Origin of the sequence: Labrys methylaminiphilus subsp. lupini, assembly GCF_051161885.1 — a bacterium.
Taxonomy (GTDB): domain Bacteria; phylum Pseudomonadota; class Alphaproteobacteria; order Rhizobiales; family Labraceae; genus Labrys.
On record NZ_JBMDIH010000002.1, the window covers coordinates 640776 to 696110 of the forward strand.

Below are 55335 nucleotides of genomic sequence, written 5' to 3' on the forward strand. Positions count from 1 at the left end.
TCTTCCTGGCCTCCAGCCTCGCCTCCTTCGTCACCTCCTCGGTCTGGGGCGTCGATGGCGGCAGCATCCGCAGCCTGATCTGACGCCGGCGGCGGCCGGCGCGGCGCGCGCGCGGCGACGATGGGACCTCGCGCCGAGGCGGCGCGGGGCGAGACCGCAGTCGTCCCGGGAAGAGGTCGCCGATGCGCGCGGTCGGTTGCAGCAGGGACGGCTCGATGGATGTACCCGATAGGAATCTTGCGGCACCAAGAGCTTCCGCCGCGCGATGGCAATGCAGGCGGGCGATGTCATGCCGATAGGACCGCAAGATTCCGGGGAGTTGTGCCGGAAAAAGTTTATTTTTGGCTTACTTATGTATATTTATTGTTGGGAACCACCTGAACGGATGCATGCATGACTTCCTTTGCCGACGCGAAATCCCGAACCTTGGCAGGCGACATCTATGAGCGCATTCGCGCCGATGTGTTGGCCTGTCGTATTCCGCCGGGCTCCAAGCTCAAGATCGGGGATTTTTGCAAGCGGTTCGATGTCAGCCTGGGAGCCGTGCGCGAGGCGCTGTCGCGCCTCAGCGCCGACGGCCTGGTGATCGCCGAGGCGCAGAAGGGTTTTCGGGTGGCGCCCATCTCGCGCGAGGACCTGATCGACCTCACGCGCACGCGCATACAGATCGAGAGCCTGTGCCTGACCGACTCGATCCGCAAGGGCGATCTCGACTGGGAGACCGGTGTGGTGGCGAGCTTCCATCGCCTGTCGCGGCTCGACGTGCGCGATCCCGGCGATCCCGGCCGCATCAATGATGATTGGGTGATCGCACACTCCGCCTTTCACGCCGCGCTGGTGGCGGCCTGCAAGAGCCCGACGCTGCTCAGGATCCGCAAGGCCCTCTACGAGCAGACCGAGCGCTATCGGGCACTGTCGGTGCCGGCCGAGCCCGTCAGCCGCGACATCAATCTCGAGCACAGGGAATTGATGGAAGCCACGCTTGCCCGTGACGTCGGGCGCGCCTGCGAGCTGATCGATATGCACCTGTCCCGTACCACCGAGATCCTGCTCGCTGCTCCCTTCCTTCAGGAGAAGGCCGGCGAACGCGCGGCCGGCTGATCGGCTTGAGTATTAAATAGATTATAAAAAAAGAAATCTATTTTTATTGACAGGATCGGTTCCGCTTCCTAGTCTCCTGCCATCCAACAAGAGGATGCCGGGAGGGAATCATGGATCGTTCGTCGACAATCATGTGGGTAGGCACGGTACGGGCCTTGCCGCTGGCCGAGCAGCTCAAGGCGGCGCGCCTTGCCGGCTGCGACGCCATCTCGATCACGCCCTACAATTACACGAAGTGGCTGCTGGAAGGCCTCTCCACCAAGGATATGCTGGTGCTCGCCGACGACAATGGCGTGAAGCTGACCCAGCTCGACCCCTATGCGCGCTGGGCAACCCACTGGTTCCCGGACAATCTCGATCCGGCGCAGTTTCCGATCCCGTTCTTCGGCTATGAAGGAGAGGATTTCTTCCGCATCGCCGAGGCGCTGCAGGTCGATTCCATGAGCGCCATCATCACCTGCCCGCAAAGCCAGGTCTCGATCGACCAGCTCATCGAGGGCTTTGCCCAGACCTGCGACCGCGCTGCGACCATGGGCATGCGCTGCGACCTCGAATTCATCCCGTTCTGGGGCATGCCCGATCTCGAAACGGCCTGGAAGATCGTGAAGACGGCCGACAAGGCCAATAGCGGCATCGTCTTCGACTTCTGGCACTATCTGCGCGGCAAGCCTGATCCGGCCCTGCTCGATACCATCCCCGGCGAAAAGATCTCGACGGTGCAGATCGCCGATGCGGATGCCGCGCTCAAGCCGGGCCGCTCGATGCTGGACGATTGCGTCTTCCATCGCGTCGCGCCGGGTGACGGTGGTTTTCCGGTGGTCGAGCTGCTGCAGCAATTGCACCGGATCGGCGGCCTGAACCGTTTCGGGCCGGAAATCTTCTCGGCAGCGTTCGATAAATTGTCGGCCGAGGAGATCGGACAGCGCTGCCAGTCCTCCTTTGCCCGCGCCTTCGATCTTGCCGGCATTCCCCATCGTTTCGACGCGGCCAAGGCGGCAGCCTGAGCCCACTCCGGCGCGCCCGTGCCGCCGGCACGGGCGCTTCCCACCCAAGGAGATTGCAGATGTCCCAGCAGGGCGTCGACCTCGTTTTCTGGCCGGCCTCGGCGCGCGTGCATGGTTTTCGCGGCCATGTCGAGGCGGCCAGGGCGGGTGGCTTCACCAGCCTCGCCATCGCGCCCGAGACCTATCTCGAAGCGCTGGAATCCGGCCTCAAGCCGCAGGACATGAAGGCGATGGCCGCCGACGCGGGGGCGCCGCTGCGTTATCTCGATTCCCTCACCGATTGGGCGCCGATCCGCGTGCCCGCCGAATGCAGTCCCGAGTTGCGGGCGCGTTTCGACGTCAGCACAGATCACAGCCTGCGCATCTGCGAAAAGCTCGGCCTGACCTCGATCCTCGCCGTGGCCGGCTATGACAGGGGCACGGTCGAGCAAAGCCGGCTGGTGGATGGCTTCGGCCGCCTGTGCGAACGGGTGGCCTGGCACGGCTATTGGGTCGATCTCGAATTCATGCCGTTCTGGGGCCTGCCCAATCTGGCCGATGCTTGGGCGATCGTCGGTGCAGTCACCCCCGCCAATGCCGGCATCCTGGTCGATATCTGGCATTTCTCGAAGGGCCATGCCGATCTCGATTTGCTGCGATCATTGCCGGGCCAGTATTTCGCCGGCGTCCAGGTGGATGACGGGCGACGGCGCCAGATCGGCCATTCCACCTTCGACGACACCGTCAATCACCGCAACTTCCCGGGGGAAGGCGAGTTCGAGGTGGTGGAAATCCTGCGCATCATCGCGGCCAAGGGCCAATTGCGCCATGTCGGCCCTGAAGTGTTTTCGCAGGAGGTCGATGCCCTGTCGGCCCGGGAGGCAGGGCGGCGTTCGGGCGATACGACCCGCGCCGTCCTGGACGCGGCCGGCATTTCCTATCGCCACCCGGAGGTGGCGGCGGCAAACTAGAGCGGTCAACTCCAGTCGCCGACGATTATTGCGCTCTTTCTGGAATCGCCGGCTTCCAGCCGGCTCTTGGAGCTACGCCGCCCATTGGCAAGGAATAGCCGGCTGGAAGCCGGCTATTCCGGGAAGGGATGACATCGGTGCATTCAGCGCCGATGCGCCTGCGCTGATCTTCAGCTCTTTGGCAGCACGGTGGGCTGATAGGCCAGGAGCTGCCAGCGCCCGTCCCGCAGGGCCCACACGGCCAGGCTGCTATTGTCGAGATGGCGATCCTGGCCTCCGACACGGACATGACCAGCCATGCGTCCGGCCACGATCGCCGTGGCGCCGGCAATGACGATCGTCTCTTCTGGCCGCCGGATTTCGATATAGTCGAAGAAGCCGCTCGCCAGTTTTTCCAGATAGCTGTGCTTGGTGTCGCGCGCGCCGTTCGAATGGGCATAGAGCATCTCATCCGCCAGCAGCGCCTCCAGGGCCGGCACATCGGCCTCCAGCATCGCCCGGTAGCGTTCCTCTTCCAGCTCGTGGATTTGCGCCTCGATCGTCACTCCATATCCCCATTTTTCATCGTAAAATTGATTATGCTTTACAATATATATTTTCTCTGAGAATGTCTAGCCAAGGTTCCCGAGGCAAGACCCCAGCCGTGGCGATCGCCGTCGGCAGCAGGGGCGCGGAACCGCTTCAGCAATGGGAGAACGACAAGGTGAGACTGTCACTGCAATTTCCAGCTTTGCTGGCTTCGGCCGTCCTGGTCGCCGGTGCCCTGCCCGGCCAGCCGGTCCAGGCGCAGGAAAAACCGACCAAGATCTACCTGGCGGTGGGTACCACCAGCGCCGAATATTGGCAGGAAGTGATCTGGGGCGCCGAGCAGGTCGCCAACTCCGTCGGCGCCAAGCTCGAAGTCTATGAAAGCGGTTTTGATGGGCAGAAGCACCTGCAGCAGCTCGGCGCCATCCTCGCCGCGGGCTGCGAGGGCTGCGCCTTCACCTGGTTTCCCGATTCGACCGCCTACACCAAGGCCTTCGTCGACCGCGCCGAGCAGGCCGGGGCCTTGATGACCACGCTGTGGAACCGGCCGGAAGACATCCATCCCTGGGATACCGCCCCGGAAGCCTGGGTGGCCAACATTTCCTTCGACGGTGTCGATTCCGGCTATCAGAACGGCCGGGCCTTGTGCGAGGCCCTCGGCAAGGAAGGCGGCGGCATCGTCGTGCTCAAGGGCACGCCCGACAATCCGCCGGCCAAGCAGCGCGAGATCGGCCTGCACAAGGCCGCGGCGGAATGCCCGGCTATGAAGATCCTCGACACCCAGATCGGCGACTGGGACCAGACCAAGGCGCAGACCATCACCCGCACCTGGCTGGCGCGCTACGGAGATCAGCTCAAGGGTGTGTTTTCGGAGAATGACGCCATGGCGCTGGGCGTCGTCGCCGCCTTGCGGGAGAAGGGCCTCGCCGGCAAGATCCCTGTCACCGGTTCGGACGGCTCGAGCGACGCGCTGCGGCTGATCCAGGCCGGCGAGATGCTGTCGAGCATGCGGGTCAATTCGCGCATGCACGGCGCCGTTGCCGCGGCGCTCGCCTATGCCGCCGCGGTCGGCGATGTGAAGCTCGGCGAGCTCTCCCAGGATCGTCGGGATTTCTATCTCGAACAGACCCTGGCGACCAAGGCCAATGTCGAGGCCATCCTCGGCAGCAAGCCCAATCCCGCCGATTATGGCTATCAGGTGCTAAAGGCCAATTTCTGGGCCCGGTCACGGGGCCAGATTCCGGTCGGCGTCAACTGACGGACGGGTCTCATGCCAAACCTGCCTATCTCCTCCCCCGTCGCCGATGCGTTCGGCGGCCAGGCTCCCTCCCTGCGCCGGCAGCGTTCGACGGGTAGAACCGCCGCGCGGCACTTCAAGCTGAAGACCTTCGGCCCGCTGGCGGTGCTGGTCCTGCTCGTGGCCGTCTTTTCGATCGCGGCGCCGAATTTCTTCACCCTCGCCAATCTGCAGGCGATTCTCGAGGCGGCGACGGTGCCGGCGATCGTGGCGGTCGGCATGACCTTTGTGCTGCTGCAGGGCGCCATCGACCTGTCGACGGAAGGCATCGCCTCGCTTGCCAGCATCGTGCTTTCGGTGCTGGTGGCCAATTCCATCACCGGACAGGATCTGGGCTGGGCAGCACCTGTCCTCGCCCTCGGCGCCGGCGCTGCGTTCGGGCTGTTCAACGGTGCCGTTTCGACCTTCCTGCGCATGCCCTCGCTGATCGTCACGCTGGCCTCGTGGCTGATCGCGCTAGGGTTCGCCGCGCTGCTCTTTCCCGGGCGGCAGCCACAGATCCTCGATCCGCGGCTGATCGGACTGGCGCTCGACAAGCATCTGGGACTCAGCGCGCTGGTCTATCTGGCGGCTCTGGTCACCCTGGCCGGCTTTGCCGTCGAGCGCCTGACCAGGCTCGGCCGCATGGGCTACGCGATCGGCGCCGATGAGGCACTGCTGCGGCAGGCCGGCATCCGCGTGGATGTCTACAAGATCGCCGCCTTCGTGATCTCGGGCAGCCTGAGCGCCGTTGCCGGCATCTTCGTCGCCGCGCAGATCGGCGTCGGCAATCCGAGCGCGGGTGAGGGGCTGCTGTTCCCCGGCATCGCTGCCTGCGTGATCGGCGGCACGCTGCTGTCGGGCGGACGGGGCGGCGTCTTTCATTCCGTGATGGGTGTGCTGATCCTGGTGACCCTGCGCAATGGTCTGGTTCAAACCGGCACCAATCCTCTCCTGCAGAAGGCGATCGAGGGCGTGGTGATCATCATCGCGGTGACCGGTTCGACCTGGCACCTGCGCCGCAAGACGAGGGTGGTGAAATGACGGCGATCATGAGTCTTCGCGGCATGACCAAGCGTTTCCCGGGCGTGGTCGCGCTCGACAATGTCGACGCGGACCTGCGCGAGCACGAGGTGCTCGGGCTGATCGGGCAGAACGGCTCGGGCAAATCCTCGCTGATGAAGATCATCGGCGGGCTTTACCGCCCGGACGCCGGCGAAATGACCCTGCGGTCCCGGCCGGTGCGCTTTTCCTCGCCGCTCGAAGCCGCCCGAGCCGGTATCGGGCTGGTGCATCAGGAACAATCCCTGATCGGCAATCTCAGCGTGGCCGAGAACATCTTCCTCGGCAAGCCGACAGATTTCTGCCGTGGCGGCTTCTATCGCTGGTCGCGCATGAACGAGGCGGCCCGCCGCCAGCTCGACAAGGTGGAGCTCGACGTGCCGCCCGACATGCCGGTGGACGAACTCACCTTCGCCGAGCGGCAGATGGTGGAACTCGCCAAGGTCCTGGCGCTGGAGGAACTGGTGGACGGCCATCTCGTCGTTTTGTTCGACGAGCCGACCTCGGTGCTGACGCCAGGCGAGATCGAGGCTCTGTTCCGCCAGGTTCGCCGCATCCGCTCGCGCGCCAGCGTGGTGTTCATCTCGCATCGCATGGACGAGGTGCTCTCCATCTCCGATCGCGTCTATGTCATGAGCGATGGCCGCAATGTCGCCGAACGGGCCGGCGGCAACACGGATCCGGACGAGCTCTACGAATTGATGGTGGGGCGCCAGCGCGCCGGCTCGATCGCGCCTCGCCAAACCGCGCCGGCGGTGGGGCAAGCCCGGCGTCTCGATATCAGCGGCCTGTCGGTGCCGGGGCAGATCGAGGGCATCGATCTCGCCGTCGCGCCCGGGGAGATCATGGGCCTGATCGGCGTGCAGGGCTCGGGCGCCGAGAGCATCTGCCGTGCCTTGTTTGGCCTGCAACAGAAAATTACCGGCACCATCGCCTTCGAGGACCGTCTGGTGAGCATCGACAGCCCCGGTGACGCGGTGAGGCTCGGCATCGGCTATGTGCCGGCCGAGCGCAAGACCGAGGGCATGCTGCGCGGCATGAGCATCCTCGAAAACATGACCGTCACCTTCGGCACGGATTACGGCCCCGGCCTCGGTTTGCTCTCGGGCCGGCGCGAACGCGCAAAAGCGCAGGAATGGGCCGGGCGGCTGAAGATCAAGGCAGCATCCCTCGACCAGCGCATCGAGCTCCTCTCCGGTGGCAACCAGCAAAAGGCCGTGCTGAGCAAATGGCTGCTCGGGCGCTCCTTGAAACTGCTGGTTCTGGACCATCCCACCCGTGGGCTGGATCCGGGCGCGCGAGCCGATCTGTTCAACGCCATCTGCGCGCTTGCGGAAGAGGGCCTGTCGATCCTGTTCGTCGGCGACACGCTCGACGAGATGCTGCTGCTCTCCGACACTATCGTGGTGATGAAGGATGGCCGGATCAGCCAGCGCTTCGGCGGCGTGCAGCAGCAGCGCCCGGCCGAAGAGAGCATCGTGAAGGCGATGGTGTGAGGGAGGAAGACATGGCCATCAACGATCAATCGAGCCCGGCTCCATCGCCACTTCTCGCCGCCATGCCGCTGCTGCGAAGGCTCGGCCCCTGCCTTGCCCTTGCAGTGATGTTTTTTGTCGTCGTGTCGATCTCGCCCGGCCTGTTGCGCTGGCGGGCCCTAAATGCGCTGGCCTTCGACGCGGCACCCCTGCTGATCCTGGTGATCGGAGCGACCCTGCCGATCCTGCTCGGCACCATCGACCTGTCATCGGCGGCCATGGCAACGCTGGCCGCCGTGGTGGCGGCGATGCTGGCGCCGACGCTCGGCTCGGGCTGCGTTCCCGTGGTGCTGGCGGGTGCTGCCGTGATCGGCGCCGTGCAGGGGTTTCTGATCGGCTGGCTCCAGATCCCGTCCTTCGTGATGACGCTCGGTTCGCTTGGCCTGTTTTCCGGGCTGGCGCTTTATCTGAGCGGCGCGACCACCATCGGCATCGGGCCCGGCCTGGCGGCATTCGATTGGCTGGCGGGGCGCACGGGCGGCGTGCCCAACGCCTTCCTGACCGTGGTCGGCGTCTGGCTGATACTGACGCTGGTACTGCGCAGGACACGCGGCGGCCGGGACGTCTATGCCTTCGGCGCCAACCAGCTCGCCGCCTATATGTCCGGCGTACACTGCGGCCGCACGCGGGCCTTTGCTTTCGCCGTCTCCAGCCTGTGCGCGGCGCTGGGCGGGCTGATGCTGCTGTCGCAGACGCTCTACAGCGCCCCCACCATCGCCAGCAATCTCCTGCTGCCCTCGCTCGTCGGCGTGGTGGTGGGCGGCACGGCGATATCGGGGGGCATCGGCGGGTTGACGGGCAGCCTGGTCGGCGGGCTGACTGCGGTTCTGATCCGCGTCGGCGCCACCATTGCCGGCCTTCCCAGTGCCATGCAGGACGTCGCCTTCGGCGTGATCATCCTGATCGCGGTGGCGGTGACCACCGATCGCGGCAAGATCGGTATTGTCAAATAATCATTGTCGAAGGGGATGAGACCTCGCGCTCACAGAGCGCAGCAATGCTGGAGGATCGAGCCGACCTGCCGCTAAGACGGACTTCGGTGAAGATCGGCTTGACGAAGGACGGGCAGCTGAAGCGAGCAGGACTCATCGAGAAGCCGTTCGTTGCGTTGCTCAGCGAGCACCTGGCAGGGCGAAGACCGCCGGTCCCGCATCCAAACATGGCATCTTGAAAACGATGATGTACAGCTGAAAGCCCTCTGTGGCGGGATGATCGAGTGCAGCAAGAACATGTTAGCGCATTCCGTTCTTGTCAATGTAGAGAATAGTATAATGCTCATCAAAATATAAAATGGAATGTAAGGCGATTTTGGTGTCGTTGTTTACTGGATTTTTACGATTCGATGATAGTTATATCTAGGCTTATGATTCAAAACAGCCGCTTGTGGCGGATATCGATATCGGATTGTGAGCCCCCGCAACCAAATCAAATGTCAAAAACCCTGATCGATGTAATTACTCGATAGGGGTTTTGTTTTTGGTCGTTAATGCCATAGCATTGAGCCTGACGCTGAGGTTCCCGATACCTTTATACGATATCAGTGTATCTTATATATACAGGTTCAATTCGAATGCGGCGCTTCTCCGCCATTTCTCTCGAAAGCCATGATGTCGTGTTTGAATTGCTCTGTTGGGAAAAATGGAGCTCTGCACAACTCAGCTTTGTGACCGGGACGTCTGTCAAGCAATCTCGATCAATCCGGAATGAACATCGCAATGGCTGCCATGCCCATAATGGCTGTCGCCACCCACCCAAGGATGACGATGGATCTGGGTGCGGTGAATGCTCCCATCGTCGATTTTCTCGATGCCAGCAAGAGGACCACGACCATCAGGGGCACGGCCACGATGCCGTTGATGACGGCACTCCAGAAAAGGGCCTTCATAGGACTGATCGGCGAGTATTGGATGATCATTCCGGCGAGAACGCTGACGGCGATCACACTATAAAAGCCGCGGGCGTTCGTCACCTTGAGTTCGAGCCCTTCCTTCCAACCAATGGCCTCGGCGAGTGCATAGGCGCCGGAGCCCGCCAGGACGGGGACACCAATCAGCCCCACTCCCAGGATACCAAGTGCAAATAAGAGGAAGGCGAAATCGCCGGCGAGTGGCCTCAGGGCGCCCGCCGCTTGTGCAGCAGTGCTGATGTCGGTAACGCCGGCTGCATTGAGCGTCACAGCCGTCGCCAGGATAATGAAATAGGCGGTGATATTGGAATAGAACATGCCACTCCAGGTGTCCCAGCGAATTCGGCGCAGTTCCCTTGCGGCCTCGGGCTGGTCGTTGAGGAGAGGGGCGGCTCCGCGCCCGCGCTGCATGTCCTCGACCTCTTCGGAGGCCTGCCAGAAGAAAAGGTACGGGCTGATCGTGGTGCCGAACACCCCGGTCACGACCGCGGCCGCATCGGCGTTGAGCGTGAATTTTGGCCAGATTGTTCGCAATCCAACCTCTCGCCAGGGAACATGCACCGTGAACAGAACGGCGGCATAGGCGAGAAGAGACAGGGTCAACCATTTGAGAAAAACGACATAGCGATGATATGGAATGAAAACCTGCAGAATCAGGGTTCCGAGTACGAAAGTCACCGTCATCAGATGGCGGTTGAAGCCGATGACAAGCTCGGCAACTTCACCCATGGCCGCGACGTCGGCTGCAATATTCAGAATGTTGGCGAGCAGAAGGAGCAGCACCACGCCCCGGAGCACAAAGGGCGGGAAAGCCAGCTTGATGTTAGCGGCCAGCCCCTTTCCGGTTACGCGGCCGATCCGGGCGCATATGGACTGGATCGCGGCCATCAACGGGAAAGTGAGAGGCATCGTCCAGAGCATGTTCAAGCCGAACTGGGCGCCAGCCTGGGAATAGGTCGCGATTCCGCTGGGATCGTCGTCGGCGACACCGGTGATAAGGCCAGGCCCCACCCGAGCAAGCGGATGTTCCTTCAGCCGCGCCCACAGGGTGCGAAGAGCTTTCGCATGGGGTGTCCCACCAACATCTTCGGACGGTGACATGGCTGCTTCCTCTCCAGATAGCGCGAAGTCGGAACCGAACGTCCGGATAAGAACGAATTGGAGCCGCCGGGTGACTTCAGATGGACCCGACACCGGCAGGCAGATGAAAAGGTCCCAGTTGTTCGCAATCGTGCGAAGGGTGTTGTCAGACCTGCTCGCCAGAAGGATGAGCATTCTTCTTGTGCTTGGATCCGGCGTGCCTGGGTTCTATCCCCAAATCGATCAGGCGCCGCTCCACCGCCAAGGAACAGATTGCCCTAAGGCTAGCCGGATCGGTCAGTTCAGGATCGCGTAAGGATTGGAGTGCTGCGCGAATGACACGTTTGTTGTCCGATCTTGGGACTTTGTTGGCGACATAGGCGTAGAGTGGCGCGCTATGCAAGCCCTTTGCGGCTCCCGTGATCAAGGCTTCGTAGATTCTCTTCTTCGTTTCGCCCATGAGTTTACCCTCCGCAGTTGGTAGCCACGCCGGTCGAGCAATGTCGATCGTCCAGTGGAAAAATGAGGAGGATCAAATATCGGCGCCCGGAACATGTATCGCATTGATCCGCATCAACATCAGATGATGGCAGGTCAGGCTGTGCCGGATACTCGTTGGGAGCCTGTCCTCATTGTCTCACTCTCTTATGCCGCCTGGCGCTTTATCTTTGATCATCGTCAAAGCCGGGAGCCGCGCATGGACTACTTTGAGCGCATGCTGATTGGGGGAGCAACGCTCAATGACCTACGCTGCAGTCATGGTTTACGTCGATACGGGTGGCTACAATGCGGTTCGCGTTGGTCTTGCGTGTGATATCGCGGAACTTTTCAACGCTCGATTGATCGGGGTGTCGGTGAGCGCTCCGCAGGTGCAAGTGACGCTTCCAACGAAAGAGTCGGTTTGCCTGGATCCCATCAATATCCATTTGGAGCGAGCCGAGGCCGACCTACACTGTGCCAAGCAGTTGTTTTATTGTGGTGCGCAAACTCGCGAATGCCATCTCGAGTGGCGCGGCTCAATCGACAACCCGAACGATTTCGTGGCCAGCGAAGCGAGGGCTGCCGATATCATTCTCGTCGGCCGGATGGGGAACGACGTTTCTTCCTATAACGCTATCGATCCTGCCAACCTGATCTTTCGCGCAGGTCGTCCGGTGTTGGTGGTACCGACATCGGTCAAAATCAGTCCTCTGGGCTCGCGTGCCGTGATTGCCTGGAAGGATTGTCGTGGGGCTCGGCGCGCTGTACTCGACGCACTGCCCTTGCTGCGCAAATCGAGCAAGGTCAGCGTCATCGACATTGCCGGGGACGAACAACAGCAGACCGCCCGACAACAAATAAACGACGTGGTGAGTTTTTTGGCCCATCACGGCGTCAAATCAGAATCTGTCCTCTTGGGGGATGATGGGCGCTCGGTGCCACGGCAAATCAACGATTTTGCCAAGGCGAACCGGGCCGGCCTCATCGTCATGGGAGCTCGGGTCCACGCCCGCCTGCATGATTGGACGATTGGCGGAGAGACACATGACATGCTTAAGAAGTGCTCCACCTGCCTGTTGCTGAGCAACTGAGGTTTTCTTCCGGAAAACTTAGCGGACAGCGATCGAGCGAGTCTCGATCGCTGTTTTCCGCCAGTTGATGTGACGGCTCCTTGCTGAGCGTAAATGGGATCAGGTCGGCTTGGTCCCGTCCGAAGTTTCGGATGAAGTCAGTACAATTCCGGTCATTGGTTCGATCCAGAGGAGATTGTCGCGCACCGATTGCACGCCGGGCGTATTTTCGGCGATGATCCGAACGGCATTGCGCTGGTTTTCATCCGTGATCGCACCGCTCAGCTCCACGACCCCGTTATGGACCTCCATCCTGATGGAACCAGCCGGTGCCCATGGCTGCGCCTCCAGTTCGGCCTGAATAGCCGCAAGGATGGCCTTGTCGCCGACCGGTTGTTCTTCATAGGGCTGGCGCAGGAACTCGGCCAATACGCGCACAAGATCGGCGCGGGACAACAAGCCGATGACCCGGCCATCCTCGACGACCGGCAGGCGCTTGATGCCGTGCTGCTCCATGAGGAGCACGGCTTCCTCGATGCGTTCATTCTGATCGACGACAACGACGTCGCGAGTCATGATGTCATCGACCCGGCGCCCATGGGTTTGTGCGTAAGCCTGTGCCAGATGCCCGGCCTTGAACAAGGCGCTGAACCAGCTCGCCCGGGGCTTTTCCGTGCCCAGTTCGGGCCGGCGGAGCAGATCCCCTTCGCTAAGAATGCCGGCTAGCCGGCCGTCTTCGGCGATGACAGGCAGGCCGCTTATATGTGCCCGAACCATGGCATCGATCGCCTGCGACAGGGTGGCTTGGGGCGTCACGCTGACAACGTTTCGTGTCATTACATCCGCGACCCGCATGATGGCCTCCTTCTTGATCGGCGGCCAGCCGGGACACCGGGTGTGACCGCATGGTGATTAATATTATCGGTGAAAGACACAGCCGCATTGATCTCACGCAAGCACTGGCCACCGGGATGGATCAGGCAAATGTCAATTTGTGCCATGCGGCCAGACCCAGTTCTTGATCTCGGGCATGTCGTCGCCATGGCGGCGTACATAGTCCTCGTGCTCGATCAGCTTGTTGCGCAGGGCCTGCTTTATGTGAGCGGCGCCCGGTAGAAGGCCGGGAATACGATCGATCGCCGCGATGGCGAGATGGAAGCGGTCAAGCCTGTTCAATACCGTCATGTCGAAGGGCGTGGTGGTCGTCCCCTCTTCCTGAAAGCCATGAACATGGAAGTTGTGGTGATTGGTTCGCCGATAGGTCAGGCGGTGGATGAGATAGGGATAGCCGTGATAGGCGAAGATCACCGGTTTGTCGGTGGTGAAAAGGCCGTCGAAATCGCGAGCGTCGAGCCCGTGCGGATGCTGGCCGGGATCCTGCAAGGCCATGAGATCGACGACATTGACGACACGGATCTTCAGCGAAGGGCAATGCTGACGCAGGAGATCGACTGCGGCGAGTGTTTCCAGCGTCGGCACATCGCCGGCGCACGCCATCACGACGTCAGGTTCGTCACCCTGATCATTGCAGGCGAAATCCCACATGCCGATGCCGGCGCGGCAATGGCGAATGGCCGTTTCCATGTCGAGCCATTGAGGACTTGGCTGTTTGCCCGCGACGATGACGTTGATGCGGTCATAGGTGCGCAGGCAATGGTCCGCGACATAGAGGAGCGTGTTGGCATCGGGTGGCAAATAGACCCTGACGATGTCGGCCTTCTTGTTGGCGACCAAGTCGATGAAGCCAGGATCCTGATGGCTGAAGCCATTGTGATCTTGCCGCCAGACATGGGAGCTGAGCAGATAATTGAACGAGGCGATCGGTTGGCGCCAGGCGAGCTCGCGCGACACCTTCAACCATTTGGCATGCTGGTTGAACATGGAATTGACGATGTGGATGAAGGCCTCGTAGCAATTGAACAGCCCGTGGCGGCCTGTCAGCAGATAGCCTTCCAGCCATCCCTGGCACAGATGCTCGCTGAGCACCTCCATCACCCGTCCATCGGGGGACAGATGGACGTCTTCGGGAATGCGGGCTTCCATCCAGATGCGGTCGGTCACGTCGAAGACGGCATCCAGGCGGTTGGAGGCAGTCTCGTCAGGCCCCATGATGCGAAAGTTACGCGCCGCTGCGTTCAGCCGCATGATCTCGCGCAGATAATGCCCGAGAATTCGTGTTGCTTCGGCATTCACCTTGCCGGGTGCCTTCACCTCCACGGCGAAGTCGCATGCATCGGCGCATTGGAGGTGGCTTCTCGCGCTGCCATTGGTATGAGGGCTGGCCCCCATGCGCCGTGCCCCTGCAGGAGCAAGGGCACGCAGCTCCGGCATGAGGCGGCCCTGTGCATCGAAGAGCTGGTCGGGGTGGTAGCTCTTCATCCAGGACTCGAGTAGAGCGAGATGACCGGGCTTTTCTGCAAGAGAGCTGAGCGGCACCTGGTGCGAGCGCCAGAAGCCTTCGGTCTTCAGGCCATCGACTTCCTTGGGGCCGGTCCAGCCCTTGGGACTGCGCAGCACGATCATCGGCCAGCGCGGGAGCCCGCCGCTGCCATTGGTCCGCGCCGCTTGCTGGATCGTGCGAATGCCAACGAGGGCCAGATCGAGGGTGTTAGCCATCGCCTGGTGCATTAAGGCGGGCTCGGAGCCTTCGACGAAGAAAACCTCATGGCCGAGGCCCTCGAAAAGCTTGCGGATTTCATCATCGCCGAGACGCCCTAGAATGGTAGGGCCGGCGATCTTGTAGCCATTGAGATGGAGGATCGGCAGTACCGCACCGTCATGAGCGGGATTGATGAATTTGTTGGAGTGCCAGGAGGCAGCGAGGGGGCCGGTTTCGGCTTCACCATCCCCCACCACGCAGGCGACGATCAGATCGGGATTGTCGAACGCCGCGCCATAGGCGTGGACGAGCGCATAACCCAACTCCCCGCCTTCGTGGATCGAGCCGGGGGTATCAGGCGAGGCGTGACTGGGGATGCCGCCCGGAAAGGAGAATTGGCGGAACAGACGCCGTAGCCCGTTCTCGTCCTCGGTGATCTCCGGATAGATTTCGCTGTAGGTGCCTTCAAGATAGGTGTTGGCCACCATGGCAGGCCCACCATGGCCCGGGCCGCATATGAAGATGACATCGAGATCGTCGCGTTTGATGACGCGATTGAGATGCGCATAGAGGAAGTTCAGCCCCGGCGTGGTACCCCAATGGCCGAGCAGACGTGGCTTGACATGATCGAGCGTAAGGGCGTCGCGCAGGAGCGGATTGTCCAACAAGTAGATCTGTCCGACCGAGAGGTAGTTGGCGGCACGCCAATAGCGGTCGATGAGTGCAAGTTCCTCCCGCGTGAGAGCTGTGGCTGTGGTCATGACAAGGCCTTTGGGTTCCGGAAAAGCAAAACGGGAGCGTCGTCGGGCAGGCTTCCAATTAAACGGACATGCCGCTGAGAAGTTGCCGATTGCGCAAAACGATCTGGCGAGCGCTCGACAGACCAAGCACTCCCTTGGCGTGGAGCAAGGAGATCACGCGTGAAACGGTTTCGAGCGTCAGACCGAGATAGTCGCCGATGTCGCGCCGGCACATCGGGAGCTCGAGCATGCCGGCCACCGCAAGTCGGCGATCCATTTCGAGCAGAAAGGTGACGACGCGCTCGAGTGCTGTCTTGCGTCCCAGCAGGATCATGTGGTCTTCGGCATGCCTGAGATCGCGCGAGGTCAAAGTGCGCAAAGCGTTGGCGACACCGATATCGCTGAGCGCAGCCGCTTCCAAGCTTCTGCGGCGGACAAGACGCACCGTGGTGTCGACGACGGCGTCGGCGGTCATGCGATGGGTCGAGTCCAATTCCAAACCGAAAATATCGCCGGGCAAATGGAAGGCGCCTATCTGTCTGCGGCCATCGTCCAGGAGTTTGCAGGTGCGAACGGCGCCACTGACGACTTCGTAGACATAGTTCGCTGGTTCGTCGTCACCATAGATCTCCTCTCCCTTGTCATAGGTGTGAATGGTTCCAAGCAATGCCGGATGGAGATTGAAAAGGGAGGAGCCGAAATGAGCGCTACCAACCGTTCGCGATGAAGACAGAGACGGTAGATCGGCATTCGAAGGGGCGAGCAATTCGTTGCGCGAGAACATCGTGGCCATCTCCTGGATGCGGTGGATGACCAAGTCGTAGGCTCGAATGAAGCGTTCGAAAATTTCGGTCGAATCCCTAGGGAGAACCCCCTAAGGACTTTTGCGGATATCGCTGCGGAAGCTTGTGTCGGCAATGGCGGCTCGGACATTCACGACCAGGCTTTCCGCAATATGCGGCTTGATGACGACACGCTGGATGCCGATACGGCGGGCCTTGTGCTCGATCGTCTCGTCGGGATAGCCGGTGATCAGGATGACGGGGCCGCGCTGTCCGCGTTCGCGTAGATGGAGTGCGAGCTGGAGGCCGTCCATCTCGGCCATCTTGTAATCGATAACGAAGCAATCGGGTGAACATGAGGTCAATTGCGAAAGGCAATCGGCGCCACTCATATATGTCCTCACCTTGAAACCCTCCGCTTCCAGCAGAAAGCGGAGCGACCCAAGGACATCGCGATCATCGTCGATAACAGCAATGACGGAGAGGGGGGGCGAAGTTGACATCGTTGTTTCCGGCACCGGATTGACTGAAGCGGGTCGGCGCAATCAGTGAGCATATCCCGTGTTCCCCGGCGCGAATTGATACAGCTCAAGGTGCCAGGCCCGGCACGACTTGATCGGTGTCAAGGCATGCCGCGCCCTTCAATGGGAGTTTCGTCCTGTCTCTGGGGTGGTGGTCGCCCGAGATGACGATGAAAGACGGAGAGAGCAATGTCGAACGATAGCAAGCTGCAGCAAGCCGTTCTCGACGAACTGGCCTGGGAGCCGAGCGTGGCGGCCGGTCATGTTGGTGCGACGGCCGAGGATGGTGTCGTGACGCTTACGGGCCATGTCGCGAGTTTTGCCGAGAAAGGCAGCGCGGAAATGGCGGCTCGTCGGGTCAAAGGGGTCAAGGCCGTGATCGAGCACATCGAGATCAAGCTTCCTGGCGATGTTCGCATCAGTGACGATAAGATCGCAGCCTCGGCGGCCTTTCGCCTGAATGAAGACGTCTATGTTCCTTCCGCCAGCGTTCAGGCCGTGGTCGAGGATGGCTGGATTACTCTCAACGGTGAAGTGAAATGGAACTATCAGAAAGAAGCGGCGGAACAATGCGTTTGGCGACTGCCTGGCGTGCTGGGCGTTACCAATTTTATTACCATCAAGCCGCAGGTAAACGTGTCCAATATCAGTGACGACATTACTCATGCCTTGGACAGGTCATGGTTCTTCGATCCTCAAACCATCCAGGTGAGCGCCGAAGGTGGGCAGGTCAAATTGACGGGCACGGTCAAGTCGCAGCATGAGCGGCAGATCGCGGCGGCAACCGCCTGGCGGGCGCCTGGCGTGACAGACGTCTCCAACGATCTGGTCGTGGCGTGATCGATCGCAAGACGCGATCGTGCTATGCCGGCAACGCCGCCAAAAGGCGTCAATCGTTCAGGGCACCGCTCCGGATCGCCAGCTTGACCAGCTCGGAGATGCTGCCGGCCTGCATCTTCGTCATGACATTGGCACGATAGACTTCGACGGTGCGCGGGCTGATGTCGTAGTCCTTGGCGATCATCTTGTTCGACAGGCCGGCAACCAAGCCGTTCATGACCTGGCGTTCGCGCGGGCTGAGGGAGGCGAGACGAGCGGCCAGTTCGCGCGTGTCGGTGGCGACTTTCGTCGCCCTGGTGCTTTGTTCGAATGCTGTATGCAGGACATTGACAAGGCGTTCGTCCTCGAACGGCTTTTCCAGGAAGTCCATTGCGCCCAGCTTCATGGCTTCCACGGCAAGGGGCACATCGCCATGGCCGGTCATGACGACGACCGGCAAATGAACGGCCGCGGAGTTCAAACGCCTGAGCAATTCGATGCCATCGATCTCGGGCATGCGAATGTCCGTGATCACGCAGCCGAAACCGAGCTGGGGCAAGGCGCCGAGAAAACGCCCGGCGGTTTCAAAAACGGTAACGGAAAAGCCGGAGGCCGACAGGAGGAAGGCGAGCGAGTCCCGCACGGCCGCGTCGTCGTCGATGATAAAGACCCTGGCATTATTCGGCATCAGAAGAAGTCTCGGGCAAATTCTTGAAGTCGGCGGAGATACCGGATGGCAACGAAAAATGGAATGTGGCGCCGCCCGCTTCGTTCGTCTCGGCCCAAAGCTGTCCGCCATGGGCTTCGATGATCGTGCGACTGATGGAAAGGCCGACGCCCATGCCAGTCTGCTTGGTGGTGAAAAAGGGCTGAAACAGGCTCGATCTGATGTCGCCGGCGATACCGTGGCCGGTGTCCTCGACGCGGATGAGTACCATGTCGTCGCTGAGCGGGGTATTGGAAACCGTCAGCTCTTGCCGCACGGATCCTTGCATTGCCTCAAGCGCATTGCGGAAAAGGTTGACCAGAACCTGTTGGATTTGAACGCGGTCGGCCAGAACGAGGTCGCAGGAGGGATCGAGATCGAAACGCAGAAAGACCCCTTGTTCGCGAGCGCCGACGAGGCCGAGCGCGCCCGCCTCCTCGACGAGTTTGGCGACGCTTTCGATCCTCTTTTCAGTTTCGCTTCGGGTAACGAAACTGCGCAAACGCCGAATGATCTGTCCCGCGCGCAGGGCTTGCTCTGCCGCCTGATCAAGGGCGATTTCGACCTTGTCGAGCTCAGTGAGGCCTGAGGCGCTCAACAAGCGTCGCGAACCCTTCAGATAATTGCTGATTGCGGTCAAGGGCTGATTGAGTTCGTGGGCAAGGGCGGATGCCATTTCGCCCATGGCGCTTAGCCGGGACATATGGACAAGTTCTGACTGTAATTCGGAAAGACGGGCTTGCGTCTGTTGATGTTCTGTCAGGTCCCGCACGAAGCCGGTGAAGTAGCGACGCCCCCCCGATTGCATCTCGCCCACCGACAGATGCATCGGAAAGGTCGTGCCGTCCTCGCGCTTGCCGGTGACGATGCGTCCGATGCCGATGATGTGGCGATACCCTGTGGTTTGATAGCGATGAAGGTAGCCATCATGGCGCGTACGGTCCGGTTCCGGCATCAAGCTATTGACGTTCCGACCGATGGCAATGGATCTGGAATAGCCAAAAAGCCTCTCGGCTGCCCGGCTGAAATACTGCATGGTCCCGGCCTCGTCGATGACGATCATGGCGTCAGGAACGGTTTCCAGGATGGAGCGAAGGTGCTCTTCGCGCGTGCGCAGGGCTTCCTCGAGGCGCTTTTCCTCGTCGATATCGATCACGATGCCGCCCAGATGCAGGAGCCTGCCGTCGTCATCCTTCAGGACGCCTCCCCGCAGACGCAGCCAATGACTTGTTTTGCCAGGCGCCGTTATGCGGCAGGCGATGTCAAAGGCGGCACCCGACCCGATCGAGGCGTCCAAGGCCGTTGTAGTCGCTTCGCGGTCCGTGGGGTCCAGCAGTGAGAGGAACGTGTGAAAATCGAAGGGCTGATCGATGCCATGGCCGAAGAGGACACGCGTCGTGGCCGACACGGTCAATGTCTGAGAGGCGATATCAAAGGTCCAGGTGCCGATACCCGTGCATTCGAGGCCGGTTCGGAGCACCCGGTCCTGAATAGACGTATGCTGCTGTGGCATGACCACGCCCGGCCTCCTCAAAGGACATTCCCTATAGAGGAAAGCGGACGTGATCTATCAAGAAGAATCGTTCAAAACAGGGCGGTACGCCTCCCTGTTTCAGGCGACGTGCAGATTGTCTTCGACACTGCATACACTGGCGGCGGACCAGGCAGCTCGCTCGGCCACCTGCCGCTCGTGCCAGGCCTTGATCTTGCCGTCGAGTATGACCTTGTCGCCGACCACATTCACCTTGATCCCGTCGGCCTCGAACTCGGCATCCCGTTTCAGTGCGGCCAGGATCTTGGCCTTGACGTCCGGGACCTACACGCGGGCCTTGACCTCAATGCCGTTGGTGACGCCGATGACACCGGTGAGTTTGCGAACGGCCCGGTAGGCGGCCTCGCGCTGAAACTGCCAGTCGACGGTACCTGCGAGGGTGACCCAGCCTTTTTCGACCTTCACCTTGACGACGCCTTCGGGGGCCATGGCGTCCCACGAGATGACCGAAATGGCTCGCGACGCGATCTGGTCGTCGGCCGTCTACTTGTTGTCGGGGTAGCGGACCTCGATTTCCTCGGCAATCGCACGAACGCCTTTGATGCGACGCACCAGCATTTCGGCAGCGATCTCTTCGGCGTAACTGCCGACATGACCACTCAGCGTGACGATGCCGTTTTCGACCGCGACACCGATACGAGCGGCGTCAATGCTTGGATCGAAGTCGAGGGCGTCGATGATCGATTGACGCATGACCTTGTCATTCATATTCGGCCTCCATTGATCCTGGCCACATTGCCAGCCACCTCAGTCCATCACACTCCAGGGGTGGAGAAGTTGGTTTCGATCAAGATGACTGATCTGAGGCGCAAATTCTTAGGTGGCTGTACGTTGTATTTGTATTGTAAAATTATATTCTGAATTTAATTTCGTATTTATTCTTTATATAGAAATGAAAATAAATAATAATTCGGATTTATTGAATATAGATCGGTTATCAGATTGGACGTGGTGTTGTCTCGTGTCTCTTCCGCATCGGCACTTGGCCCTCACTCTTGCTGCCAGAAAGCCTGGGCATCGTCAGGATGGTAGAACGGCCATTCGTGCCTTTGTGCTGCGTGTTCACGCGCCAAATTCAACAATGTTGCGTTGGATCAATACCTGCGCGGCCCAATCCCCTCCAATGGTGCCAGGTGCCTGCCCGGCAAAGCCGATGAGGATGAACCATGGTTGCTTCCACAACGTTGAAAATGCCTCTTCCTGGCCCCTCCCATGTCGTTGCCAACCAGGAGGATGTGATCGAGTTTCTGCTTTCGCCGGCCAGCCATGGCAGGATCGAACGCGTGCAGCGCATCGATACCCATGGTGCGGTCGTCTTCCTGGCTGGAGATCGCGTCTACAAGCTTAAGCGGGCCGTGCGCTTTCCGTTCATGGACTTGTCGACGGTGGAGTATCGGAAGCGCGCATGTGAGCAGGAAGTCGAGATCAATCGCGCCTATGCGCCACAAATCTACCTCGACGCCATACCTGTCACGCGGTCCCATGACGGTCTGCAATTGCGGGGGGATGGGGAGGTCGTCGACTGGGTCGTGGAGATGAAGCGTTTCGACGAGACGAAGACGCTCGATCGGCTCGCCGATCGCAACGCTATCAGCGAGAGCCTTCTGGTCGATATCGTTGCGGCAATCCTGGTATCGCATGAGAAAGCACCGATCCGGGATGGGCTGCAGGCTACTTTGAGCCTGGAGCGATATATCGGGCAAAACGAGGAGGCGTTTGACGAAAACCCAGCCTTGTTTCCGGTCCAGGAGGTCGAAGCCTTATCCGAGGCGGCCCGCCGTGCGTATCGCGATTGTTTCGATCTCTTGATCGAGCGTGGCGAGGCTGGTTTCGTCAGGCGCTGTCACGGGGATCTGCATTTGCGCAACATTGCCGTGATCGACGAGCAGCCCACCTTGTTCGATGCCATCGAATTCGACGAGGCGATCGCAACCTGCGACGTATTGTACGATCTGGCTTTTCTGTTGATGGACCTTTGGGACCGCGGCCTGTGTCATCATGCCAATGTGGTGCTCAATCGATACTTGTGGGGTGCAGCCGAGGGCCATCTGGTCGGCCTCGCCGCATTACCCCTTTTCCTTTCCATCAGGGCGGCCTTGCGAGCCAAGATCGCGGCGGCGACTGCCCTGGTCCAGGCGCCCGAAGAGGCTGAATCCAGTCGGGCGGAGGCTCGGCGGTATTTCGAACTTGCTCATCGTTTCCTGGTGAAGCTGCCGCCGCGGCTGGCTGCCGTCGGCGGGCTTTCCGGGACGGGCAAGACCACCTTGGCCATGGCGCTGGCACCAGCCCTGGGTAGAGCACCCGGTGCCATCGTCCTGCGCAGCGATATCGAGCGCAAGCGCATCGCCGGCATCGCCGAAACGCAATCGCTGCCGTCCTCCGGTTATGGGCCGTCTGCGGCTGGCACAGTCTATGACTCGCTTAGCCGCAAGGCCGATCTTGTCTTGGCCGCGGGGTACAGCGTCATTTTGGACGCCGTCTATGCCCGTGCGCCACAGCGGCATGTCGCGGAGGGAATTGCGCTGCGTGCCGGCGTCAGCTTCACTGGCTTTTGGCTCGAAGCCCCGCTGCCAGTCATGGAGCATCGCGTGTCTGCCCGCAGGAACGATGCCTCCGATGCCGACGTCCAGGTCGTACGAAAGCAGGCCGGCTATGATCTCGGGCGCGTTTCATGGCATCGTCTCAACGCAGCCTTATCGCGCAAGGACATCGAAGATGAAGCCCTTTCATGTCTGGCGCTCAGATGCGCGGACGGTAAGCCGTCTTACCACGATCGATGAGCGTGGCGCCTCGCACGGCGTGGCGGAATTGGCATGAACCAGACCGAGATTCTTGCCCGCCTTGCGGTCGCGCTCGGCATCGGCCTGCTCGTCGGCCTGGAAAGGGGCTGGCGGACACGCGAGGAGGAAGACCACCAGAGAGCCGCCGGGCTTCGCACATTTGCGCTTACAGGGCTTACCGGGGGTGTCGCCGGCGCCCTGTCTCTTCCCGCCGGGCCGCTGATTCTCGGCTTTGTATTCTTAGGATTTGCCGGGGCATTCACGACATTCCATTGGCTTGAGGCAAAGGCAGAAGGCAATTTCTCGGCCACCTCACTGGTGGCGGGCCTGCTCACCTTCATCCTCGGTACCTATGCGATCGTGGGTGAGGTGCAGATCGCTGCCGCCGCCGGCGTGGCGACGACCATTCTGCTGGCCTTGCGGGAGCAACTGCATGGGTGGGTGCGGGGGCTGTCCTGGCCGGAGATCCAGGCCGTACTCGTGCTTCTTGCCATGTCCTGCGTGCTGCTCCCCATCCTTCCCGATCGCCCTGTGGACCCATGGCAGGCACTCAATCCATGGCAGCTTTGGCTATTTGTGATCCTCATCGCGGGGATTTCTTTCGGCGGATATGTCGCCATCCGCCTGTTTGGCGACAGGCTCGGCGTCATATTGGCATCCCTTGCAGGGGGCCTGTCATCCTCCACGGCGACCACGGTGGCGCTCGCCCGCATGGCTGGAACCCACCCGCAATCCTCGCCGATTCTGGTTGCGGGTATGCTGTCGGCCGGCGCCATCATGGCGTTTCGTGTCGGTTTTGTCGCTTCCCTGCTCAATCCCGCCCTGCTCACAAGCCTTGCCCCTCCCGTTCTGGCTGCCGCGGCGGTCCAGGCGATCGGTGCCTGTGCCTTGGCGATCAGGAGGGTTGACCATGAGGCGCCGAAACTCGAGCTTTCCAATCCGCTCGAGATTGGCTCGGCGCTCAAGCTGGCGGCCTTCATGGCTGTCGTCCTGGTGGCCGGTAAGCTGTTGCAGCAGGCCTATGGCGGGGCGGGGTTGATGGTGCTCGCCGCTATATCTGGGATAGCGGATGTCGATGCGATCACTATTTCGATTGCTCGGATGAGCCCTGCGGACATGGCACCCAACTCTGCGGCCCTGACCATCGGCTTGGCTGTTGGCGTGAACGGGGCGGCGAAGGTGGCCCTGGCTGCCTATGCCGGTGGGTGGCGCTGCGCTCTACCTTTTGGATTGATCAGTCTTCTTGCTATGGCGGCGGGCGGAGCCGCAATTTACCTGATGGGCATGCGATAGTGCTGCGTCCCTCCGGCCTGCTTTCCCGAAAGTGGTGCAATCCGGATCCGCCCGCTAATGGCTCAGCAGGCAGCATTTGGATGAATAATGCAGGAGATCGCGGGTGACGCCACCAAACATCCATTCCCTGGCCCGTGCGTGGCCGTAGCCTCCGGAAACGATCAAGTCGGCATGCTGCTGCTCGGCATGGACCAGAAGGGTCTCGCAAACCGTGCCGTCGATCGTTTCAAGGACCTCGGCATGGGTTTCGACGTCGTGCAGCCGGAGAAACTCCGCAACGGCATCGACACGCCTCGCGGCGTTGTCCCTGCCGCCTTCTTCGACGATCTCGACGATGCTGACGCGCGAGGCTTCCTTCAGAAACGGAAGTGCGTCAATCACGGCCCTGCGGGCTTCGCGGGTGTTACTCCAGGCCACGAGGACGTGGTCCGCTGCCAATTGTGACAGGCTGGGTGGCACGATCAGAACCGGCCTGCCGCAACGCAGCACAACTTCTGCCGGATCCAGCGCCAAGTGCGGCTGGTTGACAGGGCTGCGGCCACGCTGTCCAACGATGAGGAGATCGGCCCTGGCGCTTTCATGGTACAGCGCATCAGCCGGAAATTGCATGCTGGTTTTCCATTCCAGGTCACCACGATTGGAGACCGCCGCACTGCGGAACCGAGGCTCCAGGTCCTCGTCGCCATACCAGGGCAGGACCGGGCGGCTATGGGCTGCATCGTGGCCGAGAAAAACCGGCTTCACACGCTCCCTTGCCGCGGTATCGATCGCGGGCACACAGCCGATACCGATGAGCTTGGCGTTGAAGCGTGAGGCCACCAATCCCGCGAGCTTGATCCTTTCGTCGCTTTCCTTGTTGTCCTGCACATGGACCAGCATGCTGGTATAGGTCATGTTTTCGCTCCGCCTGCGGGATGAAAAAATCATCGTCTCTGAAGGAGTAGCGGATCCCGGGAAGACGTCCTTGATCTTGCGCAAGGGAATTGTGACCGATGGCGAAGATGAGTGCAGGGATCTTGCTTTATCGGCTGAAGAACCTCGACGTCGAGGTTCTCCTCGTTCACCCCGGAGGGCCATTCTGGGCGAAACGAGACGAGCAGGCCTGGTCGATCCCAAAGGGAGAGTACGGTGCTGACGAGGATGCTCATGGCGCCGCCTTGCGCGAGTTTGAGGAAGAACTCGGGACGCCGTGTCCCGATACCGGGACGATTGATCTGGGTGAAATCCTTCAACCTGGCGGCAAACAGGTATCTGCCTGGGCGGTGGCAGGCGATTTTGACCCCGGCCAACTGCGCAGCAATATGTTCGAGATGGAGTGGCCGCCTCGTAGCCGGCGCATCGTGCAGTTTCCCGAGGTGGATAAGGCACAATGGTTCGTGATGGCGCAAGCCCATCGCAAGATACTGCCTGCTCAGCGCTCCTTCCTCGAGCGACTGGCTGAGCATCTTGAGCCTGACCTCCGTTTTACGCCGGCGTGATCTTGCCTTCAGGTCGATATCTCAGACGATGGATCGTCGGCTCGCCTCATGCCGCAGACAAGTCGGCCACGGGCGCGTTAGCGGATCGCAATGCCGGTCCCAAAGCCCGCAAGGCGTTGAGCACGACGGCAAGGTCGATCGCCTCCTGGAGCAATGCTCCAGCCACAGGGTCCAGATAACCCAAGGCGGCGCTCAGCATGCCGACCAGCGAGAGGCCCATGCCGATGAGTACGCTCTGCAGGGCAATCCGACGGGTTCGGCGGGCGATGGCAACAGCTTCTGCGACACGTTCGAGCTTATCGACCAGCACCACGACGTCGGCCGCTTGGGAAGCGGCCACTGCACCTCGTGCCCCGAGCGCGGCGCCAACGTCAGCGAATGCGAGGGCGGGTGCGTCATTGATGCCATCTCCGATCATCATGGTGGGCGCAAGGCACTTTTCCGCTTTCACGGCGGCCACCTTGTCTTCGGGCGTTGCATCCGCAATGACATCGTCCAGGCCAAGCGATCGCGCTATGGGCCGAGCAATGTCGATGCGGTCACCGGTCAGCAGGACGATGCGCTCGATCCCATTGGTACGGAATGCACCGAGGGTTGAATGCGCATCCGGGCGTAGCTCGTCTTTGAACAGAACACGGCCGACATAACGTCCATCCGAGGAGATGTAGAGGGCAGCGTGGCCTAATGGTATCGAGGAGGCCTTTTCCGCGCCAGCGCCAGACAAGACGAAGTCCTGACGCCCGATCCTGACGCGCGCCCCCTCGACAAGTCCTTCCACGCCGTCTCCCGCGCTTTCATGGGCCTCACCCGGCGGAATGAGGTTGATATTGCGCCGGCGCGCTTCCTCGACCAGGGCCTGCGACATGACGTGATGGGACGCCTGACCGACCGAACCGGCAAGGCGCAGGAGTTGCTCGGCGCTCACAGATGGCTCGGGCTCGATCACGGCGATCGACGGATAGCCGCGAGTCAACGTCCCCGTCTTGTCGAGCAACACCGTGCGGATCCTGGCCAACGCCTCGAGCGTACCGGCAGTCTTGACCATCACACCGCGCCCGGCGCAGCGCGACATGCCAGCGACGAGGGCGACAGGTACGGCGAGGATGAGGGGACAGGGGGTGGCAACCACAAGGACCGCGAGCGCGCGATGCGGGGAGGCCCAGATCCACCAGGCCATCCCGGCCATCCCCAGGGTCAGTATCAGGAAGCCGATGGCGTAGCGATCGGCCATGCGCGCCATTGGGGCCTTGGATTGACGAGCGCCTTCCACCAGGCGAAGGATCGCGGCGTATGTGCTTTCTCGTGCCGGCCTGGAAACCCGCATATCGAAGGCGGACCCTGCGTTTACCACGCCGCTCGCAAGTGCATCGCCTGCAGGTCTTCGCACAGGCATGGGTTCCCCGGTCAGGGCCGATTCGTCCAAGGTTGCATCTGGCCCGATCAGTAGGCCATCGGCGGGCAGGACATCGCCGGGGCGCACCAAGATGCGATCACCAGGCGATAATGACTCGATCGGCACCGTCAGGAGCTTGCCACTTTGATAGCGTTGAGCGCTACGAGCGACGCGACTGAGCAGGGCCGTCATCGCGGAACTGGCTCGGCCCTGCGCGAATTGCTCCAAGGCCTGGCCTCCGGCAAACATCAGGGCGATGACGACGCCGGCGAGGGCTTCATCGCCCGCGATGGCTCCCGCCATTGCCAAAGCCGCAATGATGTCCAGGCCGATCTTGCCCTGCGCCAGTCCGCGCAAGATCGTGACTATGAGGACGACGAGGACCGGCGCCGTACCCCCAAGCCATAGAAGCCGAGCAATCTGCGATTGCCCCAGTGCGATAGCGAGCAATCCTGCCAACAGCGCAATAGCGGGAATCGTGGCGAGCGCTGCCGAAGCCATCCGAGACGGACCGGGCGATGTTGGTTGGTGAGACACATTCTTCGCAATCGCTTCGTGTCGGTCTTTTACGGAGAGTTCGCGAGCCATGAGATCGCCTTCAGATGAACAAGGATCGAGGTTCGGTACGGCACCATCAATTTGGCCCAAGGCAGACGCTCATATGTTCCCGACCGCGCCGTGGTGCGCGGAGGTTTCGGTTTTCGACAGCCTCGATCAATGGGCCATCAGGAGCGGAACATCGGTCTTCTCGATGAGCTCAACCGTCGTACCGCCCATGATCCATTCCCTCACGCGCGAATGCCCGTAGGCGCCTGCAACGATCAGATCTGCGGAGATGCGATGCGCCTCCTGCAGGAGCGTGGTCGTTACGTCCTGGGCGAGAGGAAGGGCTTCAACGACCGTTTCCACGCCGTGCCGAGCCAGGTAGGTCGCAATATCCGCCAGATCCGCGTCCTCGTTGAGGTTCTCTGCTTGCTCGTCCTCCTTGACCGTCACAACCTTGGCAAGGGTCGCCAGCTGGAGGAGCGGCAGCGCCTCCGCCACGGCTCTCCCGGCCTCCTTGGTGTCGGTCCAGCCAATGAGCACGGTCTGGATCGGCTGCCTGGGCTGTTGTTCAGGAGGCACCAGATAGACGCTCCGGCCGCTTTCGAACAGCGTGGCCTCGATCAGCCGTCTCCAATCGGCTCCCGCTTCATCTTTGCGAGGGCAACTGCCGATGAACAGATCGGAGGTTCTGACCTGTGTTGCCACAAGGGAGGATAACCACCCCGCGGCATCCTCGATGCGTCGAATTTCGTTGGTGATGGACAGGCGTTGGAAACGCAGTTGCAATCGTTCGATCGCAGCAGTGGCACGTTGCTGGATTTGATCCACCATATCCATGCTGGCCGCGGTGCCCATGTCACCGGTGTAAATCGAAATATCGGGGAGGAGGCAGGTAAAAAGGCCGGTGAGATGGCTTCCAAAACTGGCCGCCAGCATCTCGCCGTGGGAAATCCGAGCCTCGTCTTGGGGACTGCCATCGAGGTGAACGGTGATGTTCTTGTAACTGTCCGGGTGAACCGAAGCCGTAACATCCAGTGGCTGGGTCGAGGAAATGTCGGCTTTCATCGAGCCCTCCTGATTGCGGGAGACCACGCCCTCGGCGTGTCTTGATCGGAATGCTGGCAGCCTTGCTTTTTCGGGCTTCCATGGCGTTGATCTGGCTCAAGGGAAGCATGCGGCGGGCAAATATCGCGCTCTCGGCATCGGCCTATCGGCAGCCGTCACCTGGGAACCTGCCAGGCTTGCGCTGGATCAAAGCCGAGTTCGTGTTCCAGGCCTAGAAAGGCAAGTGCATCACTGTCGAGGCAGGGGAATCGTTTATGCCGTCGCCGAGATAGCCGACGATAGCGCGCGAATTTTGCAACGCCTTGATGATGCGGGATTTTTGATCAGGTGTTAGCCTCGCAAATGCATCGACAGAGCGGACCTGTACAGCGAGAGCCTGATCGTCAAGTTTGGCGATATCGGTCCCCGACAGGACTGCCTCTCCCTTGAGGCCGACCAGAGCGGCCAATCTGCGCATGACGAGGGGATCGTCTCCCGACAGTATCTTCAGTTGCACGCCGATCTTCGCCAGATGGGCGATGGCAGGGCCGGCTGTCGGCTTGGGAGAATCTGCGAAAGCACAAAATCCTTCCAGGGTCAGGCCCTTTTCGTCCTCCTCTGTGACCTCCTGCCTTGGTACGGACCATGGGCGCGTCGCCACGGCGATGCTGCGCAAGCCCTCTTGGGCCATACTGTGCAGGATCTCCAGTGCTCTCCTCCGCTCTTCAGGCGGCAGGGGTATGATCTGGAGCCCCGTCGTTCTTATGCGAGCACAAATCCAGGACAGCCTCGGTCACCACCTAGATCCGCCGCGACCGCCGCCAGAGTGGCTGGCCGCCCCGTCTGCAGGCCGTGGACGTCGATACTGCTGGCGAGGGTGATCTGGGCCGAGGTGAGGGTGCCGGTCTTGTCGGTGCACAGCACGGTCATGGCACCGAGATCATGAATGGTCGCGTCCAGAACGCGGCATCGTCTGTGGCGTCAACGCGCGTCGGCTCGGGTGATGCCGTCGATGCCATGGTGCCGCTCCATCAGGGATAGGTGCGCCCATCGGCGAGTGCGGTTGCGGTTTCCCCCGCCGCAAGATCGGGAGCGTCTGCCCGCTCTGCTTGGACAAGAAGGCTCAGCACCTCGTCGGCGATGACCTGTTCCTCACTGGTCGCGACGACCAGGGCGCATATTTCGCTGGTGTCGGCGCTGATCCGCCTTGCGTTCCGGTCGTTGGCCTGCCGGTCGAGATCGAGGCCAAGCCAGGCCAGGTGGGCACACACCTTCTCGCGGATCAGAGGCTGGTTCTCGCCGATACCGGCCGTAAAGACCAGGGCGTCCAGCCCGCTGACAGTGGTCGCCAGCGCACAGATCTCCCGGGCGATGCGTAAGCAGAAATGATCGATGGCCTCGGCTGCCTCGACCGCGTCGCTGGCGAGGAGGTCACGCGTGTCAGCGCTCAAGCCCGAAAGCCCAAGCAGGCCGGAACGGTGGTAGAGCAAGTCCTCCAGGGCCTCCAGCGAGTAACCACCTTGCTTCAGCAGGTGCAGGGGAACGCCAGCATCCAGGGCTCCGCATCGGGTGGCCATGGGAATGCCATCCAAGGTGGAGAAACCCATCGAAGTGTCGCGGCTGATGCCATTGGCGAGCGCACACAGGCTTGCACCACTTCCCAGATGAGCGACCACCACACGGCCCGCGGCCAGGCGCGGAGCAATCTCTTTCAATTTGCCGGCTATAAACTTGTAAGACAGCCCGTGGAAACCATAGCGCTTGATCCCCTGGTCGAAGAGATCACGCGGCAACGCGAAACGTCGAACGATGTCGGCCTGCGTGTGATGGAAAGCCGTATCGAAGGAAGCCATCTGCGGCAGATTGGGGCGCAGATGCCGGATGGCCCGGATCAGCCGTACACTTTGGGGCTGATGTAGAGGCGCCAGAGGCACCAATCCCTCGACGGCGTTCAACGTGACATCGTCGACAAATGTCGGCCCTGCGAAGGTATCGCCGCCATGGACGACCCGATGACCGACGGCTGTCAGGCCCGAAAGGGAAAAATGCTTGGCCAGGACATCGAATGTCTCATCGATGACGTCGTGAAAATCATCACTGTCCCTAGCTTTGAGGAGGATGTCCACGGCCTGGGGGCCTTCCACGATATGGAGACCGAGAGGCTTGCGTCGAAGATCGATGACGCCCATGCCGAGCCGTTCGGCCGCGTTGCCCTTGCGCATGAACAGGCCGAGCTTGATCGTGGACGAACCAGGATTGCAAGTGAGGATAATGCTGGTCATCGAGAAGACCTTCCTTTGGCCACAAGCTTGGCGAATGCGATCGAAGCAAGGCGGACCCCTAGCGAGTCCGATCTGCTGGTGAGGATGATGGGCACCCGTGCACCGAGAACGAGGCCCGCTGCGTCCGCTCCTCCCAGGTAAATGAGTTGCTTGGCCAGCATGTTCCCGGCCTCGAGATCCGGAGCAACCAAAATATCCGCCTGGCCGGCGACCGGCGAGACGATGCCCTTCATGTGGGCAGCAACCAGATCGACGGCATTGTCAAAGGCAAGCGGGCCATCGAGTTTGGCCCCGGTGATCTGGCCTCGATTGGCCATGACACTCAGTGCTGCCGCATCCAGCGTCGCGGGCATGGCGGAATTCACCGTCTCGACGGCGGCGAGAATCGCGACCTTGGGTTCGGCAATGCCGAGCGTGTGCAGCAGGTCGATGGCATTCTGGCAGATGTCACGCTTGTGCTCGAGGGTAGGAGCGATGTTGATCGCCGCGTCGGTGACGACGATTGGCTTCGGATAGGCTGGCACGTCCAGGACATAGGCATGGCTGATTCGCCTTTGTGTGCGCAGGCCGGAGTGTTGGGAAACCACTGCGCCGAGGAGTTCGTCTGTATGGAGGCTGCCCTTCATCAGGGCGGCCGCCTCGCCGCTGGCCGCCAGAGCGACGGCCCGTTCGGCGGCAGCATGGCTGTGTTCGGTCGCCTCGATCCGCACACCGTCCAAACTCAAACCAGCCAGGTCGGCAAGAGCCCTGATCTTGGATTCGGGTCCAACCAGGATGGGATCGATCAATCCTTCATTGCGCGCCTCAAGCGCGGCCTGGATGGCTTCTGGTTGGCACGGATGGACCACGGCCGTGACGAGAGGTGGCAGGGCGCGCGCTTCACGCAGAAAGGGGTCGAAGCGATGCTGACGCTGGATCGGTACGGACGGCAGCACCATCGGGGCAAGCGTGACCTTTTCCCTCGGCGCGATGACGGTTGCCAAGCCGGTGAGCACCTCTCGCCCGACTTGATCGACGCAGCGTGTCGCCAGCCTGACGGCGCAGTTTTCGGGGTTCTTGTCACAGACCGTCACGGTCGCCGTTACCGTGTCACCAACCGAGACGGGGTGACGGAACTCGGTTTGCTGGCTGAGATAGATCGTTCCCGGGCCTGGCAATTGCGTGCCCAGGAGCGTGGAGATCAATCCCGTCGTCCACATGCCATGCGTGCCGACATGGCCGAAGACGCAGCGGGCCGCATATGTAGGCTGGGGATGCATTGGGTCGAGGTCGCCAGATGCCGCGGCGAAGAGCCTGATGTCGTCATCGCGGAGTGTCCGTATCAGGCTTGCGGCATCTCCGATCGCCAACTCGTCGAAGGGGCGATTGACCAGCGTGTGGGGGAAAGTCAGTTCGTTCATGGCTGCTGCGCATAGGTTCCCGGTGCATCGGCGAGTAGAGGCCCGAACCCTATGCCAACGAGGTGATGCTCGACCTTGATGCGGATCAAGAGTGAGCATTCGCACCGCAACGCGCACTGTTTTGGCCGCGGGCGTGGCGGAATTTGATTCAGCTCAATGCAGCATCCCATCCGGATCTTAGAAGGAGATGATCACCCAAGGAGATTTGCCGTGCCTCTTCGCTGCATTTTGGTTCCAACCGGCCCAGGCGTGAGGCCCGAGCGCCGCCTCGAGGCTGCATTGGGGCTGGCCAAGCGCACCCATGCCCATATCAATGCACTCTATGTCAGGCCCGACCTGCAGATCGCGGTGCCCCCGATCCTTCCGGTCGGTGCGGCCGGCATCCTGCCGCAATGCAACGACTCCTGTGAAGCCAAGGCCCTCGCTGCAGCGGGACAACAGGCTTTCGAGCGCTGGTGCGCTGGTGCTCGGGTTGCGATGCGGCCCAATCAAAGGCTGGATGCGACCTTCGCCTCCTGGAATGAGAAAGGGGGCGATGTTGAAACGCTGGTGGCGCTAAACGGCCGAGTCAGTGATCTCATCATCGTCGACAATCCCGCCAAGGCAGGTCCCTTCGAAGCCGCAGCTTTTGATGCGGCGGTGTTCTCATCGGGGCGGCCGGCGTTGATGCTGGGGGAACGATTGCCGGACAACCTTCTCCGGCATGTCGTCATCGCCTGGAATGGCAGTCTGGAAGGCGCTCGTGTTGTCGGCCAGTCCATTTCGTTGCTGCATGAGGCGGAGCAAATCTCGATCATTACCATCCCCTCCGAACAGGATCGGCAGGCCGGGATCGCGGATCTCGGGGATTATTTGCACTGGCATGGCGTGGTCGTGGAGAATGCGGCGCTGGTGCCTGATTTTACCGGAAGCGGTGGCGAGAGGATCCTGGCAGCCTGCCATCACGCCGCGGCGACGCTTCTGGTGATGGGAGCCTATACTCACAGCCGCTTGCGGCAGGCTTTCCTCGGCGGGTTGACCCAGCATGTTCTCGACAAGGCAGACTTGCCCGTCCTCATGGCTCATTGACCAAGTCTCCCCGCCCCGCCCCGCCTTGCATTTGCGCCAGCCACATTGCACATCTGCGCGCGCTCGCTCCATACCGGCATGGAAGCTTTGAAAGAGAATGGAATGAACCTGCATTCGCGGGGCGCTTTACGGCCGGCCCAACCGGGAAGGACGTCATGACTGCCTATTGGAACGCGTTGTTTGGTGGGCTGTTGATCGGTGTTTCAGCCGTGCTCCTGCTCATTGCCAATGGGAGGGTCGCCGGCATCAGTGGGATTGTTGGCCGCCTTCTGGCTGGACAGCGGGTTCTTGACAACGGCGCCTTTGTCCTGGGGCTGGTTCTCGGCCCGCTCGTCTTCGCAGGCTTGAACGGTTCCCTTCCAGCCATGACGATTTCTGCATCATGGCCATGGGTCATGCTTGCAGGCCTTCTGGTCGGTTTTGGTACGCGCATGGGATCGGGGTGTACTTCCGGTCATGGCATTATCGGCCTTGCTCGCTTTTCACGCCGATCGCTTGCCGCGACGGTCATGTTCCTGGCTGCCGGTATATTGACAGCGTCCCTGATGGAGCTGGTGCGATGAACGCGCAGGCTATTCTTAGACTGGCGATCTCGCTTCTGGCCGGCACCCTTTTTGGTTTGGGCCTTTCGATATCGGGAATGATCGATCCTGCCCGCGTGCTTGGGTTTTTGAATATTGCCAGCGGTCATTGGGATCCAAGCCTGGTTTTCGTCCTCGCCGGTGCGGCGATGGTTGCGATTCCTGGTGTCTTCCTTCAGCGCCATTTATCCCGCCCATGTCTGGATGATCGCTTCCATCTTTCTACAAATACGAAGATCGATAGGCCGCTGCTTCTCGGGGCGACGATCTTCGGCGTGGGATGGGGCGTTGCTGGATTTTGTCCTGGACCTGCGGTAGCCGCACTGTCGACGGGGCGGGCGCTAGTCTTCCCATTTGTGGCAGCAATGACGTTGGGGATGCTGCTGCATGATCGTTTCGGTACCAGAACTGGCAACTGATTTGGAAGGCAATCGGAGGGAGATTTTCAGGTCTCGATTTCCATGATGCTGTCCTATGCCTTGGTACGAGCAATCATGAAATAGGCGCTCGAAAGAAGAGGACGGTCATGCGTGCTCGACCCAGTGATCGCCATCCTTGTAATATCTGGTTTTGACGGCGGCCCAGGCGACCCGTCGGGCCATCCCTTCGCGCCGGTCTCGCGTGCACCGGCTATAGTTTTCCCATGCGTGATTGAACGCTGCCCGGTAGATTTCCTGCGCATGATAGGGCAACCTCGCACGCAACAGGAGCGGTAGATCTTCAGTCGTGGGATATGGCATGACCGGTTTCCGTAGCGGGAGAAAACGGCTCAGCGCCGGCGCAGGATCCTGTAGACGACAAGGGTAGTCAGGCTGGTTGCGACGAGAAGCGTTATCAACCAGGCCAACGTCCTCAGGTCGGCCGTAAATTGGTCCACGATGACTTCGATCATAATGGCCTCTCCTTTGCTGGGGTTCTGCCTGTCTTGAGGATGGCAACGTCATGGACGACAGCCTGAGTGACTATGGACATCCTGTTCAGCCGACTAAAATACTCTTGATGCCCGCTATAGCGGCCCGGTCCGGACACGATGGTCTTCTTATTTTGATTGGAGCAGGGATGATGACGTTGATCTATCGCAAAGGAACGGGGTTCAAGTGCGGTACTGCAGATGTTTCAAGGTTCACGGGAGAAAAATAGGGGCATGCTCGCGGGAGCTATACGTGTTCGTGCTCGGCCAATCATGCTGGTGCGGTGTGCACCTTCTCCGTCGGTTCAACGGGTGTCCTTGCAAGAATGAGGTGGAGGATCTTCCCGAAGACATGATCGTGGCCTTCACTGCGGCCGATGTGGAGGACACCACTATGTCTTAGATCCTCGTTGAGGATCTGGAGGAAGCGTCGATGCGCCTCTCCCGTTACCGAATCCAGCACTTCGTCCATGATGATCCAGGCTGGCCTGTGCAGCACAAGGCGGGCGAACGCAACCGCTTGCTGCTCGTCTTCATTCAGATCGCGATCCCAACGTTTTGATGTGTCGAGGGCGGGCAAGAGAGACGCCAAGCCAACTTCCTTGAAAGCTGTCTCGTAAGCGTCGGTCTCAAAGAGGTGTATGGGATCGGGGTAGGCGAGGACCTCGCGTAAACTGCCCGGCGGCAGATAAGGGGTGCGCGGCATATACATGATCGCCTCTCCACGCGGGCGGGTTACCGTACCCGATCCCCACCGCCAAAGCCCGGCCAAGGCCCGAAAAAGCGATGTCTTGCCACTGCGTCGCTCTCCGACAATTGCCACCCTCTCGCAGGCCTCGAGGTTGGCGCTTTCCTCCCGCAGTCGCGTGCTTCCACCTGGAAAGAACACGGCGAGACGATCCAGGCGGTAGTGTCCGGAATCTCCTTCCGCCAAGACGATTCGATCGCTCTCGTCGCCTGCCTCGTCATCTTCTGCCGCTGCCCGTCGAAAACTCGAAACCCGTAGCAACGTGGCTCGCCAATCTGCGATCACACTGAAATTATCAACAAACCAGCGTAGCGAGGATTGGACCTGATTGAATGCACCGACTGTAACCATCAGGCCGCCGAACGAGAGAGTTCCGGAAAAATAGGCCGGTGCTGCCACGCCGTTCGGTACGACCAAGGCAATCCAGCCATAGCCCGCCGTAATCCATGTGAGTCTCGTCTGCCCCCAAGCCAGCCTGCGCTATCAAACGCCATGTACATTCCATGCTTGACTTCAAATCAACGACTTACGCCTCGGACATCCTGGATGGATTGAGATGATCCACATGATGCGAAAACGACAGGCAAGATACGCCTATAATCCAGCTCCATCGCTCGCCGATCAATTCGAGATCCTCGCTGCGTGATACGGGGTTAACGAACTGGAATCCCACGTCTCTGCTTCCAGTTTGCAACAGAGCCAGTTCCTCTTACGCGGCTTTGTCGAACCGGCCCGGCCGGATCATCTCGATCGCAAGGCTGCGCTGGCGGCTCAGGATATCCGCAACCTGGTTGCGCGGCCCGATCATTGGCTCAAGACCCTTCCGGGTGAGACCCTTTGCTCCATGTTGAAACGGATTGCCTCCATCGCATCCGGCGGGTCTATCGGATGATACTTGGCCTCATGGACATCGATCAAAGTCGCGAGGACATCGAGGCGACCACCCTCGGGCGTGCCGGTTTCGGCTCCCCTAAGCCGTTCGACTTCGGCGAGCGCATCTTCGTAATCCGCCTCAGAGCACTAGGCTTTCGGTCGCATATCTCCCAAAACCACCTCGGCAATCGTCGCAGCGGCCGAAATGTGCCGTCGACAGGCCGCGGCTCCGGCGTCCGGATCGTTCTTCTCGATGGCGTCGAAGATCTCGCGTATCTGCGCCGGGCCGGTGACCATGCGATTGGCGGTCGAAAGCGTCATCACGCGCAACCTAGAAATGCGGCTGTTCAGACGGCTGACGATATCCCAGGCGATCTTGTGGCCACCGGCTTCGAAGATGATCTTGTAGAACTCGGTCGTCGCGTCGATGATGGCGGCCGGGGAACGCTGCCGCGACGTGCGATCGAGATTGTCCAGTGCCTTCCTTAGCCGCCTCTTCACGTTCGCATCGGCGAGGCGGGCGCAGTCGGCAACGGCCGTCGATTCAACTGCAGCGCGAATGGCATAGATCTGGCGAGCATCGTCCCAATCGAGCCGTGCCACGATCGGCCCCTTGTTGAGGAGCATCGTCACCAGCCCCTCTGCTTCCAGATGGCGAATGACCTCGCGAATGACGGATCGGGAAACGCCGAGCTGGTCGCACAGCGTGCGTTCGACGAGCCGCTCCTCAGGCTCGAAGAGGCCATTGATGATCGCCCGCCGCATCCTGTCGAGGGCGATCTCTCGCAATGTCGCAGGCGGATTCTCGATTCTGAGGGCGGCGAGATTGTCAGCGTTCTTGCTCATGTCTTGGTGTAGCCGCAAAAAATCATCCCGGCAAGGCATTGACACGTGATAATATGGTATACCATAAGATAGCATGATTATGTGAGGACGTGCCATGACTGCTCAGGTCCGCAAGACATTGCTCCATGTCGAAACAACGCTGATCGAGGGGGGCAGGGCTGCCTCCACGCCCTTGAAGCTTTTCGCGGCCATGGCCGTGGTGAAGAACCCCTGGGCGGGCAGAGGCTTCGTCGATGATTTGAAGCCCGAGATCCATGCCGCCGCACCCGTCCTGGGTGAATTGCTGACCAAGATGATCCTTGACGCGGTCGGCTCTGGCGAGGCGGTGGAAGGCTACGGCAAGTCCGCCGTGGTCGGACTGGACGGCGAGATTGAGCATGCCTCCGCCCTGATCCATACGCTGCGCTTCGGCAATCATTATCGTCAGGCAGTTGGTGCCAAATCCTATCTCGCCTTCTGCAACACACGCGGCCCGGCCAATGCTCCCATCATGATCCCGCTGATGGACAAGAATGATGAGGGGCGACGTTCCCACTACCTGACCATTCAAACCGCTATCGCGGATGCTCCTGCCGCTGACGAGATCGTCGTGGCATTGGGCGCCTCCGTTGGCGGGCGCCCCCATCACCGTATCGGTGATCGCTACCAGGATCTGAAGGATCTTGGACAGGATGTCACCAATCCGGCCGGCGTCTGAACGAGCGGGGCCGTCATGCAGACTGAGTCCGCGACGACATCCGCCGATATCGGTCGGGCGCAGGGCGAGACACTCCCGCGCAAGAAGAGTTCGAGGGGCGCCGCCTATTTCGAAGCGGGCAAGGGCGACGTGCTGGTCCTCATCCATGGCGTCGGCATGCGTCTTGAAGCCTGGGCCCCCCAGATCGAGCAATTCTCGAAAACGCACCGTGTCATCGCCGTGGACATGCCCGGGCATGGCGAGAGCGAAAGGCTGCCAGCGGGGAGCGCCATCCCGGATTTTGTCGCCTGGCTTGGCCGATTTCTCGGCGATCTGAACCTCAATCGCGTCAGCCTCGCCGGCCATTCCATGGGTGCGATGATTTCGGGGGGCGCCGTTGCCAGCTTTCCCAGGCTTATCGCCCGTGTCGCTTGCCTGAACGGTGTCTATCGGCGTGATCGTCAGGCGAAGGCGGCCGTGCTGGCCCGGGCCGAGGCCATCCGTGCGGCAGGCATCGACAAGGAAGGCCCGCTGGCGCGATGGTTCGATGACGAACCTAACAATCGCCAAGCACGCGACCTGACCCGAACCTGGCTCGAACAGGTCGATCCGGAAGGATATGCGGCCGCCTACACCGCCTTTGCCGGCGGAGATGAAGCATATGCCGATTGCTGGCCCTCGGTGGCCTGCCCCGCGCTTTTCCTCACCGCCTCGGGCGATCCCAATTCCACGCCGGAGATGGCAAGGGCGATGGCTGCCGCCGCCCCGAAGGGATGGGCCCGTATCATCGAGGGGCATCGCCACATGGTTAATCTGACGGCGCCCGATGCGGTCAATGCCTTCCTGGCGGAATGGCTGGTGGCAGAGGAGAGGCCGGCATGAACGCGCAAAACTTCGACCCCAAGGCACTGCGGGATGCCTTCGGTGCCTTCGCCACCGGCGTGACCGTGGTGACGACGCACGACGCTGGCGCAAAACCCATTGGCTTCACGGCCAATTCCTTCACGTCCGTCTCGCTCGATCCGCCCCTTTTGCTCGTCTGCCTCGCCAGGAGCTCGCGCAATTACGAGGCGATGACGCGGGCGGCCTCCTTTGCCATCAATATTCTGTCCGAGGTGCAAAAGGATGTGTCCAACACCTTCGCACGGCCGGTCGATGATCGCTTTGCGACAGTGGACTGGCGGGTTGGCGAAAATGGTTGTCCTATCCTGTCCGGGGTATCGGCCTGGTTCGAGTGCGCGATGCACGAGGTGGTCGAGGCCGGAGACCATGTCATCCTCGTCGGGCGAATCCTTGCTTTCGATAATTCCGGCCTGAACGGCCTGGGCTATGCGCGCGGCGGCTACTTCACGCCCAACCTGTCCGCCAGGGCGGTATCGGCTGCGGCCGAGGGCAAGATCGAATTCGCCGCCGTTCTCGAGCGCGAGGGTGAGGTGCTGCTGCTCGGCGACCGGCCGATGATCTTGCCGGCCTGCCTGGGCGGCGATGGCAATCCCACCGAGGTCTTGGCGAACCATCTCGGGAACCTGACGGGGCTGCCCGTTACGATCGGCTTCCTCTATTCGGTCTATGAGGACAAGACGTCGGGCTGCCAGCACATCGTCTACCGTGCCTTTGCCGGCGAGGGCGAGCCACGGACAGGACGGTTCGTCCGCCCGGACGCGATCGGGGCAGGCGAGGTCAAGGACCAGGCCACTTTTGACATCCTCTCGCGCTTTGCCCTGGAAAGCTCCATCGGCAATTTCGGCGTTTATTTCGGGAACGAGACGGCCGGCAAGGTGCATTCCATTCCCATGAAGGGGGCCCGCCCATGAAGTTCTCGCTGTTCGTCCATATGGAGCGTCTGGATGCCGGCCAGACCCACAAGCAGCTCTATGACGAGTTCGTGGCGCTGTGTGAAATCGCCGACAAGGGAGGCATGCACGCCATCTGGACCGGCGAGCATCACGGCATGGATTTCACCATTGCGCCCAACCCCTTCGTCACCATTGCCGATCTGGCACGGCGCACCAGCCATGTCCGCCTCGGCACCGGCACGGTGATCGCGCCGTTCTGGCATCCGATCAAGCTGGCCGGCGAGGCCGCGATGGCGGACCTGATCAGCGATGGGCGTCTGGACCTCGGCATCGCACGCGGCGCCTACTCCTTTGAATATGAACGCCTGCTGCCCGGTCTCGATGCCTGGCAGGCCGGCCAGCGCATGCGCGAACTCATTCCCGCCGTCAGAGGTATCTGGGCTGGGGATTATGCCCATGAGGGCGAGTTCTGGAAATTCCCGGCCACCACCTCCGCGCCCAAGCCATTGCAGGATCCGGTACCGGTCTGGGTCGCCGCCCGTGACCCCAACAGCCATGAGTTTGCAGTCGTCAATGGTTGCAATGTGCAGGTCACCCCGCTCTGGAACGGCGATCGGGAGATCGAAAGCCTGATGGAACGCTTCGAGGCGGCCCGTGCCAAGGCGCCCGAGGTCCCCAGGCCGAAGATCATGCTCCTACTGCACACCTATGTCGGCGCGGACGCGGCCGATGTGGCGCAGGCGACCCGGGAACTGAGCGTCTACTACAACTACTTCTTCGCCTGGTTCAAGAATGAGCGGCCGATCCATCAGGGGCTGATCCAGCGGCTGAGCGAGGAGGAGATCGCGGCGAACGCCACGCTCTCGCCCGAAGTCATGCGCGCCAATCTGGCGCTTGGCACGGTCGACGAAATCATCGCCCGCCTCAAGCACTACGAGGCGCTGGGCTATGACGAATATTCGTTCTGGATCGATACCGGCGTGAGTTTCGAGCGCAAGAAGGCTTCGCTCGAACGTTTCATCGCCGACGTCATGCCTGCCTTCAAGGATTGAGGCGATGCGGCGTTTCCAGCTCTACATCGACGGGGCCTTTTGCGATGGCGAGGCTTCCTTCGAAAGTATCGACCCGGCAACGGGCACCGCGTGGGCGTATATGCCCGAAGCGCGCGAGGCCGACGTCGACCGGGCGGTCGAGAGCGCACACAGGGCGCTTTACGAAGGCCCCTGGCCGGCGATGACGGCTACCCAGCGTGGAAAGCTGCTTTACAAGCTGGCCGATCTCGTCGCCGCCAACGCGCCCAGGCTGGCCGAACTCGAGACCCGCGACACCGGCAAGATCATCCGCGAGACCTCCGCCCAGATCGCCTATGTCGCGGAGTATTACCGCTATTATGCCGGCATCGCCGACAAGATAGAGGGGGCCTATCTGCCGATCGACAAGCCGGACATGGAGGTCTGGCTGCGTCGTGAACCGATCGGCGTGGTCGCCATGGTCGTGCCCTGGAACAGCCAGCTCTTCCTATCTGCCGTCAAGGTCGGCCCGGCGCTCGCCGCCGGCTGCACCCTGGTGCTGAAGGCCTCCGAGGACGGGCCGGCGCCGCTCCTGGAATTCGCCCGGCTGGTGCATGACGCCGGATTCCCACCGGGGGTCGTCAACATCATCACCGGTTTTGGCCCTTCCTGCGGCGCGACGCTCGGGCGGCACCCCAAGATCGCCCATGTGGCCTTTACCGGAGGGCCGGAAACTGCGCGCCATGTCGTGCGCAACTCCGCCGAGAATCTGGCCTCCACCTCGCTGGAACTGGGCGGCAAGTCGCCCTTCATCGTGTTTGCCGATGCCGATCTTGAAAGCGCGGCCAATGCCCAGGTCGCGGGGATCTTCGCGGCAACCGGCCAGTCCTGCGTGGCCGGCTCGCGCCTGATCGTCGAGAGAAGCGTCAAGGACCGCTTCGTCGCCCTTCTCAAGCGCAAGGCCGAGGCCGTGCGCATCGGCAGCCCGCTCGACATGGCAACCGAGGTCGGGCCCCTCGCCACGGCGCGCCAGCGCCAGCATATCGACGCGCTGGTCGAGCGCTCGTCCGCGATGGGTGCCAGGATCGTTACCGGCGGCCGGGTGCCCGAAGGGGAGGGCTTCTATTATCCTCCCACCATTCTTGACTGTGACGGCGTGGATTCGCCGTCGCTGGTGGAAGAATTCTTCGGGCCGGTTCTTTCCATCGTCTCCTTCGAGACCGAAGAGGAAGCCCTGCGTCTCGCCAATGACACCGTCTATGGGCTGGCGTCGGGCGTGTTCACCCAGAACCTGACGCGTGCCCATCGCCTGATGAAGGGCATTCGGGCCGGCGTCGTCTGGGTCAACACCTACCGCGCCGTTTCGCCGATCGCGCCTTTCGGTGGCTTCGGGCTTTCCGGGCATGGCCGCGAAGGCGGCCTGGCCGCGGCGCTGGACTATACCCGGACAAAGACGGTCTGGCTCCGAACCTCCGACGATCCCATCCCCGATCCCTTCGTGATGCGGTGATACCATGTACTACGAGGTGCGCACATACAGGCTCAGGAACGGTGCCGTGCCCGTTTACCTCAAGGTCGTCGAGGAGGAAGGCATCGCGATCCAGAAGGAGCATCTGGGGCATCTGGTCGGCTATTTCTTCTCCGAGATCGGGCCGATCAACGAAATCATGCATATCTGGGCCTATACGAGCCTCGATGACCGGGAACGGCGCCGGGCCTCGCTCGCCGCCGATCCGCGCTGGCAGGCCTTCCTGCCAAAAATCCGCGACCTCATTGAAATCGCCGAAAACAAGATCATGAAACCGGCTGCCTTCTCCCCTTCGAAGGTGGCCGGTCACCATGGCGCATCCAGACAAGAGCCCTGACAACCGGAGCGTGGGAACATGAAATCGACGTCGATAGTCGCCGCCTGTGCGGTATTGCTGATCATGGCTTCGCCTGCAGCCGCAGCGGACCTGGTCTTCTCGAGCTGGGGTGGAACCACCCAGGATGCCCAGAAGGCGGCATGGGCGGACAAGTTCACGGCCAAGGCCGGGGTCAATGTCGTGCAGGACGGCCCGACCGACTACGGCAAGATCAAGGCCATGGTCGAGGCCAACAGCGTCACCTGGGACGTGGTCGACGTCGAAGGTGACTACGCTGCGCAGGCCGGTCCGAAAGGCTTGCTCGAAAAGCTCGACTTCGGCGTCATCGACAAGTCCAAGCTCGACCCGCGCTTCGTGACCGACTATTCGGTCGGCAGCTTCTATTATTCCTTCGTGATCGGCTGCAATGCCGATGCGGTTGCGACCTGCCCGAAGACCTGGGCGGATCTGTTCGATACGACGAAGTTTCCCGGCAAGCGTACCTTCTACAAATGGTCGGCGCCGGGCGTCATCGAAGCCGCCCTGCTGGCTGACGGCGTGCCCGCGGACAAGCTCTACCCGCTGGACCTCGATCGCGCGTTTAAGAAGCTCGATACCATCAAGGCTGACATCATCTGGTGGTCGGGCGGTGCGCAATCGCAGCAGCTCATCGCATCCGCGGAAGCGCCGTTCGGCAGCATCTGGAACGGGCGCATGACGGCTCTGGCGAAGACCGGCGTCAAGGTCGAGACTTCCTGGGAGCAGAACATCACGGCAGCGGATTCGCTCGTCGTGCCCAAGGGCACGAAGAACAAGGATGCTGCCATGCAGTTCATCGCCTTCGCTACCTCGGCCCAGGCCCAGGCGGATATGGCTGCTGCGACGGGGTATGCGCCGATCAATCTCGATTCCGCCAAGATCATGGATGCGGAGACGGTCAAGACACTTCCGGATCAGCAGAAGGCGAGCCAGATCAACGCCGACATGGCCTATTGGGCTACCAACCGCGATGCGATCGGCGAGCGCTGGTACGCCTGGCAGGCAAAGTAGATCGCATCGGCCCCGGAGGGGAGGGGCGATCCCTCCCACCTGTCTCCTGGCCAGGGCGTTCGAGGTTCGGTGGAAATCTCGAACATTGACAGGACGGGCTTTGCTCCACGGCACCTATATTCCGACGTAGCTCCATGCGGAAAGGACGGCCATGTCCCAGCAGATACAAGCCAGCGCCGCGGCGCTGGCCGTTTCGCGTCCGGCGCGGCCGCGAGGCTTGGCCTGGATCATGCCGGCCCTTGTCTTCGTCGCCCTTTTCTTCGTCGTGCCCGTAGCCCTATTGCTGCTGCGCAGTGTCCTCGAGCCCGTAGCCGGTTTCGGCAACTACGCCGAACTGCTGGGTTCCTCCACCTATCTGCGGATTTTCTTCAACACGTTCCTGGTGTCGGCGGTGGTGACGATCGTGTCGCTCACCATCGGCTTTCCCGTGGCGTGGGCCTTGGCAATCATGCCCAAGAAGCTCGCCGCCCTCGTCTTTGCGATCCTGTTGCTGTCGATGTGGACGAACCTGCTCGCCCGCACCTATGCCTGGATGGTGCTGTTGCAGCGCACCGGCGTGATCAACAAGCTGCTGATGAGCCTTGGCCTTATCGACAAGCCGCTTGCCCTGGTCAACAATCTCGTCGGCGTGACGATCGGCATGGTCTACATCATGCTGCCATTCATCGTACTGCCGCTCTACGGCGTGATCCGGAAGATCGATCCGGCAATTCTTCAGGCTGCGGCCCTATGCGGCGCCACGCGCTGGCAATCGCTGACGCGCGTTCTCCTGCCGCTGGCACTACCGGGCATGGTTGCGGGCGCGCTCATGGTCTTCGTGATGTCGCTCGGCTATTTCGTCACCCCCGCGCTGCTTGGCGGTACGGCCAACATGATGCTGGCGGAACTCATCGCCCAGTTCGTGCAATCGCTGGTCAATTGGGGCATGGGCGGGGCAGCGGCGCTGGTACTCCTCGTCGTCACGCTCGCGCTTTATGCTGTGCAACTGCGGTTCTTCGGCGGCCAGAATCCGGGAGGGCGCTAGCATGCTGCTGAATTTCGAACGCCTGGGCTGGTGGAAATTTGTCCTGCTCGCCATCACCGCCCTGACGGCTGCTTTCCTGCTCCTGCCGATCCTGTTCATCGCGGCCCTGTCGTTCGGCTCGTCGCAATGGCTGATCTTTCCGCCGCCGGGCTGGACGCTGAAATGGTATTCTGATCTGTTCGCCGATCCCCGCTGGCTGCAGTCGGCCTGGACCAGTTTCAAGATCGCGGCCATCGTGACGGTGCTTTCTGTTCTGCTGGGACTCGTCACCTCCTTCGGCCTGGTGCGCGGCCGCTTCTGGTTCCGCGAAGGGCTGAAGGCCCTGTTCCTGACGCCGATGATCCTGCCGGTGGTGGTGCTGGCCGTCGGCCTCTATGCCTTTTTCCTGAAGATCGGGCTGAACGGCACCATGACGGGTTTCGTGATTTCCCATCTGGTGCTCGCGCTGCCCTTCTCCATCCTCTCGATCAGCAGTGCGCTCGAGGGTTTCGACAAGTCGATTGAGGACGCGGCCATCCTGTGCGGAGCGTCGCCGCTCGAGGCGAAGATCAGGATCACATTGCCTTCGATCAGCCACGGCCTGTTTTCGGCCGCCATCTTCTCCTTCCTGACCTCGTGGGACGAGGTGGTGGTGGCGATCTTCATGGCGAGCCCCACTCTGCAGACCTTGCCGGTCAAGGTCTGGGCGACCTTGCGCCAGGATCTGACACCGGTCGTCGCGGCGGCTTCGACACTGCTGATCCTGTTGACCCTGGTCCTCATGGCGCTTGTCGCACTTGTGCGCAAAGGATTGAAATCATGACGCAGCCCTTCCTGCAAATCCAAGGCATCCGCAAGGAATACGGAGCGGTCGTCGCGGTTCAGAACGTCAATCTCGAGGTCGAGAAGGGCGAATTCCTCACCTTTCTCGGTCCCTCCGGCTCGGGCAAGAGCACGACGCTCTACATTCTTGCCGGCTTCGACAACCCGACGGCTGGCGATATCAGGCTGAACGGGACGACCCTGCTGTCCACCCCTTCTCATCGGCGCAATATCGGCATGGTGTTTCAGCGCTACACCCTGTTTCCGCATCTGTCCGTCGGCGAAAACATCGCCTTTCCCCTCAAGGTCCGGCGCAAGCCCAAGGCCGAGGTCGATGCCAAGGTCAAGGAGATGCTGCGGCTGGTCCGGCTGGAGGGCTATGAGGGTCGCAAGCCGGCGAACATGTCGGGCGGCCAGCAGCAGCGCGTGGCGCTCGCCAGGGCATTAGCCTACGATCCGCCGGTCCTTCTGATGGACGAACCCCTGTCTGCGCTCGACAAGAAGCTTCGCGAGGAAATCCAGTACGAGATCCGGCGCATCCATCAGCAGACCGGCGTAACGATCCTCTATGTGACACACGATCAGGAGGAGGCACTGCGCCTGTCCGATCGCATTGCCGTCTTTTCCAAGGGCGTGATCGACCAGATCGGAACCGGGCCGGAACTTTACGCCAATCCGGCGACGCGCTTCGTGGCCGAATTCATAGGCGACAGTAATTTCCTGCCCTGCGACGTGCTTTCGACCACCACAGGCCGCGCCGATATTTCGATCTGCGATTCGATGACGGTGTCCGATGTGCCGGTACACGGTTTGGCCTCCACGGGCAGCAAAGCCTCCGTCATGTTGCGTCCGGAGCGCTTGTTCCTGTCGAAGACCCAGCAGGAACGGGGACTGCCCGTCACGGTCAGCGACATCACCTTCCTGGGCAACAACATTCACGTCGTGACCAGGACGGGCAGGGGTGACGAATTGTCCGTGCGGTTGCCGTTCGGCCACGAGGCCATTGCCAGCCTGGGGCGTGGAGACGCCGCGTGGCTGCGGTTCGATGCAGGATCGGCCCACGTCTTCGGTTGACCAATGCTATAGGGTCTAGGTCTTGGCCTTGCGCAACGCTTCGGTGATCTCGTCGGGGGCTACATCATCGCCTGCCGGGCGGCCTCGGGCTCGCGCAATCGGATGGAATTGAAGACGGCCCGGTGCTTCATGATGGCATTCCCATGTGACTCGCTTGCCCGGTTCGTGAGGCGGAAGTTCGCCAGCAGAGCGGCGTGGGATCGGCCGAACAACTTAAGGAGTTCGGGCTTGCTCCCATTCTCGACGCGTCGGGGGTGGGAAAGAACCTGCTCGAACACCACTCATCAGGCCTGATCTGTCACCTGCCGGCGCGCTCGCGCCTGCCTCGTGCCGATTGCTGTTCTTCTGGGTCGACAAATTCTATTCGAGCGGTACGGTCGGTCTCGTGAGACAGGCCGAGGGCACGCTCGGCATGCATGTCGACTTTCGAATGATGAGCGATGAGCGTGACCGGGTGCGACTTTCCGATGCCTTCCGCCTGGGCGCGGGCGTCCTGCGCGCGCTGGAGAAGCAAGGGACGCGCACAAGGGTCCCGGCGGCGCGCCTTTCCGATCGCGCGCGGCGCTTCGGCTTTCCGAGCCTGCGCAACACTGCTCTCACCGGCCTGGCCGGCATGCTGCTCGATCTGGGCGGTCCGCTCACGGACACCCTGCTGGAGCGCATGATCGGCGATGAAGTCGCCCTGAATGGTTTCCTCGACGAGGCTGTCACTGGTGTGTAGCATGCTTGCGGAACTTGCCGGATGGGCGCGAACGGGGACCCCCTGGCCATTACGGACGCCCAGGGCCGGCGACGGACTGCGTGTTTGCGATGCCTCCCTGTTTCCAACCATTCCCGCTGCCAATATCAATGTCCCCGCCATCAATATGCCTTACGAAGAGCTGGAAGAGCGTTTGTTTTGAGTTGTTGCGCGACAACGAGGTTATTGCCCATTGCCGAGGCCCACGATGCATATCGGCACCGGATGCGGTTACCGTTCTGCAGGCAAAGGGTATCCAAGCATGCTATTTCCCGGATGGGTTCGCGTACTGGAAAGCTGCAAGGCTTGGCCGTCGAAACTAGTCACTGAACTCGCGCAGCGCTGATGGGGGGCGTCGCCTTAACCGGCGCGAGCCGTCGGTCATGTCTCTCAAATATCGTTCCACTCTGCCCGCTCTAACCGGTTAAGGCGCCGCCACCGGCAAAGCCTCTTCCTCCGGCTCAACCAACCTGGATATCAATTGGTGGGCAACGCAGGCGATACACGCCATACCGTGTTTCCGACATCATCCGCCACCAGCAGAGCGCCTTTGCCATCGATCGCCACGCCCACAGGTCTTCCATAGGCGTTCCCGTGTTCATCCCGAAATCCCGTCAATACGTCTCTGGACGGACCGGAGGGCCTGCCTTTGTGGAAGGGAACGAAGATCACCTTGTAGCCGCTGGGCGGATTGCGGTTCCAGGAACCGTGCTGGCCAATGAAGGCGCCATGCTCGCCAAATGCTAGGCCGAGTGACGCTGTATGCAGTCCCAGCGCGTAATCCGGAGGGATGGCCTTGGCAACCAGGTCTGGCCGCGGCGGCTGCGGCCTCGGGTCGACATGATGCCCATAGTAGGAATACGGCCAGCCATAGAAGGCGCCTCGGCGCACCCGGGTCATATAGTCGGGCACCAGGTCGCTGCCGAGTTCATCGCGCTCGTTAACGGCAGCCCATAGGGCTCCTGTCCTGGGTTCGATGCCCATCCCGACCGGATTACGCAGGCCTGAGGCAAAAATCGTATGGCTCCCGGTCCTCGGATCGACGGCCCAGATCGCCGCGCGGCCGCTTTCGGTAGCCATGCCATTCTCGCCGGCATTGCTGTTGGAGCCGACGGCCACAAAGAGTGTCCTACCGTCCGCGCTGGAAACGACGTTCTTGGTCCAATGGTGGTTGATGGGCCCGGCCGGCAAATCCGTGACCTTCACTCCGGCGTCATTGACGCGTGTCTGTCCGAGCCGAAACGGAAACCGCAACAGCGCATCGCTATCCGCGACATAGAGTCCATCGCCGAGCAGCGCCATGCCAAAGGGCGAGTTAAGGCCGTCCATGAGAATGAAGCGGTCATAGGTCTCGCGTCCGGGATGCCGGCGCAGCAACGAGATACGGTTGGCGCTTGGCGTGACGGCACCGGCCCTTTTCATCACCAGCTTTGTGATCCATCCTTTCAGTCCTTTGGAATCCTCCGGTTTTGGTGGCGCATTGGTCTCGGCGACGAGGATGTCGTCATTCGGCAGGACGTAGAGCCAGCGAGGATGCTCCAGCCCCCGGGCAATCGCGGTTATGCTCACTCCCTTGCCAGCGATTGGAGCCACGCCGGAAGCCCAACCTCTGGCAGGGGCAATCTTGAGTGTCGGCAGGAGTGTGGTTTTCTGCGGCGGCAGTTGTGGGGAGGGGCCTGAGCCGGCGGCCACCGACAGGTTTGCGTGATCGGCGCAAGCCGAGAGTGGCAGTGCAACCACGACTGCCCAGACGGCAGACCGCTTCAGGACCGTATTGCGATAGCCTGCGTTCAACGGGACGTATCCCTTCAAGTTGGCGAATTACCAAGAACACGGCAGGCAAGCAGAAAATTCGAGAGCCACCTCTGTAGGTTCGCTTATTCCCACAATCGCACTCAGTCCTGCACCATGATCTTTAGCATGAGGCGTATTACGATCAGCGTCTTCATTTAAGATAACTCTTTCCTGGCACCCCTTCCCTGTCGATGCGGCTTTTAACGTGGAAGAGCAGCGCCTTGCCATGCCGAAGTGACGGATCATGGTCTGGCTGAAGGAGTGCTGCGGGTCAGGGGGGTCCTCGAATCTTAGAACCTGCTGATCTGGCTGGAAATTCCGATCGGGATGTCAACATGCTGCGCCGGACACTTGCTAAGGGCCAGGAAAAGCTCAAAAAGCAAGAAGATCGGCGTGCGTTAGGAATTTGAATTCCTGTCCAAGTCAAGAAGTTTAGCCACGTTGATCCTGAGAGCCTTGGCGATCTTGATGTAGGTGGTGAGTGGGGCGTCAGTACTTCCACCTTCGATGCTCGCGACCTCTTCAATTGAGATATCCGCGTTGCGAGCGAGATCCTCGACAGTCAAGTTATTCATCTCACGCCAGAACAGAGCAGTACTGATGTGGCTTGTATTTTTATTTATAGAAATAACGGGAGGTAGATTCTTCATAGATCTCTGTACATCAGCTCTCATCCTATAGTAGGGGCTGCATGTGACTGTCATATCTCTACCGTTGGGAATATCGGAACGGCTTGATCCAAGGGTTGTCCTGGCCATGTGAAACTCCGCTCGCTCCCCTGATGGTCTCTGTGCATTCTTTTCTTGAGCAGGCCGTGTGCCGCATTATCGAATTGGAAAATGCGGCGCTTCTGAAGGTCACGCATGACGCTGGCCTTGTCGCAATCATCAAGACTTTGGCTGCGACCTCACGCGACTGTGCGGTCTTTTCTACGACGACACTATGCGTTCTCTCGGCCTTGAGATTGACTCGGTCTGTGGCCGATACTCGAAGTATATGAGCCGTATATCCGAACGTCGAAACTGTGGCGATGACGGCCGCAACCGGCAAGCAAAGGCGGAGATCCATTTCACTCCTCCTCCAAACCGTTGCGGATTTCGGACGCCGCGCCGATGCTCCGTGACGTGGCAGCGGGAAGGCGAGCACCGCTGGGTGGCTGGAAAAAGGCGATTAGGGGCACCAAATATCCGAGGCAGAGAGCATCTACCTGTGCTTTCGTCGAGGTTACGAACCGGATCGAGGCCAGCCCTGATAGATTAAGCCTAGCGACGATGGGGAGAGGGCTTGCGTCCCCGCCGGGTCCTGGAACCGGGACTATCGGCTGAAGCTATCCCGTACCGTGACGGCGAGAAAATATTCGTGAAGAATGTATACAGATGCATTTCAAGCAAGAGAGGAATTAGCAAGTATTTGTATTTTGATCGGCGATGGAGCGGTGACCTCCAAAAAAGTAAGTATACTCGTAAACTCTCGAATATCACAGAATCGGAATCTACCTAAAGCGCGCGAGGGCTCTCAGGTTCCGCGATGAGGAGTCGGTCCTCCTCCGAGCACCAAGAGCCAACGGGTAGAATCGCAAATTATTCATTCCGGCACGCTCTCGAAGATCTCATGAAAACGCCGGTTCCTCGTCAATCTCTCGCTTGGATCGAAGGCCTGCCGCATCAATGCAGAGGTAACTGCGATCAAGCACGCTGGCAGGCGTATCTGGGTAATTTCCGATCCTGCAATCGTTTTTGCCAACGACATACACTCGACAGTCGCGGTCTCGAAGCGTCGAGGGACAAGCCGGGATCTGCATGCCTCCACGCCGCGGGCATTGCGGTACATGCCTCATCGAGGACACCGCCGAAGCTGTGGCTGGTGAGTGGATCAGATAGGCGAGGCGATGACCGTCTGGGTAGTATTCCCGATGTCATTTCTCGATATAGGTGCGGCTAGCCAACGCGTTCCCAAATAGGCTCGCCAGGCTCCCATTACTGCTCAAGCGCCTGGGTCTTCCCGGCGTGTCGACCAACTGCTTATCCGAGAGGGGGACCGTCAGGACGATATCCAAGTAAACATAACTTAATATTCGCAAAAATTTAGGCGAAAAATATACAGAAAGTAACGTATTATTGATCCTAATTTTTAGTACTTTTGTGATATTATTTTAAATTGATACGGGTAATATATTTAATATTGCTGATGATTTTTTGGCAATAAAGGGGGGTGTCTAGTATATCTTAGAAACAATCCCTGTATCAATAAGTAATAATATGGCTTTATAGTTATCTTATATGAAAGGATCTGAGTGATGCGTAAAATACTCACGAGCGTTTTCGCCGCGACCATCGGTATCGCCGGTTTGATGAGCCCGGCTCCGGCAGAGGCTCGCAATCCCGGCATATTGAGGCATGCGCCCGGTGGTCATGGGTTCCACGGTGGAGGTCATGGATTTCACAGCGGAGGTCAGAGGTTCCTTCAGGGCGGGCATCATTATCGAGGGGGACGAGGCTATTATGGCAGGAGAGGAGGGGGCTACTATGGCGGGGGGTATTACGACGGCGAAGATGATAATACCGGCGCCATCGTTGGGGCCGGCATTCTGGGGTTGGCTGCAGGTGCCCTGATGGGTAGAGCGATGGACCACCATGGAGCGCCCGGAAATTCCTGTGCTGCCCGCTTCAGATCGTATAACAGGGCCACTGGCACCTATTTGGGATATGATGGGCCCCACCACAGTTGCCCTTGATGCCTGCGTATTTCGCTGGAGGAGTCCGAACATCTTCTGAAAGAATGTGACAGACGATCCGTATGAGTAGGTGAGGTGCTCCCAGAATTTGAACCGCCCAGCTGGAAGATTTTCCGGGCTGAGGCTCATGGCGGATGGGATGCGCCAGAGCCATTTGTCAGCGCCATCGGCACCTTGGTGCCGATGGCGCTATAAGGACGAACTTCGCTGTAGTTCCTACGCCATTGCTCCATCTTCTGGCGGGCGTCGTCAAGCGTCCGGAACCAATGGGCGTTCAGGTACTCTGCACGAAACTTGCCATTGAATGACTCGATAAACGAGTTTTTGGTCGGTTTGCCCGGCCGCGAGAAGTCGAGCACGATGTCCTTCTGGCAGGCCCAGAGATCGAGGTGGCGGGAGATGAACTCGGATCCTTGGTCGACGCGGATCGGGGTTGCTCTGAGTAGTTTCCGATCCTCTTCCCGGGCATCGGTTCGGGGATAAAGTCGTCTCAGAGCGGATCGGATTGATGATCCGCGCATGTGCATTTCGATGCCTTGACCGGAAGACCGACATGAAAAATATCATCATACTGTGCGTTGTAGCGCTGTCTGTCGCTGCGTGTGCCAATGCCAGAGATACGCGTATGTCCAAGGGCGCGCTTCTCGGCGGCGCGGGTGGCGCGCTCATCGGTGGTGTCGCTACTCGTTCTGCCGGCGGTGCGATTGTTGGCGGAGCTATCGGCGCTGCGGCTGGCGCTGTCGTCGCGGACGTAACCAGGCCACGACATCGCGGCAGCAGGTGCCATTATAGCAACTTGCTTGGGAAACGCGTCTGCCAGTATCGGTAAGCCAACGCCGGGTGGATATCGAAGCCTCAGCGACATCTAGGTAAATGCCGAGGCTATAAGGCGAGCAAGGTCCTTATTAGGGTATGGCCGGCTGGGATTGCAATCTTGTAGCCCGTCACTAGCGAGGCCTTATGCCTGTTGATTTGCCGCCCGCGCGGAAGCTGGCGAAGACCGTGTCATTCATAAGTGTTTCGAGAAAGGAAGCGGCTCGTCAGGTGTCTTTTGCTTTGATGCTTCTCGCCCTATGCATTGCTGCAGCAATTATTGCGGCAGCCATGCACCTTCTGCCTTAGGTTTCAAGCGGGTCACAAAAGAAATACGATTTAGGGCACTAGACCGCCCCGCCATTCGTGCCATGTTGCCGATTATGGAACGACGCTACGATCTTCGGGCCGAAGAAGACGACACGTGGACTGTTTTTCGACGTGTTTACAGGCTTGCCAGCAATGGTCGACGGCTTCGAAGCCACAGGTTTCGAGGTGGAGGAAGCCGGTGATCTTCTCGCCATGCTCAATGCAGCGGATTTTGAACGCAGGCGCGAAGCTGGCATGCTCTAGCCCCAGCCGCTCCCAGGAACGATCGCCTCTCCCCGGTGTTGGCTACCAGGAGGTGCGATATGGAACATGCCAGCTTCTCTCAACCTGTCGAGGTGAAAGCTCTTGCGATCGCAGGCGCTGATCAGGCCGCGACCTATCTTTTCGAGTATTGGCCCGTTGTCGAAGGTAAGTGTTACGAACTGGCCAAGCTCGCTTGCATCGACGCTCAGCGAGCGTGCCTCGATGTCATGGCAGGCGCTGCCAGCCAGACCAAGCTCGCGAGGCTTTCGGCGAGGCGTGCAAAGAAGCGGATATGCGTGTAATGCCGTGAGAGCATCCGAATGCGAGGAGGTCAAACTGTGCCTCCCCGCTTTTTGCTTTTTAGGTAGATATTCCCTGGCGCGAGTTGCCGGTCATCGCCGACATGAACCCGAATTCGAACGCCGGCTCCAGCCCTGCCTCACCCAGCGCATCGATGATCGATGAATGCATAGCGAGCTTCCTTGGTTTTTCGCCCGTCGTTCAAGCCCTCGAGCAGGCTGAGCGCGCCACTGCGTAGAGATCTTCACCCCCTTCGGGCCAGCGATTGTCAAGGAAATCCAAAGCCTGTTGGACCGACCGGATGACGACAACCCAGCGGTGTCCAAGCTTGAACGAAATCGGGTGATGGAAGGCCACTTCTGACATCCAAACCTCAAATAGACCAAGAATGGACATGTGCGCTTCGAAGCCGAGACAAGATCTGCAGCTGGCGTGACATTTTCAGATTAGGGCGGGTTGCTGCTCGAGAAGGGTCTCGCCCTCTCCAAACGATGAATGTTCTCCTATTTCAGGCCCACGCTTTTGACGTGAGTAACAACGGGGATTCTCGTCGGGGCGGTTGCATTGAAATTCAAACATGAGCCTGGATGGCCGAATTCATGATGGAGCAGAGGGGCAAGCGTTCGAAACGCGCCTAACGATCCCTGGCTGACGCCGAGCCGAAGGCACGCGATGCGGCGCCAGCTGGCTTCCGGCCGATTTGAGTCCTCTCCAAATAAAATTGAAAATAATTTGGAACTTTCTACCTTATGCAATGGTTTATGTATTCTCATTAGATGCATAAAACTAGGAGTTATATATGCGTAAGATGTTTATTGCTGCCGCCATGCTTCCATTGTTTGCAATTCCTGCGCTTGCCCAGACCGCCACCGCTACGACGACAGAGACATTTGTTCTGGCAAAGCCGACCGATGTCCTGAGCAGCAACCTCATCGGCTTAAACATTTCCAATAGTGCCAAGGACAATATCGGCGAGATCAAGGATCTTGTGATTTCCGAGGGAGCACTATCGGGATATGTCGTTTCTGTCGGGGGCTTCCTCGGCATCGGCACACACTACGTCGTCGTCTCTCCGAAAAGCGTATCGGTGAACTATTCCGAGGCCGACAAGAAGTGGTCGGCAACCATGGACGCGACCAAGGACCAACTCAAGGCCGCCCCGGAGTTCAAATATGAGGGCCGTTGGGCGAAATAACAGCCAGGACGGCACCGACCTCGCCCTTTCGGAGGGCGAGGTTTTCCTTGAAAGACATGGGATGTTCGGTTCGCCAGCATTGGGGGCCGGGGCCGGGCACGGGTTATGCAGGCGGAAGAAATCATTTGACAGTCGGGAAGGACCGGCAGGGCATGAAATGCACGGTGAGCGATTGGGCAGCGACGACCAGCCCACCGCGACGCAGCGACAGCCCAGGTTCGCGACAGCAGCCGATCTCAGGCACTGCCCGTTGTGCGGACATTGCTGCGTGTTCTCTCAAGTCATTCCGCCCAGGACCTCGCGACAAGAATTCTGACGGAGGGGCCACTCCCTCTGGGCGGCATCTCTTGCATGGTATTTAATCGCTACATCGCAATTTAATTGTGATATGGTCTGCCAATAATAATAAACAAAAGGTAGATAATATGAAAATTAAAGAGGCCTTTTCTGAAAAGAGAATTGCATATTTATTAGGAAGGAAAATTTTTTCAACTGGAAATGAAGCGCCACGCAGACCTTTAAATTCAAATGAGGAGCCGTTTCTATATTGGACGTGGTATGGATTTCAGATGAGTCAATTGCTAAAGAGCTTTGAAATGACGCGTGGTCTGAAAGACGGTCGTCGCGCTTGAGCCGGCTGCACGGCTGCCCCTCATCAGGCAGCTCGTTCCATCCAGGCGGCACTTCTGAAGTCCGCCATGCCCGGCGACCAACTGCATGAACGCCGGGGACTTGTACAATCCCGTTTATTATCTGCAGATTGGCAATAGGTGGCAGATTGGCAATAGGTGGCAGATTGGCAATAGGTGTTTGCTAAGCCGAAAATATTGGAACGTCGTGTCGTAGTGTGAGAAGCGCCCTCCGACAGCCGCTCAATGATGGGAACAACACGTTTTTTCTTCAGTTTGGCAGTCGCAGGTGCAGCTTTGTGCCAAACCGCACGAGGCCACCGAGCCCCT

The 55335-nt window shown here is 60.4% G+C and carries 53 protein-coding genes and 6 pseudogenes (2 of these 59 running past the window's edge); 33 read left to right on the forward strand and 26 right to left on the reverse strand.

Going from position 1 to position 55335, the window contains the following annotated elements:
• From ACN6KF_RS28665 to ACN6KF_RS28680, 4 genes are all read left to right on the forward strand, one after another.
• A protein-coding gene (locus ACN6KF_RS28665) for an SDR family NAD(P)-dependent oxidoreductase (RefSeq protein ID WP_434960295.1) crosses the window boundary here: on the forward strand, nt 1-83 show its end. The gene continues 718 nt to the left of window position 1, outside the view; only the last 83 of its 801 coding nucleotides appear in the window; the start codon falls outside the window, past its left edge; its stop codon occupies nt 81-83.
• A 310-nt stretch (nt 84-393) separates the two neighbouring features.
• Nucleotides 394-1101: a GntR family transcriptional regulator gene (locus ACN6KF_RS28670; protein WP_434960296.1), complete on the forward strand. Its 708-nt coding sequence runs from the start codon at nt 394-396 to the stop codon at nt 1099-1101.
• 110 nt (nt 1102-1211) lie between these two features.
• A complete protein-coding gene (locus ACN6KF_RS28675) occupies nt 1212-2105 on the forward strand; it encodes a sugar phosphate isomerase/epimerase family protein (RefSeq protein WP_434960297.1) in 894 nt (297 codons plus the stop codon).
• A 59-nt stretch (nt 2106-2164) separates the two neighbouring features.
• Nucleotides 2165-3055 (forward strand): sugar phosphate isomerase/epimerase family protein, encoded by an 891-nt coding sequence (locus tag ACN6KF_RS28680; protein ID WP_434960298.1) that lies wholly within the window; start codon nt 2165-2167, stop codon nt 3053-3055.
• A 170-nt stretch (nt 3056-3225) separates the two neighbouring features.
• Here ACN6KF_RS28680 and ACN6KF_RS28685 read toward each other — a convergent pair whose 3' ends face one another.
• Nucleotides 3226-3600: a nuclear transport factor 2 family protein gene (locus tag ACN6KF_RS28685; protein ID WP_434960299.1), complete on the reverse strand. Its 375-nt coding sequence runs from the start codon at nt 3598-3600 to the stop codon at nt 3226-3228.
• 98 nt (nt 3601-3698) lie between these two features.
• Between ACN6KF_RS28685 and ACN6KF_RS28690 the strand changes: the two genes are divergently transcribed.
• From ACN6KF_RS28690 to ACN6KF_RS28705, 4 genes are read left to right on the forward strand one after another with little or no spacing between them, the layout of a single operon-like run.
• On the forward strand, nt 3699-4841 hold the full coding sequence (locus ACN6KF_RS28690) for a sugar ABC transporter substrate-binding protein (protein ID WP_434960300.1): 1143 nt from the start codon (nt 3699-3701) through the stop codon (nt 4839-4841).
• A 12-nt stretch (nt 4842-4853) separates the two neighbouring features.
• Nucleotides 4854-5903 carry an ABC transporter permease gene (locus tag ACN6KF_RS28695; protein ID WP_434960301.1) on the forward strand — a complete coding sequence of 350 codons (1050 nt, stop codon included), beginning with the start codon at nt 4854-4856 and terminating at the stop codon, nt 5901-5903.
• Between the two features lie 23 nt (nt 5904-5926).
• Nucleotides 5927-7417 (forward strand): sugar ABC transporter ATP-binding protein, encoded by a 1491-nt coding sequence (locus tag ACN6KF_RS28700; protein ID WP_434960302.1) that lies wholly within the window; start codon nt 5927-5929, stop codon nt 7415-7417.
• An 11-nt stretch (nt 7418-7428) separates the two neighbouring features.
• The gene (locus ACN6KF_RS28705) at nt 7429-8409 is read left to right on the forward strand and encodes an ABC transporter permease (protein WP_434960303.1); all 981 of its coding nucleotides are present in this window, start codon (nt 7429-7431) and stop codon (nt 8407-8409) included.
• 740 nt (nt 8410-9149) lie between these two features.
• On the opposite strand, the gene ACN6KF_RS28710 is transcribed toward ACN6KF_RS28705, so the two are convergent.
• Together ACN6KF_RS28710 and ACN6KF_RS28715 are read right to left on the reverse strand one after the other, a co-directional pair.
• Nucleotides 9150-10637, reverse strand: a complete 1488-nt coding sequence (locus ACN6KF_RS28710) for an NRAMP family divalent metal transporter (protein WP_434960304.1) — start codon at nt 10635-10637, stop codon at nt 9150-9152.
• Nucleotides 10609-10902 carry a hypothetical protein gene (locus ACN6KF_RS28715; RefSeq protein WP_434960305.1) on the reverse strand — a complete coding sequence of 98 codons (294 nt, stop codon included), beginning with the start codon at nt 10900-10902 and terminating at the stop codon, nt 10609-10611. The genes ACN6KF_RS28710 and ACN6KF_RS28715 overlap by 29 nt, the downstream gene beginning before the upstream one ends.
• A gap of 280 nt (nt 10903-11182) precedes the next feature.
• On the opposite strand from ACN6KF_RS28715, the gene ACN6KF_RS28720 reads away from it, so the two are divergent.
• Entirely contained in the window at nt 11183-12013 is an 831-nt protein-coding gene (locus ACN6KF_RS28720) for a universal stress protein (RefSeq protein ID WP_434960306.1), read from the forward strand.
• Nucleotides 12014-12112: 99 nt separating this feature from the next.
• Here ACN6KF_RS28720 and ACN6KF_RS28725 read toward each other — a convergent pair whose 3' ends face one another.
• From ACN6KF_RS28725 to ACN6KF_RS28740, 4 genes are all read right to left on the reverse strand, one after another.
• Nucleotides 12113-12829, reverse strand: a complete 717-nt coding sequence (locus ACN6KF_RS28725) for a CBS domain-containing protein (RefSeq protein ID WP_434960307.1) — start codon at nt 12827-12829, stop codon at nt 12113-12115.
• Between the two features lie 150 nt (nt 12830-12979).
• The gene (locus tag ACN6KF_RS28730) at nt 12980-15352 is read right to left on the reverse strand and encodes a phosphoketolase family protein (protein ID WP_434960308.1); all 2373 of its coding nucleotides are present in this window, start codon (nt 15350-15352) and stop codon (nt 12980-12982) included.
• A gap of 58 nt (nt 15353-15410) precedes the next feature.
• Entirely contained in the window at nt 15411-16115 is a 705-nt protein-coding gene (locus ACN6KF_RS28735; protein WP_434960309.1) for a cyclic nucleotide-binding domain-containing protein, read from the reverse strand.
• A 90-nt stretch (nt 16116-16205) separates the two neighbouring features.
• A complete protein-coding gene (locus ACN6KF_RS28740; protein ID WP_434960310.1) occupies nt 16206-16616 on the reverse strand; it encodes a response regulator in 411 nt (136 codons plus the stop codon).
• 207 nt (nt 16617-16823) lie between these two features.
• Here ACN6KF_RS28740 and ACN6KF_RS28745 point away from each other — a divergent pair, with 207 nt between their 5' ends.
• A complete protein-coding gene (locus tag ACN6KF_RS28745; RefSeq protein ID WP_434960311.1) occupies nt 16824-17474 on the forward strand; it encodes a BON domain-containing protein in 651 nt (216 codons plus the stop codon).
• Nucleotides 17475-17523: 49 nt separating this feature from the next.
• Here the strand turns inward: ACN6KF_RS28745 and fixJ are convergent, their stop codons facing one another.
• From fixJ to ACN6KF_RS28760, 3 genes and pseudogenes are all read right to left on the reverse strand, one after another.
• The gene (gene fixJ / locus ACN6KF_RS28750; RefSeq protein ID WP_434960312.1) at nt 17524-18141 is read right to left on the reverse strand and encodes a response regulator FixJ; all 618 of its coding nucleotides are present in this window, start codon (nt 18139-18141) and stop codon (nt 17524-17526) included.
• On the reverse strand, nt 18131-19672 hold the full coding sequence (fixL, locus tag ACN6KF_RS28755) for a sensor protein FixL (RefSeq protein WP_434961332.1): 1542 nt from the start codon (nt 19670-19672) through the stop codon (nt 18131-18133). Before fixL ends, fixJ begins: the two co-directional genes overlap by 11 nt.
• A 99-nt stretch (nt 19673-19771) precedes the next feature.
• Nucleotides 19772-20419 (reverse strand): annotated as a pseudogene (locus ACN6KF_RS28760) (BON domain-containing protein).
• Nucleotides 20420-20877: 458 nt separating this feature from the next.
• Here ACN6KF_RS28760 and ACN6KF_RS28765 point away from each other — a divergent pair.
• Both ACN6KF_RS28765 and ACN6KF_RS28770 read left to right on the forward strand, forming a co-directional pair.
• The gene (locus tag ACN6KF_RS28765) at nt 20878-22491 is read left to right on the forward strand and encodes a bifunctional aminoglycoside phosphotransferase/ATP-binding protein (RefSeq protein WP_434960313.1); all 1614 of its coding nucleotides are present in this window, start codon (nt 20878-20880) and stop codon (nt 22489-22491) included.
• A 33-nt stretch (nt 22492-22524) separates the two neighbouring features.
• Entirely contained in the window at nt 22525-23784 is a 1260-nt protein-coding gene (locus ACN6KF_RS28770) for an MgtC/SapB family protein (RefSeq protein WP_434960314.1), read from the forward strand.
• A 54-nt stretch (nt 23785-23838) separates the two neighbouring features.
• Here the strand turns inward: ACN6KF_RS28770 and ACN6KF_RS28775 are convergent, their stop codons facing one another.
• On the reverse strand, nt 23839-24762 hold the full coding sequence (locus ACN6KF_RS28775; protein WP_434960315.1) for a universal stress protein: 924 nt from the start codon (nt 24760-24762) through the stop codon (nt 23839-23841).
• A 14-nt stretch (nt 24763-24776) separates the two neighbouring features.
• Here ACN6KF_RS28775 and ACN6KF_RS28780 point away from each other — a divergent pair, with 14 nt between their 5' ends.
• Nucleotides 24777-25262 carry an NUDIX hydrolase gene (locus tag ACN6KF_RS28780; RefSeq protein WP_434960316.1) on the forward strand — a complete coding sequence of 162 codons (486 nt, stop codon included), beginning with the start codon at nt 24777-24779 and terminating at the stop codon, nt 25260-25262.
• Between the two features lie 46 nt (nt 25263-25308).
• Here the strand turns inward: ACN6KF_RS28780 and ACN6KF_RS28785 are convergent, their stop codons facing one another.
• From ACN6KF_RS28785 to ACN6KF_RS28805, 5 genes and pseudogenes are all read right to left on the reverse strand, one after another.
• Nucleotides 25309-27243 carry a heavy metal translocating P-type ATPase gene (locus ACN6KF_RS28785; protein WP_434960317.1) on the reverse strand — a complete coding sequence of 645 codons (1935 nt, stop codon included), beginning with the start codon at nt 27241-27243 and terminating at the stop codon, nt 25309-25311.
• A 126-nt stretch (nt 27244-27369) separates the two neighbouring features.
• On the reverse strand, nt 27370-28266 hold the full coding sequence (locus ACN6KF_RS28790; protein WP_434960318.1) for a universal stress protein: 897 nt from the start codon (nt 28264-28266) through the stop codon (nt 27370-27372).
• 238 nt (nt 28267-28504) lie between these two features.
• Nucleotides 28505-29199, reverse strand: a pseudogene (locus ACN6KF_RS28795) (HAD family hydrolase); the annotation flags it as partial.
• 77 nt (nt 29200-29276) lie between these two features.
• Entirely contained in the window at nt 29277-30527 is a 1251-nt protein-coding gene (locus tag ACN6KF_RS28800; protein WP_434960319.1) for an acetate/propionate family kinase, read from the reverse strand.
• Nucleotides 30524-31927 (reverse strand): bifunctional enoyl-CoA hydratase/phosphate acetyltransferase, encoded by a 1404-nt coding sequence (locus ACN6KF_RS28805; protein WP_434960320.1) that lies wholly within the window; start codon nt 31925-31927, stop codon nt 30524-30526. The genes ACN6KF_RS28800 and ACN6KF_RS28805 overlap by 4 nt, the downstream gene beginning before the upstream one ends.
• A gap of 210 nt (nt 31928-32137) precedes the next feature.
• Here ACN6KF_RS28805 and ACN6KF_RS28810 point away from each other — a divergent pair, with 210 nt between their 5' ends.
• From ACN6KF_RS28810 to ACN6KF_RS28820, 3 genes are all read left to right on the forward strand, one after another.
• On the forward strand, nt 32138-32995 hold the full coding sequence (locus ACN6KF_RS28810) for a universal stress protein (RefSeq protein WP_434960321.1): 858 nt from the start codon (nt 32138-32140) through the stop codon (nt 32993-32995).
• Nucleotides 32996-33150: 155 nt separating this feature from the next.
• Nucleotides 33151-33558: a YeeE/YedE family protein gene (locus ACN6KF_RS28815; RefSeq protein WP_434960322.1), complete on the forward strand. Its 408-nt coding sequence runs from the start codon at nt 33151-33153 to the stop codon at nt 33556-33558.
• The gene (locus tag ACN6KF_RS28820) at nt 33555-33995 is read left to right on the forward strand and encodes a DUF6691 family protein (RefSeq protein ID WP_434960323.1); all 441 of its coding nucleotides are present in this window, start codon (nt 33555-33557) and stop codon (nt 33993-33995) included. The genes ACN6KF_RS28815 and ACN6KF_RS28820 overlap by 4 nt, the downstream gene beginning before the upstream one ends.
• 105 nt (nt 33996-34100) lie before the next feature.
• Here ACN6KF_RS28820 and ACN6KF_RS28825 read toward each other — a convergent pair whose 3' ends face one another.
• Nucleotides 34101-34316 (reverse strand): ChaB family protein, encoded by a 216-nt coding sequence (locus ACN6KF_RS28825; protein WP_434960324.1) that lies wholly within the window; start codon nt 34314-34316, stop codon nt 34101-34103.
• Nucleotides 34317-34345: 29 nt separating this feature from the next.
• A complete protein-coding gene (locus ACN6KF_RS28830) occupies nt 34346-34468 on the reverse strand; it encodes a hypothetical protein (protein WP_434960325.1) in 123 nt (40 codons plus the stop codon).
• Nucleotides 34469-34518: 50 nt separating this feature from the next.
• On the opposite strand from ACN6KF_RS28830, the gene ACN6KF_RS28835 reads away from it, so the two are divergent.
• Entirely contained in the window at nt 34519-34716 is a 198-nt protein-coding gene (locus tag ACN6KF_RS28835; protein WP_434960326.1) for a hypothetical protein, read from the forward strand.
• 41 nt (nt 34717-34757) lie between these two features.
• On the opposite strand, the gene ACN6KF_RS28840 is transcribed toward ACN6KF_RS28835, so the two are convergent.
• Entirely contained in the window at nt 34758-35651 is an 894-nt protein-coding gene (locus ACN6KF_RS28840) for an ATP-binding cassette domain-containing protein (protein WP_434960327.1), read from the reverse strand.
• Nucleotides 35652-35716: 65 nt separating this feature from the next.
• Between ACN6KF_RS28840 and ACN6KF_RS28845 the strand changes: the two are divergent.
• Nucleotides 35717-35880: pseudogene (locus ACN6KF_RS28845) on the forward strand (IS6 family transposase); the annotation flags it as partial.
• Nucleotides 35881-36254: 374 nt separating this feature from the next.
• On the opposite strand, the gene ACN6KF_RS28850 reads toward ACN6KF_RS28845, so the two are convergent.
• A complete protein-coding gene (locus ACN6KF_RS28850) occupies nt 36255-36953 on the reverse strand; it encodes a GntR family transcriptional regulator (RefSeq protein ID WP_434960328.1) in 699 nt (232 codons plus the stop codon).
• Nucleotides 36954-37047: 94 nt separating this feature from the next.
• Between ACN6KF_RS28850 and ACN6KF_RS28855 the strand changes: the two genes are divergently transcribed.
• The 11 genes and pseudogenes from ACN6KF_RS28855 to ACN6KF_RS28905 all read left to right on the forward strand — a co-directional run bounded on the left by ACN6KF_RS28855 (nt 37048) and on the right by ACN6KF_RS28905 (nt 46949).
• Nucleotides 37048-37650 carry an amino acid synthesis family protein gene (locus ACN6KF_RS28855; protein ID WP_434960329.1) on the forward strand — a complete coding sequence of 201 codons (603 nt, stop codon included), beginning with the start codon at nt 37048-37050 and terminating at the stop codon, nt 37648-37650.
• Nucleotides 37651-37665: 15 nt separating this feature from the next.
• On the forward strand, nt 37666-38511 hold the full coding sequence (locus tag ACN6KF_RS28860) for an alpha/beta fold hydrolase (RefSeq protein ID WP_434960330.1): 846 nt from the start codon (nt 37666-37668) through the stop codon (nt 38509-38511).
• Nucleotides 38508-39443 (forward strand): flavin reductase family protein, encoded by a 936-nt coding sequence (locus ACN6KF_RS28865; RefSeq protein ID WP_434960331.1) that lies wholly within the window; start codon nt 38508-38510, stop codon nt 39441-39443. Before ACN6KF_RS28860 ends, ACN6KF_RS28865 begins: the two co-directional genes overlap by 4 nt.
• Complete coding sequence (locus tag ACN6KF_RS28870) at nt 39440-40477, forward strand: LLM class flavin-dependent oxidoreductase (protein ID WP_434960332.1); 1038 nt, start codon at nt 39440-39442, stop codon at nt 40475-40477. The genes ACN6KF_RS28865 and ACN6KF_RS28870 overlap by 4 nt, the downstream gene beginning before the upstream one ends.
• Before the next feature lie 4 nt (nt 40478-40481).
• Complete coding sequence (locus ACN6KF_RS28875) at nt 40482-41945, forward strand: aldehyde dehydrogenase (protein ID WP_434960333.1); 1464 nt, start codon at nt 40482-40484, stop codon at nt 41943-41945.
• Between the two features lie 4 nt (nt 41946-41949).
• A complete protein-coding gene (locus ACN6KF_RS28880) occupies nt 41950-42300 on the forward strand; it encodes an NIPSNAP family protein (RefSeq protein WP_434960334.1) in 351 nt (116 codons plus the stop codon).
• Between the two features lie 18 nt (nt 42301-42318).
• A complete protein-coding gene (locus ACN6KF_RS28885; protein WP_434960335.1) occupies nt 42319-43329 on the forward strand; it encodes an ABC transporter substrate-binding protein in 1011 nt (336 codons plus the stop codon).
• Nucleotides 43330-43561: 232 nt separating this feature from the next.
• Nucleotides 43562-44353 (forward strand): annotated as a pseudogene (locus ACN6KF_RS28890) (ABC transporter permease); the annotation flags it as partial.
• A gap of 1 nt (nt 44354) precedes the next feature.
• Nucleotides 44355-45155, forward strand: coding sequence for an ABC transporter permease (locus tag ACN6KF_RS28895; RefSeq protein ID WP_434960336.1), 801 nt, complete (start codon nt 44355-44357; stop codon nt 45153-45155).
• On the forward strand, nt 45152-46228 hold the full coding sequence (locus tag ACN6KF_RS28900; RefSeq protein ID WP_434960337.1) for an ABC transporter ATP-binding protein: 1077 nt from the start codon (nt 45152-45154) through the stop codon (nt 46226-46228). The genes ACN6KF_RS28895 and ACN6KF_RS28900 overlap by 4 nt, the downstream gene beginning before the upstream one ends.
• A 334-nt stretch (nt 46229-46562) precedes the next feature.
• Nucleotides 46563-46949 carry a hypothetical protein gene (locus ACN6KF_RS28905; RefSeq protein WP_434960338.1) on the forward strand — a complete coding sequence of 129 codons (387 nt, stop codon included), beginning with the start codon at nt 46563-46565 and terminating at the stop codon, nt 46947-46949.
• Nucleotides 46950-47444: 495 nt separating this feature from the next.
• On the opposite strand, the gene ACN6KF_RS28910 is transcribed toward ACN6KF_RS28905, so the two are convergent.
• Complete coding sequence (locus tag ACN6KF_RS28910) at nt 47445-48761, reverse strand: PQQ-dependent sugar dehydrogenase (RefSeq protein WP_434960339.1); 1317 nt, start codon at nt 48759-48761, stop codon at nt 47445-47447.
• A 398-nt stretch (nt 48762-49159) separates the two neighbouring features.
• Nucleotides 49160-49519, reverse strand: coding sequence for a helix-turn-helix domain-containing protein (locus tag ACN6KF_RS28915; protein WP_434960340.1), 360 nt, complete (start codon nt 49517-49519; stop codon nt 49160-49162).
• Nucleotides 49520-51384: 1865 nt separating this feature from the next.
• Between ACN6KF_RS28915 and ACN6KF_RS28920 the strand changes: the two genes are divergently transcribed.
• Nucleotides 51385-51495, forward strand: a complete 111-nt coding sequence (locus tag ACN6KF_RS28920; protein WP_434961333.1) for a BA14K family protein — start codon at nt 51385-51387, stop codon at nt 51493-51495.
• A gap of 125 nt (nt 51496-51620) precedes the next feature.
• Here the strand turns inward: ACN6KF_RS28920 and ACN6KF_RS28925 are convergent.
• Both ACN6KF_RS28925 and ACN6KF_RS28930 read right to left on the reverse strand, forming a co-directional pair.
• Nucleotides 51621-51923 (reverse strand): annotated as a pseudogene (locus tag ACN6KF_RS28925) (integrase core domain-containing protein); the annotation flags it as partial.
• A gap of 62 nt (nt 51924-51985) precedes the next feature.
• Complete coding sequence (locus ACN6KF_RS28930) at nt 51986-52282, reverse strand: hypothetical protein (protein ID WP_434960341.1); 297 nt, start codon at nt 52280-52282, stop codon at nt 51986-51988.
• A gap of 658 nt (nt 52283-52940) precedes the next feature.
• Here ACN6KF_RS28930 and ACN6KF_RS28935 point away from each other — a divergent pair.
• Nucleotides 52941-53183 carry a hypothetical protein gene (locus tag ACN6KF_RS28935; protein ID WP_434960342.1) on the forward strand — a complete coding sequence of 81 codons (243 nt, stop codon included), beginning with the start codon at nt 52941-52943 and terminating at the stop codon, nt 53181-53183.
• A gap of 199 nt (nt 53184-53382) precedes the next feature.
• Here the strand turns inward: ACN6KF_RS28935 and ACN6KF_RS28940 are convergent, their stop codons facing one another.
• Complete coding sequence (locus tag ACN6KF_RS28940) at nt 53383-53577, reverse strand: DUF982 domain-containing protein (RefSeq protein WP_434960343.1); 195 nt, start codon at nt 53575-53577, stop codon at nt 53383-53385.
• A 403-nt stretch (nt 53578-53980) separates the two neighbouring features.
• On the opposite strand from ACN6KF_RS28940, the gene ACN6KF_RS28945 reads away from it, so the two are divergent.
• Both ACN6KF_RS28945 and ACN6KF_RS28950 read left to right on the forward strand, forming a co-directional pair.
• Entirely contained in the window at nt 53981-54376 is a 396-nt protein-coding gene (locus ACN6KF_RS28945) for a PRC-barrel domain-containing protein (protein WP_434960344.1), read from the forward strand.
• Between the two features lie 425 nt (nt 54377-54801).
• Entirely contained in the window at nt 54802-55008 is a 207-nt protein-coding gene (locus ACN6KF_RS28950; protein ID WP_434960345.1) for a hypothetical protein, read from the forward strand.
• 310 nt (nt 55009-55318) lie between these two features.
• Here the strand turns inward: ACN6KF_RS28950 and ACN6KF_RS28955 are convergent.
• A pseudogene (locus ACN6KF_RS28955) lies at nt 55319-55335 on the reverse strand (SDR family NAD(P)-dependent oxidoreductase); its annotated part runs 391 nt beyond the window's last position; the annotation flags it as partial.

What these genes read in the sequence shown, in the direction of transcription:
- ACN6KF_RS28670 (WP_434960296.1), top strand. Translation starts at nt 394, where the DNA reads ATGACTTCCTTTGCCGACGCGAAATCCCGAACCTTGGCAGGCGACATC.
- ACN6KF_RS28675 (WP_434960297.1), top strand. Translation starts at nt 1,212, where the DNA reads ATGGATCGTTCGTCGACAATCATGTGGGTAGGCACGGTACGGGCCTTG.
- ACN6KF_RS28680 (WP_434960298.1), top strand. Translation starts at nt 2,165, where the DNA reads ATGTCCCAGCAGGGCGTCGACCTCGTTTTCTGGCCGGCCTCGGCGCGC.
- ACN6KF_RS28695 (WP_434960301.1), top strand. Translation starts at nt 4,854, where the DNA reads ATGCCAAACCTGCCTATCTCCTCCCCCGTCGCCGATGCGTTCGGCGGC.
- ACN6KF_RS28700 (WP_434960302.1), top strand. Translation starts at nt 5,927, where the DNA reads ATGACCAAGCGTTTCCCGGGCGTGGTCGCGCTCGACAATGTCGACGCG.
- ACN6KF_RS28705 (WP_434960303.1), top strand. Translation starts at nt 7,429, where the DNA reads ATGGCCATCAACGATCAATCGAGCCCGGCTCCATCGCCACTTCTCGCC.
- ACN6KF_RS28710 (WP_434960304.1), bottom strand. Translation starts at nt 10,637, where the DNA reads ATGCTCATCCTTCTGGCGAGCAGGTCTGACAACACCCTTCGCACGATT.
- ACN6KF_RS28715 (WP_434960305.1), bottom strand. Translation starts at nt 10,902, where the DNA reads ATGGGCGAAACGAAGAAGAGAATCTACGAAGCCTTGATCACGGGAGCC.
- ACN6KF_RS28720 (WP_434960306.1), top strand. Translation starts at nt 11,183, where the DNA reads ATGACCTACGCTGCAGTCATGGTTTACGTCGATACGGGTGGCTACAAT.
- ACN6KF_RS28725 (WP_434960307.1), bottom strand. Translation starts at nt 12,829, where the DNA reads ATGACACGAAACGTTGTCAGCGTGACGCCCCAAGCCACCCTGTCGCAG.
- ACN6KF_RS28730 (WP_434960308.1), bottom strand. Translation starts at nt 15,352, where the DNA reads ATGACCACAGCCACAGCTCTCACGCGGGAGGAACTTGCACTCATCGAC.
- ACN6KF_RS28735 (WP_434960309.1), bottom strand. Translation starts at nt 16,115, where the DNA reads ATGTTCTCGCGCAACGAATTGCTCGCCCCTTCGAATGCCGATCTACCG.
- ACN6KF_RS28740 (WP_434960310.1), bottom strand. Translation starts at nt 16,616, where the DNA reads ATGTCAACTTCGCCCCCCCTCTCCGTCATTGCTGTTATCGACGATGAT.
- ACN6KF_RS28745 (WP_434960311.1), top strand. Translation starts at nt 16,824, where the DNA reads ATGTCGAACGATAGCAAGCTGCAGCAAGCCGTTCTCGACGAACTGGCC.
- fixJ (WP_434960312.1), bottom strand. Translation starts at nt 18,141, where the DNA reads ATGCCGAATAATGCCAGGGTCTTTATCATCGACGACGACGCGGCCGTG.
- fixL (WP_434961332.1), bottom strand. Translation starts at nt 19,672, where the DNA reads ATGCCACAGCAGCATACGTCTATTCAGGACCGGGTGCTCCGAACCGGC.
- ACN6KF_RS28765 (WP_434960313.1), top strand. Translation starts at nt 20,878, where the DNA reads ATGGTTGCTTCCACAACGTTGAAAATGCCTCTTCCTGGCCCCTCCCAT.
- ACN6KF_RS28770 (WP_434960314.1), top strand. Translation starts at nt 22,525, where the DNA reads ATGAACCAGACCGAGATTCTTGCCCGCCTTGCGGTCGCGCTCGGCATC.
- ACN6KF_RS28780 (WP_434960316.1), top strand. Translation starts at nt 24,777, where the DNA reads ATGGCGAAGATGAGTGCAGGGATCTTGCTTTATCGGCTGAAGAACCTC.
- ACN6KF_RS28785 (WP_434960317.1), bottom strand. Translation starts at nt 27,243, where the DNA reads ATGGCTCGCGAACTCTCCGTAAAAGACCGACACGAAGCGATTGCGAAG.
- ACN6KF_RS28790 (WP_434960318.1), bottom strand. Translation starts at nt 28,266, where the DNA reads ATGAAAGCCGACATTTCCTCGACCCAGCCACTGGATGTTACGGCTTCG.
- ACN6KF_RS28800 (WP_434960319.1), bottom strand. Translation starts at nt 30,527, where the DNA reads ATGACCAGCATTATCCTCACTTGCAATCCTGGTTCGTCCACGATCAAG.
- ACN6KF_RS28805 (WP_434960320.1), bottom strand. Translation starts at nt 31,927, where the DNA reads ATGAACGAACTGACTTTCCCCCACACGCTGGTCAATCGCCCCTTCGAC.
- ACN6KF_RS28815 (WP_434960322.1), top strand. Translation starts at nt 33,151, where the DNA reads ATGACTGCCTATTGGAACGCGTTGTTTGGTGGGCTGTTGATCGGTGTT.
- ACN6KF_RS28820 (WP_434960323.1), top strand. Translation starts at nt 33,555, where the DNA reads ATGAACGCGCAGGCTATTCTTAGACTGGCGATCTCGCTTCTGGCCGGC.
- ACN6KF_RS28825 (WP_434960324.1), bottom strand. Translation starts at nt 34,316, where the DNA reads ATGCCATATCCCACGACTGAAGATCTACCGCTCCTGTTGCGTGCGAGG.
- ACN6KF_RS28830 (WP_434960325.1), bottom strand. Translation starts at nt 34,468, where the DNA reads ATGATCGAAGTCATCGTGGACCAATTTACGGCCGACCTGAGGACGTTG.
- ACN6KF_RS28835 (WP_434960326.1), top strand. Translation starts at nt 34,519, where the DNA reads ATGGACGACAGCCTGAGTGACTATGGACATCCTGTTCAGCCGACTAAA.
- ACN6KF_RS28850 (WP_434960328.1), bottom strand. Translation starts at nt 36,953, where the DNA reads ATGAGCAAGAACGCTGACAATCTCGCCGCCCTCAGAATCGAGAATCCG.
- ACN6KF_RS28855 (WP_434960329.1), top strand. Translation starts at nt 37,048, where the DNA reads ATGACTGCTCAGGTCCGCAAGACATTGCTCCATGTCGAAACAACGCTG.
- ACN6KF_RS28860 (WP_434960330.1), top strand. Translation starts at nt 37,666, where the DNA reads ATGCAGACTGAGTCCGCGACGACATCCGCCGATATCGGTCGGGCGCAG.
- ACN6KF_RS28865 (WP_434960331.1), top strand. Translation starts at nt 38,508, where the DNA reads ATGAACGCGCAAAACTTCGACCCCAAGGCACTGCGGGATGCCTTCGGT.
- ACN6KF_RS28870 (WP_434960332.1), top strand. Translation starts at nt 39,440, where the DNA reads ATGAAGTTCTCGCTGTTCGTCCATATGGAGCGTCTGGATGCCGGCCAG.
- ACN6KF_RS28875 (WP_434960333.1), top strand. Translation starts at nt 40,482, where the DNA reads ATGCGGCGTTTCCAGCTCTACATCGACGGGGCCTTTTGCGATGGCGAG.
- ACN6KF_RS28880 (WP_434960334.1), top strand. Translation starts at nt 41,950, where the DNA reads ATGTACTACGAGGTGCGCACATACAGGCTCAGGAACGGTGCCGTGCCC.
- ACN6KF_RS28885 (WP_434960335.1), top strand. Translation starts at nt 42,319, where the DNA reads ATGAAATCGACGTCGATAGTCGCCGCCTGTGCGGTATTGCTGATCATG.
- ACN6KF_RS28895 (WP_434960336.1), top strand. Translation starts at nt 44,355, where the DNA reads ATGCTGCTGAATTTCGAACGCCTGGGCTGGTGGAAATTTGTCCTGCTC.
- ACN6KF_RS28900 (WP_434960337.1), top strand. Translation starts at nt 45,152, where the DNA reads ATGACGCAGCCCTTCCTGCAAATCCAAGGCATCCGCAAGGAATACGGA.
- ACN6KF_RS28915 (WP_434960340.1), bottom strand. Translation starts at nt 49,519, where the DNA reads ATGGCCAGGACAACCCTTGGATCAAGCCGTTCCGATATTCCCAACGGT.
- ACN6KF_RS28920 (WP_434961333.1), top strand. Translation starts at nt 51,385, where the DNA reads ATGGACCACCATGGAGCGCCCGGAAATTCCTGTGCTGCCCGCTTCAGA.
- ACN6KF_RS28930 (WP_434960341.1), bottom strand. Translation starts at nt 52,282, where the DNA reads ATGGCACCTGCTGCCGCGATGTCGTGGCCTGGTTACGTCCGCGACGAC.
- ACN6KF_RS28935 (WP_434960342.1), top strand. Translation starts at nt 52,941, where the DNA reads ATGGAACATGCCAGCTTCTCTCAACCTGTCGAGGTGAAAGCTCTTGCG.
- ACN6KF_RS28940 (WP_434960343.1), bottom strand. Translation starts at nt 53,577, where the DNA reads ATGTCCATTCTTGGTCTATTTGAGGTTTGGATGTCAGAAGTGGCCTTC.
- ACN6KF_RS28945 (WP_434960344.1), top strand. Translation starts at nt 53,981, where the DNA reads ATGCGTAAGATGTTTATTGCTGCCGCCATGCTTCCATTGTTTGCAATT.
- ACN6KF_RS28950 (WP_434960345.1), top strand. Translation starts at nt 54,802, where the DNA reads ATGAAAATTAAAGAGGCCTTTTCTGAAAAGAGAATTGCATATTTATTA.